At 65.6% G+C, this 55,342-nt stretch carries 54 protein-coding genes (2 of these 54 cut by a window edge); 16 read left to right on the forward strand and 38 right to left on the reverse strand.

Features of this window, described 5'->3' with window-relative positions:
* The 12 genes from AC1DOP_RS09205 to AC1DOP_RS09260 all read right to left on the reverse strand — a co-directional run.
* On the reverse strand, positions 1-53 hold the start of the coding sequence (locus tag AC1DOP_RS09205) for a glycosyltransferase family 4 protein (RefSeq protein ID WP_477250820.1). The gene continues 1,594 nt to the left of window position 1, outside the view; only the first 53 of its 1,647 coding nucleotides appear in the window; the start codon lies at positions 51-53; the stop codon falls past the left edge of the window.
* Entirely contained in the window at positions 50-1,306 is a 1,257-nt protein-coding gene (locus AC1DOP_RS09210; protein ID WP_477250821.1) for a glycosyltransferase family 4 protein, read from the reverse strand. Before AC1DOP_RS09210 ends, AC1DOP_RS09205 begins: the two co-directional genes overlap by 4 nt.
* A gap of 70 nt (positions 1,307-1,376) precedes the next feature.
* Positions 1,377-2,057, reverse strand: coding sequence for a purine nucleoside phosphorylase YfiH/LACC1 family protein (locus AC1DOP_RS09215; protein WP_441934655.1), 681 nt, complete (start codon positions 2,055-2,057; stop codon positions 1,377-1,379).
* 118 nt (positions 2,058-2,175) lie between these two features.
* Positions 2,176-3,288 (reverse strand): ribonucleotide-diphosphate reductase subunit beta, encoded by a 1,113-nt coding sequence (locus AC1DOP_RS09220; RefSeq protein ID WP_441934654.1) that lies wholly within the window; start codon positions 3,286-3,288, stop codon positions 2,176-2,178.
* Between the two features lie 120 nt (positions 3,289-3,408).
* The gene (locus tag AC1DOP_RS09225; RefSeq protein ID WP_441934653.1) at positions 3,409-6,321 is read right to left on the reverse strand and encodes a ribonucleoside-diphosphate reductase subunit alpha; all 2,913 of its coding nucleotides are present in this window, start codon (positions 6,319-6,321) and stop codon (positions 3,409-3,411) included.
* Positions 6,322-6,748: 427 nt separating this feature from the next.
* The gene (locus AC1DOP_RS09230) at positions 6,749-8,248 is read right to left on the reverse strand and encodes a sigma-54-dependent transcriptional regulator (protein ID WP_441934652.1); all 1,500 of its coding nucleotides are present in this window, start codon (positions 8,246-8,248) and stop codon (positions 6,749-6,751) included.
* 3 nt (positions 8,249-8,251) lie between these two features.
* Positions 8,252-9,895: an ATP-binding protein gene (locus AC1DOP_RS09235; protein ID WP_441934651.1), complete on the reverse strand. Its 1,644-nt coding sequence runs from the start codon at positions 9,893-9,895 to the stop codon at positions 8,252-8,254.
* Between the two features lie 5 nt (positions 9,896-9,900).
* The gene (locus tag AC1DOP_RS09240; RefSeq protein WP_441934650.1) at positions 9,901-10,191 is read right to left on the reverse strand and encodes a PP0621 family protein; all 291 of its coding nucleotides are present in this window, start codon (positions 10,189-10,191) and stop codon (positions 9,901-9,903) included.
* On the reverse strand, positions 10,188-10,997 hold the full coding sequence (locus AC1DOP_RS09245) for a cytochrome C assembly family protein (protein WP_441934649.1): 810 nt from the start codon (positions 10,995-10,997) through the stop codon (positions 10,188-10,190). Before AC1DOP_RS09245 ends, AC1DOP_RS09240 begins: the two co-directional genes overlap by 4 nt.
* Positions 10,998-11,175: 178 nt before the next feature.
* Entirely contained in the window at positions 11,176-11,970 is a 795-nt protein-coding gene (locus tag AC1DOP_RS09250; RefSeq protein WP_477250822.1) for an ABC transporter ATP-binding protein, read from the reverse strand.
* Between the two features lie 14 nt (positions 11,971-11,984).
* Complete coding sequence (locus tag AC1DOP_RS09255) at positions 11,985-12,821, reverse strand: ABC transporter permease (RefSeq protein WP_441934647.1); 837 nt, start codon at positions 12,819-12,821, stop codon at positions 11,985-11,987.
* Positions 12,822-12,848: 27 nt separating this feature from the next.
* Positions 12,849-13,823 (reverse strand): ABC transporter substrate-binding protein, encoded by a 975-nt coding sequence (locus tag AC1DOP_RS09260; RefSeq protein WP_441934646.1) that lies wholly within the window; start codon positions 13,821-13,823, stop codon positions 12,849-12,851.
* Between the two features lie 266 nt (positions 13,824-14,089).
* Between AC1DOP_RS09260 and ffh the strand changes: the two genes are divergently transcribed.
* Both ffh and AC1DOP_RS09270 read left to right on the forward strand, forming a co-directional pair.
* Positions 14,090-15,454 carry a signal recognition particle protein gene (gene ffh, locus AC1DOP_RS09265; protein ID WP_441934645.1) on the forward strand — a complete coding sequence of 455 codons (1,365 nt, stop codon included), beginning with the start codon at positions 14,090-14,092 and terminating at the stop codon, positions 15,452-15,454.
* A 243-nt stretch (positions 15,455-15,697) separates the two neighbouring features.
* Positions 15,698-16,090, forward strand: a complete 393-nt coding sequence (locus AC1DOP_RS09270) for an SWIB/MDM2 domain-containing protein (protein WP_441934644.1) — start codon at positions 15,698-15,700, stop codon at positions 16,088-16,090.
* A gap of 89 nt (positions 16,091-16,179) precedes the next feature.
* Here AC1DOP_RS09270 and AC1DOP_RS09275 read toward each other — a convergent pair whose 3' ends face one another.
* The 3 genes from AC1DOP_RS09275 to AC1DOP_RS09285 are packed head-to-tail and all read right to left on the reverse strand — an operon-like array spanning position 16,180 to position 19,838.
* A complete protein-coding gene (locus AC1DOP_RS09275) occupies positions 16,180-17,562 on the reverse strand; it encodes an alkaline phosphatase (RefSeq protein ID WP_477250823.1) in 1,383 nt (460 codons plus the stop codon).
* 19 nt (positions 17,563-17,581) lie between these two features.
* Entirely contained in the window at positions 17,582-19,030 is a 1,449-nt protein-coding gene (locus tag AC1DOP_RS09280) for an alkaline phosphatase (protein WP_477250824.1), read from the reverse strand.
* A gap of 34 nt (positions 19,031-19,064) precedes the next feature.
* Positions 19,065-19,838, reverse strand: a complete 774-nt coding sequence (locus AC1DOP_RS09285) for a sulfite exporter TauE/SafE family protein (RefSeq protein WP_477250825.1) — start codon at positions 19,836-19,838, stop codon at positions 19,065-19,067.
* Positions 19,839-19,929: 91 nt separating this feature from the next.
* On the opposite strand from AC1DOP_RS09285, the gene AC1DOP_RS09290 reads away from it, so the two are divergent.
* Positions 19,930-20,820: a LysR family transcriptional regulator gene (locus AC1DOP_RS09290; RefSeq protein ID WP_441934637.1), complete on the forward strand. Its 891-nt coding sequence runs from the start codon at positions 19,930-19,932 to the stop codon at positions 20,818-20,820.
* Positions 20,821-20,856: 36 nt separating this feature from the next.
* Here AC1DOP_RS09290 and AC1DOP_RS09295 read toward each other — a convergent pair whose 3' ends face one another.
* A complete protein-coding gene (locus AC1DOP_RS09295) occupies positions 20,857-21,468 on the reverse strand; it encodes a lytic transglycosylase domain-containing protein (protein WP_441934635.1) in 612 nt (203 codons plus the stop codon).
* A gap of 44 nt (positions 21,469-21,512) precedes the next feature.
* Complete coding sequence (locus AC1DOP_RS09300) at positions 21,513-23,237, reverse strand: proline--tRNA ligase (RefSeq protein WP_441934633.1); 1,725 nt, start codon at positions 23,235-23,237, stop codon at positions 21,513-21,515.
* Positions 23,238-23,446: 209 nt separating this feature from the next.
* On the opposite strand from AC1DOP_RS09300, the gene AC1DOP_RS09305 reads away from it, so the two are divergent.
* The 3 genes from AC1DOP_RS09305 to AC1DOP_RS09315 all read left to right on the forward strand — a co-directional run bounded on the left by AC1DOP_RS09305 (position 23,447) and on the right by AC1DOP_RS09315 (position 26,341).
* Entirely contained in the window at positions 23,447-24,151 is a 705-nt protein-coding gene (locus AC1DOP_RS09305) for an RNA pyrophosphohydrolase (RefSeq protein ID WP_477250826.1), read from the forward strand.
* A gap of 142 nt (positions 24,152-24,293) precedes the next feature.
* A complete protein-coding gene (locus AC1DOP_RS09310; protein WP_441934629.1) occupies positions 24,294-25,850 on the forward strand; it encodes a retroviral-like aspartic protease family protein in 1,557 nt (518 codons plus the stop codon).
* A 65-nt stretch (positions 25,851-25,915) separates the two neighbouring features.
* The gene (locus AC1DOP_RS09315; protein ID WP_441934627.1) at positions 25,916-26,341 is read left to right on the forward strand and encodes a DUF1841 family protein; all 426 of its coding nucleotides are present in this window, start codon (positions 25,916-25,918) and stop codon (positions 26,339-26,341) included.
* A 112-nt stretch (positions 26,342-26,453) separates the two neighbouring features.
* Here AC1DOP_RS09315 and AC1DOP_RS09320 read toward each other — a convergent pair whose 3' ends face one another.
* A complete protein-coding gene (locus tag AC1DOP_RS09320) occupies positions 26,454-26,807 on the reverse strand; it encodes a c-type cytochrome (RefSeq protein ID WP_477250827.1) in 354 nt (117 codons plus the stop codon).
* A 12-nt stretch (positions 26,808-26,819) separates the two neighbouring features.
* Positions 26,820-27,170 (reverse strand): c-type cytochrome, encoded by a 351-nt coding sequence (locus tag AC1DOP_RS09325; RefSeq protein ID WP_441934623.1) that lies wholly within the window; start codon positions 27,168-27,170, stop codon positions 26,820-26,822.
* Positions 27,171-27,346: 176 nt separating this feature from the next.
* On the opposite strand from AC1DOP_RS09325, the gene AC1DOP_RS09330 reads away from it, so the two are divergent.
* The 3 genes from AC1DOP_RS09330 to AC1DOP_RS09340 are packed head-to-tail and all read left to right on the forward strand — an operon-like array spanning position 27,347 to position 29,944.
* Positions 27,347-28,201 carry an AAA family ATPase gene (locus AC1DOP_RS09330; protein WP_477250828.1) on the forward strand — a complete coding sequence of 285 codons (855 nt, stop codon included), beginning with the start codon at positions 27,347-27,349 and terminating at the stop codon, positions 28,199-28,201.
* Entirely contained in the window at positions 28,198-28,785 is a 588-nt protein-coding gene (locus AC1DOP_RS09335; RefSeq protein ID WP_477250829.1) for a GNAT family N-acetyltransferase, read from the forward strand. Before AC1DOP_RS09330 ends, AC1DOP_RS09335 begins: the two co-directional genes overlap by 4 nt.
* Positions 28,775-29,944 (forward strand): vWA domain-containing protein, encoded by a 1,170-nt coding sequence (locus AC1DOP_RS09340; protein WP_477250830.1) that lies wholly within the window; start codon positions 28,775-28,777, stop codon positions 29,942-29,944. The genes AC1DOP_RS09335 and AC1DOP_RS09340 overlap by 11 nt, the downstream gene beginning before the upstream one ends.
* 30 nt (positions 29,945-29,974) lie before the next feature.
* Here the strand turns inward: AC1DOP_RS09340 and AC1DOP_RS09345 are convergent, their stop codons facing one another.
* Positions 29,975-30,556 carry a CPBP family glutamic-type intramembrane protease gene (locus AC1DOP_RS09345; protein ID WP_477250831.1) on the reverse strand — a complete coding sequence of 194 codons (582 nt, stop codon included), beginning with the start codon at positions 30,554-30,556 and terminating at the stop codon, positions 29,975-29,977.
* Positions 30,557-30,565: 9 nt separating this feature from the next.
* Positions 30,566-30,925, reverse strand: a complete 360-nt coding sequence (locus AC1DOP_RS09350) for a hypothetical protein (protein WP_477250832.1) — start codon at positions 30,923-30,925, stop codon at positions 30,566-30,568.
* An 89-nt stretch (positions 30,926-31,014) separates the two neighbouring features.
* Between AC1DOP_RS09350 and AC1DOP_RS09355 the strand changes: the two genes are divergently transcribed.
* Positions 31,015-31,461 carry an SRPBCC family protein gene (locus tag AC1DOP_RS09355; protein ID WP_477250833.1) on the forward strand — a complete coding sequence of 149 codons (447 nt, stop codon included), beginning with the start codon at positions 31,015-31,017 and terminating at the stop codon, positions 31,459-31,461.
* A gap of 51 nt (positions 31,462-31,512) precedes the next feature.
* Positions 31,513-31,917 (forward strand): VOC family protein, encoded by a 405-nt coding sequence (locus tag AC1DOP_RS09360; RefSeq protein ID WP_441934609.1) that lies wholly within the window; start codon positions 31,513-31,515, stop codon positions 31,915-31,917.
* A gap of 124 nt (positions 31,918-32,041) precedes the next feature.
* Here AC1DOP_RS09360 and AC1DOP_RS09365 read toward each other — a convergent pair whose 3' ends face one another.
* Both AC1DOP_RS09365 and AC1DOP_RS09370 read right to left on the reverse strand, forming a co-directional pair.
* Entirely contained in the window at positions 32,042-32,386 is a 345-nt protein-coding gene (locus AC1DOP_RS09365) for an antibiotic biosynthesis monooxygenase family protein (RefSeq protein WP_477250834.1), read from the reverse strand.
* Positions 32,383-32,712: an NIPSNAP family protein gene (locus tag AC1DOP_RS09370; protein ID WP_477250835.1), complete on the reverse strand. Its 330-nt coding sequence runs from the start codon at positions 32,710-32,712 to the stop codon at positions 32,383-32,385. The genes AC1DOP_RS09365 and AC1DOP_RS09370 overlap by 4 nt, the downstream gene beginning before the upstream one ends.
* Before the next feature lie 78 nt (positions 32,713-32,790).
* On the opposite strand from AC1DOP_RS09370, the gene AC1DOP_RS09375 reads away from it, so the two are divergent.
* The gene (locus tag AC1DOP_RS09375) at positions 32,791-33,468 is read left to right on the forward strand and encodes an ArsR/SmtB family transcription factor (protein WP_441934603.1); all 678 of its coding nucleotides are present in this window, start codon (positions 32,791-32,793) and stop codon (positions 33,466-33,468) included.
* Positions 33,469-33,480: 12 nt separating this feature from the next.
* Here the strand turns inward: AC1DOP_RS09375 and AC1DOP_RS09380 are convergent, their stop codons facing one another.
* Together AC1DOP_RS09380 and AC1DOP_RS09385 are read right to left on the reverse strand one after the other, a co-directional pair.
* The gene (locus AC1DOP_RS09380; protein WP_477250836.1) at positions 33,481-33,840 is read right to left on the reverse strand and encodes a hypothetical protein; all 360 of its coding nucleotides are present in this window, start codon (positions 33,838-33,840) and stop codon (positions 33,481-33,483) included.
* A gap of 175 nt (positions 33,841-34,015) precedes the next feature.
* Positions 34,016-34,969: a gamma-glutamyl-gamma-aminobutyrate hydrolase family protein gene (locus AC1DOP_RS09385; RefSeq protein ID WP_441934599.1), complete on the reverse strand. Its 954-nt coding sequence runs from the start codon at positions 34,967-34,969 to the stop codon at positions 34,016-34,018.
* Between the two features lie 240 nt (positions 34,970-35,209).
* On the opposite strand from AC1DOP_RS09385, the gene AC1DOP_RS09390 reads away from it, so the two are divergent.
* Together AC1DOP_RS09390 and parC are read left to right on the forward strand one after the other, a co-directional pair.
* A complete protein-coding gene (locus tag AC1DOP_RS09390) occupies positions 35,210-37,210 on the forward strand; it encodes a DNA topoisomerase IV subunit B (protein ID WP_441934597.1) in 2,001 nt (666 codons plus the stop codon).
* Between the two features lie 57 nt (positions 37,211-37,267).
* Positions 37,268-39,601: a DNA topoisomerase IV subunit A gene (parC, locus tag AC1DOP_RS09395; protein ID WP_441934595.1), complete on the forward strand. Its 2,334-nt coding sequence runs from the start codon at positions 37,268-37,270 to the stop codon at positions 39,599-39,601.
* A gap of 60 nt (positions 39,602-39,661) precedes the next feature.
* Here the strand turns inward: parC and AC1DOP_RS09400 are convergent, their stop codons facing one another.
* From AC1DOP_RS09400 to AC1DOP_RS09430, 7 genes are all read right to left on the reverse strand, one after another.
* Complete coding sequence (locus AC1DOP_RS09400; RefSeq protein ID WP_477250837.1) at positions 39,662-40,411, reverse strand: DsbC family protein; 750 nt, start codon at positions 40,409-40,411, stop codon at positions 39,662-39,664.
* A 22-nt stretch (positions 40,412-40,433) separates the two neighbouring features.
* Positions 40,434-41,210, reverse strand: coding sequence for a lipase secretion chaperone (locus AC1DOP_RS09405; RefSeq protein ID WP_441934591.1), 777 nt, complete (start codon positions 41,208-41,210; stop codon positions 40,434-40,436).
* A 4-nt stretch (positions 41,211-41,214) separates the two neighbouring features.
* Complete coding sequence (locus AC1DOP_RS09410) at positions 41,215-41,736, reverse strand: nuclear transport factor 2 family protein (protein ID WP_441934589.1); 522 nt, start codon at positions 41,734-41,736, stop codon at positions 41,215-41,217.
* 98 nt (positions 41,737-41,834) lie between these two features.
* Positions 41,835-42,773, reverse strand: coding sequence for a hypothetical protein (locus tag AC1DOP_RS09415; RefSeq protein ID WP_441934587.1), 939 nt, complete (start codon positions 42,771-42,773; stop codon positions 41,835-41,837).
* Positions 42,774-43,382: 609 nt separating this feature from the next.
* Positions 43,383-44,009 carry a hypothetical protein gene (locus AC1DOP_RS09420; protein ID WP_441934585.1) on the reverse strand — a complete coding sequence of 209 codons (627 nt, stop codon included), beginning with the start codon at positions 44,007-44,009 and terminating at the stop codon, positions 43,383-43,385.
* Positions 44,010-44,162: 153 nt separating this feature from the next.
* Positions 44,163-44,750, reverse strand: coding sequence for a hypothetical protein (locus AC1DOP_RS09425; protein ID WP_441934583.1), 588 nt, complete (start codon positions 44,748-44,750; stop codon positions 44,163-44,165).
* A 98-nt stretch (positions 44,751-44,848) separates the two neighbouring features.
* A complete protein-coding gene (locus AC1DOP_RS09430) occupies positions 44,849-46,273 on the reverse strand; it encodes an IgA Peptidase M64 (protein ID WP_441934581.1) in 1,425 nt (474 codons plus the stop codon).
* A 135-nt stretch (positions 46,274-46,408) separates the two neighbouring features.
* On the opposite strand from AC1DOP_RS09430, the gene AC1DOP_RS09435 reads away from it, so the two are divergent.
* On the forward strand, positions 46,409-47,443 hold the full coding sequence (locus tag AC1DOP_RS09435; protein WP_477250838.1) for an alpha/beta hydrolase: 1,035 nt from the start codon (positions 46,409-46,411) through the stop codon (positions 47,441-47,443).
* Between the two features lie 2 nt (positions 47,444-47,445).
* Here the strand turns inward: AC1DOP_RS09435 and AC1DOP_RS09440 are convergent, their stop codons facing one another.
* The 4 genes from AC1DOP_RS09440 to AC1DOP_RS09455 form a co-directional block, all read right to left on the reverse strand.
* Positions 47,446-48,132 carry a hypothetical protein gene (locus AC1DOP_RS09440; RefSeq protein ID WP_477250839.1) on the reverse strand — a complete coding sequence of 229 codons (687 nt, stop codon included), beginning with the start codon at positions 48,130-48,132 and terminating at the stop codon, positions 47,446-47,448.
* A 61-nt stretch (positions 48,133-48,193) separates the two neighbouring features.
* The gene (locus AC1DOP_RS09445) at positions 48,194-49,438 is read right to left on the reverse strand and encodes a cyanophycinase (RefSeq protein WP_441934576.1); all 1,245 of its coding nucleotides are present in this window, start codon (positions 49,436-49,438) and stop codon (positions 48,194-48,196) included.
* A 75-nt stretch (positions 49,439-49,513) separates the two neighbouring features.
* Entirely contained in the window at positions 49,514-49,957 is a 444-nt protein-coding gene (locus tag AC1DOP_RS09450) for a GNAT family N-acetyltransferase (protein WP_441934574.1), read from the reverse strand.
* A gap of 96 nt (positions 49,958-50,053) precedes the next feature.
* On the reverse strand, positions 50,054-50,674 hold the full coding sequence (locus AC1DOP_RS09455; RefSeq protein ID WP_441934572.1) for a hypothetical protein: 621 nt from the start codon (positions 50,672-50,674) through the stop codon (positions 50,054-50,056).
* Between the two features lie 149 nt (positions 50,675-50,823).
* Here AC1DOP_RS09455 and argH point away from each other — a divergent pair, with 149 nt between their 5' ends.
* Positions 50,824-52,221, forward strand: a complete 1,398-nt coding sequence (gene argH / locus AC1DOP_RS09460; RefSeq protein ID WP_477250840.1) for an argininosuccinate lyase — start codon at positions 50,824-50,826, stop codon at positions 52,219-52,221.
* 9 nt (positions 52,222-52,230) lie between these two features.
* Here argH and AC1DOP_RS09465 read toward each other — a convergent pair whose 3' ends face one another.
* Together AC1DOP_RS09465 and AC1DOP_RS09470 are read right to left on the reverse strand one after the other, a co-directional pair.
* A complete protein-coding gene (locus AC1DOP_RS09465; protein WP_441934568.1) occupies positions 52,231-52,518 on the reverse strand; it encodes a ribosome small subunit-dependent GTPase A in 288 nt (95 codons plus the stop codon).
* 357 nt (positions 52,519-52,875) lie between these two features.
* A protein-coding gene (locus AC1DOP_RS09470; protein WP_477250841.1) for an Ig-like domain-containing protein crosses the window boundary here: on the reverse strand, positions 52,876-55,342 show its 3' end. 5,777 nt of this gene lie beyond the right edge of the window; 2,467 of the gene's 8,244 nt are visible here — the last part of the coding sequence; the start codon falls outside the window, past its right edge; the stop codon is at positions 52,876-52,878.

A 55,342-nucleotide genomic window follows, 5' to 3' on the forward strand; every position in this document is an offset into this window, starting at 1 on the left:
CCCGCGAGGGAATATGCCTCGGGGACGAAATGCAGTGCGAAGCGGTCCTTCATCTGTCTCCCTCTTCAGCGAACTGCCGCAATGGCTTCAGCAGCTCGAGGTAGGCCGGCAAGCCCACCGATTCGAAATCGTAGTTGCGCAATACCGTCTCGCGCCCGCGCAATCCGGCCGCGGCGGTCTCGTCGCGGCGCGCGATCAGTTCGAGCGCGCGGTCGGCCAGCGCGTCGCTGTCGAAGAATCCGGTCAGGTAGCCATTCTCGCCGTCGCAAATCACTTCGCGCACCGGCGCCGTATCCGAACCGAGTACCGGCACGCCCACCGCCATCGCTTCCAGCACCGACCACGAGAGCACGAACGGATAAGTGAGGTAAATGTGCAGGCTCGAGACCTGCAGCACCGTGCGGTAGCTCGCATATGGCAGCTTGCCGAGGAAATGAACGCGTGACCAGTCCACGGAATCCTCCAATTCCGCGCACAGGGCCTCGCGATAGCTGGCGTATCCTTCGGGCGGACGGCGGCCGTAGCTGACGCCGTCGCCGCCGACCACGACCACCCGCAGATCCGGATTGCCGGCCAACAGGCGAGGCAGGCTGCGCATGAAGACGTGGAAGCCGCGGTAGGGCTCGAGGTTGCGGGCGACGTAGGTCAGCACCGGCTGCGCGCGGCTCAGGACCCTGCCGTCCGGCAGCGTCAGGCGCGCATGCGGATCGGGCCTCAGGTACGCGGTGTCGATGCCCTCGTGGATCCGGTGGATCTTGTGGCGCAGCTCGGGCGGGTGCGCGTTCAGCTGCCAGGCGGTCGGGGTGACGCCGTCGTCGGCCGCCAGCAGCGACTGCATCAGCACCGAATTCTTGATGCGGATCCGCAAGCGGTCGTCGAAGCTGGCCGGGTACTCGGGATCGAAGCCGACGTCGAGTCCGTCGGCGGCCCACCAGAATTCGCAGAACACGACCAGGCGCGCACGCGGGAACACGTCCTTGACGAACAGGCCCTCGCCCCAGCCCGGATGGCAGATCACGACGTCGGGAATCCAGCCCTGCTTCTTCAGCTCGACGCAGACGCGGGTGACGGTCTGCCCGCGCCGGACGCAGGCCTCGAAATACTTCAGGTAGTGGTGGGTCTTCTCGCCGGCTCCGTCGGGCTTCGGGTAGCCGATCGTGCGCAGCTTCGGTCCGAGCTTCTCGCGCGCGACGGCTGCCTCTTCGCCGATCGCGGTGAGCTCTACGTCGGGCCGCGTCTGCAGATAGCGGATCAGGCGCCGGAACTGGCCGGGCAGGTTCTGATGGATGAAGAGAACGCGTAGCATGGCAGGCATGATAGCTTTAGTAGCAAGCCTGTGGCGCAATGGATGATGGCATCCCTTGCGCGAATCGCGCTCAAGACGCTGCGATCGCGATCACCGACCACTGCACGTCGACGATCGGGGTGCGCGTTTCGCGGTCGCGGCGGTAGCTGTGATAAACAAAGCGGTCGCCGTCGCCGCGCGCGCACATGGTGCAGTCGAGCCGGGCCGACACGTGTTCGAAGCCGGCCTGCGCGAGCTGCCAGCGCACGATCGCCGGCAGGTCGAGCCGGCGCGGCCGCGGCGCGACGGTCTCCCGCGGCAGCCCGGTACGCTCCTGGAACGCGTCGACCAGGTCCTCCGACACTTCATAACAGCAGGCGTGGGCCGCCGGTCCGATCGCCGCGATCCAGTCGCCGGGATCGCCGCCGCGCTCGCGCACGAGCAGCGAAAAACAGTCGACGATGCCGGCGTGGGCGCCGCGCCAGCCGACATGCAGGGCCGCCACCTCGCGCCCGTCCTGGCGCGCCAGCAGCACCGGCACGCAGTCGGCGGTGGCGATCGCCAGCAGCAGGCCGGGACGGTCGGTCAGCATGCCGTCGGCTTCGCCGCAATCCTCGTTGGGTTCGGTCGCGACGGCGATGCGGGTGCCGTGGCGTTCGTGCTGGATCGGGCGGCGGGGCCAGTAGGCGGGCAGGAGCTGGGCCATATCGTCGTGGCGGGTGCCGAAGCCGTGGACGATGGCGGGATGGTCGAGGTGCGGGCTGGTAAACATCGTGAGGCTGCCATGCAAAGGTGCGGGCAGCATAACAGACAGTCCGCGGACTGTCCGGCGCGGCAAACAAAAAGCCCGCCGGGCGGCGGGCTTGAAGGACGGGACGGCTGCGCCGGGATCAGTCCCAGCTCAGCGCACCACCGGTCTGGTACTCGGTCACGCGGGTCTCGAAGAAGTTGCGTTCCTTCTTCAGGTCGATCATCTCGCTCATCCACGGGAAGGGGTTTTCCTCGTTCGGGAACAGCGCATCCAGGCCGATCTGGACGGCGCGGCGGTTGGCGATGAAGCGCAGGTAGCCCTTGAACATCGGGGCATTCAGGCCCAGCACGCCGCGCGGCATGGTGTCTTCGGCGTAGCGGTACTCGAGCTCGACGGCCTTCAGGAACAGCTGCTTGATCTCTTCCTTGAACTCGGCGGTCCACAGCTGCGGGTTTTCCATCTTGATCGTGTTGATCAGGTCGATGCCGAAGTTGCAGTGCATCGACTCGTCGCGCAGGATGTACTGGTACTGCTCGGCGGCGCCGGTCATTTTATTTTGACGGCCGAGCGCCAGGATCTGGGTGAAGCCGACGTAGAAGAACAGGCCTTCCATCAGGCAGGCGAACACGATGATCGATTTCAGGAGCTTCTGGTCGTTTTCCAGGGTGCCGGTCTGGAACTGCGGGTCGTTGATGACCTCGATGAACGGAATCAGGAACTGGTCCTTGTCGCGGATCGACGGGATTTCGTTGTAGGCGTTGAAGATTTCCTTCTCGTCCAGGCCCAGCGACTCGACGATGTACTGGTAGGCGTGGGTATGGATCGCCTCTTCGAAGGCCTGGCGCAGCAGGTACTGGCGGCATTCCGGGGCCGTGATGTGGCGGTAGGTGCCCAGCACGATGTTGTTGGCGGCCAGCGAGTCGGCGGTCACGAAGAAGCCCAGGTTGCGCTTGACGATGCGGCGCTCGTCTTCGGTCAGCCCGTTGGGATTCTTCCACAGCTCGATGTCGCGCTGCATGTTCACTTCCTGCGGCATCCAGTGGTTGGCGCAGCCGGCCAGGTATTTATCCCAGGCCCACTTGTACTTGAACGGCACCAACTGGTTGACGTCGGTTTTGGCGTTGATGATGCGCTTGTCGTCGGCGTTGACGCGCTTGGCGACATCGGCGGCGCTGACGCCTTCCGCGATGTTGCTTCCTGCGGCGGCGGCCGGTGCGCCCGTGGTCGGTTCATCGTCCCATGACAGAGCCATGATCTTTTCCTTCTATTATTAACTTAGAAACGTCGCCCCCGCGGAGGCGGGGGCCCAAGTTAAGTTAGCGTACCGCGAACAAACTTGGATTCCCGCCTTCGCGGGAACGACGGGGTGTCTTTACTGGCAGGCTTCGCACTCGTCGAAGCCGGCATCGCCCGGACGCAGGTAGCATGCTGCGCCTTCCACGACATCCGGGGTGCTCGCCACCGGTGCGGCCGGGGCTGCAGCCGGAGCTGCCGCCGCCGCCGACAGGCCGCCATCGACCGCCACGGCGTTCAGGGCGCCGGTACGGGTAGTCGACTTCTCCATGTGGGTCGCCGCGATGGTGCGCAGGTAGTAGGTCGTCTTCAGGCCGCGCAGCCAGGCCAGCTTGTAGGTCTCGTCCAGCTTCTTGCCCGAGGCGCCGGCCATGTAGATGTTCAACGACTGCGCCTGGTCGATCCACTTCTGGCGGCGGGAAGCGGCTTCCACCAGCCACTTCGGCTCGACTTCGAAGGCCGTCGCGTAGATGTCGCGCAGGTCTTGCGGCACGCGGTCGATACGCGACAGCGAGCCGTCGAAGTATTTCAGGTCGTTGATCATGACCTCGTCCCACAGGCCGCGCGCCTTCAGGTCGCGCACCAGGTAGCCGTTGATCTCGGTAAATTCGCCCGACAGGTTCGACTTCACGTACAGGTTCTGGAAGGTCGGCTCGATGCAGGCAGAGACGCCAATGATGTTCGAGATGGTCGCGGTCGGCGCGATCGCCACGCAGTTCGAGTTACGCATGCCGAACTGCTTGATGCGGTTGCGGACCACGGTCCAGTCCATGGTTTCGGACAGGTCCTGCTCCAGGTAGCCGCCGCGCTCTTCGGCCAGCAGCTTGATCGAATCCTGCGGCAGGATGCCGCGGTCCCACAGCGAACCTTCGTAGGACTGGTAGCGGCCGCGCTCTTCGGCCAGCTCGGTCGAAGCCAGGTAGGCGTAGTAGCAGACGGCTTCCATCGAGCGGTCGGCGAATTCCACGGCCTTGCTTGATGCAAACGGCACGCGCATCATGTGCAGGCAGTCCTGGAAACCCATGATGCCCAGGCCGACCGGACGGTGGCGCAGGTTCGAGTTCTTCGCCTTGTCGACGGCGTAGTAGTTGATGTCGATGACGTTGTCGAGCATGCGCATCGCGGTGCGGATGGTCTTCTGCAGCTTGACCACGTCCAGGCCGTCGCCCTTCATGTGGGCCGGCATGTTGACCGAACCCAGGTTGCAGACGGCGATCTCGTCGGCGTTGGTGTTCAGCGTGATCTCGGTGCACAGGTTGGACGAGTGCACCACGCCGACGTGCTGCTGCGGCGAACGGATGTTGCACGGATCCTTGAAGGTGATCCACGGGTGGCCGGTCTCGAACAGCATCGACAGCATCTTGCGCCACAGGTCGAGCGCTTCGATTTTCTTGTACACCGTCATTTCGCCGCGCGCCGCCCTGGCTTCATAGCCCAGGTAGGCTTCCTCGAAGGCCTTGCCGACCTTGTCGTGCAGGTCCGGCACTTCGGACGGCGAGAACAGGCTCCAGGAGCCCTTCTCCATCACGCGCTTCATGAACAGGTCGGGAATCCAGTTCGCGGTGTTCATGTCGTGGGTGCGGCGGCGGTCGTCGCCGGTGTTCTTGCGCAGGTCGAGGAATTCCTCGATGTCCAGGTGCCAGGTTTCCAGGTAGCCGCAGACCGCGCCCTTGCGCTTGCCGCCCTGGTTGACCGCCACGGCGGTGTCGTTCGCCACTTTCAGGAACGGAACCACGCCCTGCGACTTGCCGTTGGTGCCCTTGATGCGCGAACCCATCGCGCGGACCGGGGTCCAGTCGTTGCCCAGGCCGCCGGCGAATTTCGACAGCAGTGCGTTTTCCTTGATCGCGTCGTAGATGCCTTCCAGGTCGTCGCTGACGGTGGTCAGGTAGCACGAGGACAGCTGCGAGCGGCGGGTGCCCGAGTTGAACAGGGTCGGGGTCGAGCTCATGAAGTCGAAGCTCGACAGCAGGTTGTAGAACTCGATCGCGCGCGCTTCGCGGTTCTCTTCGCGCAGGGACAGGCCCATCGCGACGCGCATGTAGAAGGCCTGCGGCATCTCGATGCGGGTTTCGCGGATGTGCAGGAAGTAGCGGTCGTACAGGGTCTGCAGGCCGATGTAGCCGAATTGCAGGTCGCGGTCGGCGACGATGGCCTTGGCCAGCTTCTGCAGGTCGAACTTGGCCAGTTCCTCGTCCAGCAGCTCGGCGTCGATGCCCTTGGCGATGTACTGCGGGAAGTAGGTCACGTATTCGGCGGCGGCACCGGCTTGCGGCACTTCCTTGCCGAAGACTTCCTTGCGGATGGTGTGCAGCAGGATGCGCGCGGTGACCTGGCTGTAGGCCGGATCCTTTTCCATCAGGGCGCGGGCGGCCAGGATGGCCGACTTGTGCAGCTCCTCGACCGGCACGCCGTCGTAAAGGTTCTTGACGGTTTCGGCCAGGATGGCGTCGGCGTCGACATGCTTTTCCAGGCCGGCGCAGGCGGCGCCGATCAGGGACGAGACTTCGTTCATGTCCAGCGGACGGCGCACGCCGCCGTCGACCACGGTGAACTGCGGCGCGGCGACCGCGGTGGCGCCGGCTGCTTCCTTGGCGGCGCGGCGCTCGTCCATGCGCTTGGCGCGGTACAGCACGTATTCGCGCGCGACGTCATGCTCGCCCGAGCGCATCAGGGACAGCTCCACCTGGTCCTGCACATCTTCGATGTGGAAGGTGCCGCCGTTCGGCTGGCGGCGCACCAGGGCGGCGACCACGTTGTTGGTCAGCTGCTCGACCAGGTCGCGGATGCGCGCCGACTCGCGGCCCTGCTCGCCGTTCACGGCGAGGAAAGCCTTGGTCATCGCGACGGCGATCTTGTTCGGAGCAAACGGCACCACGGCGCCGTTGCGGCGGATGATGCGGTAGTCGCCGGTCGCGACCAGTTCAGCCGCGCTGGTGCCGGCAGCCGTTCCTGGTTGCGGATTGATGGAGATGTCCGAAGATGTTTGCATTGAGCCTCCCAGGATGGCAGCGCGCCACCAACTAAAAACGATGAATGCCAACTGAGCAAAGTTGGCAACCTAATAACTTTTTGAAAATAATAAAGAGGAGAGCCATGTTGAAAAACGCCTGCATGCGCCCCTCCTCTTACTGATCTGTCTTCCGACACTGACCACTAGATATAGTGTCCGACAGCCGTATGAGCCTAATTGTAGTCGATATTCGGCAATATCAAAGGCTCTGCTGAGCGGTTTTTTTTGTAGCGCCGAGCTTGACATTTGCCGAGGCGAATCATCATGGGCCTCGGAATGAAAGTAAGCACTAACATAACGATTGGGGGGCCCAGGCGTGGTGCGGCCAGACGTTGACGGAGTCGGCGTTCAGGCTATGCTGCGATGGCGAAAAGGCAACAGCTCGCCCGTTTAACCATGATCCGAATCAGGGTTCGGGCGCGTGGATCTCCAGTTTCTGCATCTGATAGCGCAGTTGGCGCACGCTGATGCCGAGCAGGCTGGCAGCCTGGGTGCGGTTGAACTGGGTCTGCTGCAGCGCGCGCAGGATGATGTCGCGCTCGACCTGGCTGAGGTAGTCCGGCAGGTTGCTGGGCAGCTCGCCGGCGCCCAGGCTCGGCATGCCGGACGGCGTCTCGGCCGGGACCGGCGCGGCGGGTGCGGCGGGCGCCGCGGCCGGCGGCATGGCGGCCTGCGCTGCCGGCTGCGCAGGCGCTTCCACTGCCGCCGTTTCGCGGACCACAGCGGCGCTTCCCGCATCGAGCAAACGCGCGCCCTTCAGCAGCAGATCGCCGGCCTCGATCACGCCGTCGTCGGCAAAGGCCAGCGCGCGTTCCAGCACATTCTCCAGTTCGCGCACATTGCCGGGAAAGGCATAACCCTGCAGCGCTTCCAGCACGCCGGCGCCGAGGCGCGCATTGCCCGGCCCCGCCAGGCGCGCGAGGATGGCCTCGGTCAGCAGCGGCAGGTCGTCGAGGCGTTCGCGCAGCGGCGGCAGGGTCAGCTCGATCACGTTCAGGCGGTAGAACAGGTCCTGGCGGAACTGGCCGGTCTCGACCAGCCTTCCCAGATCCTTGTGGGTGGCGCTGATGATGCGCACGTCCACCGCTTCCTCGGCGGTGGCGCCGATCTTGCGCACGCGCCGCTCCTGAATCGCGCGCAGCAGCTTGACCTGCATCGCCAGCGGCAGGTCGGCCACCTCGTCCAGCATCAGGGTGCCGCCGTTGGCGGCCTGGAAGAAGCCGTCGCGCTCGTCGGTGGCGCCGGTGAAGGCGCCTTTCCGGTAGCCGAAGAACTCGGCCTCCATCAGCGCTTCGGGAATCGCGCCGCAGTTCACGGCGACGAAGGGCTTGCCGGCGCGCGCGCTCCGGGCGTGGATCTCGCGCGCCGCCAGCTCCTTGCCGCTGCCGGATTCGCCGTTGATGGCGATCGGCGCCTGCGAGCGCGCCAGCCGGCCGATCTGGGCGCGCAGCGCCTGCATCGCCTGCGAGCGGCCGAGCAGGCGCGAATTCCTCCCGTCCTCCCCCTCTCCCGGGGCCGACGGCTGCCCGGCCGGCGCTTCGGACAGGCGCAGCGCCGAGCGCACCATGGTGCGCAGGTCGTCCAGCACCACCGGCTTGGAGACATAATCGAAGGCGCCGGCCTTCAGCGCCACCACCGCGTTCTCGGCGCTGCCGTAGGCGGTGATCACGGCGATCGGCGTGCCGCGCCCCGCGCCGGCGACTTCGCGCACCAGCTCCAGGCCGGTGCCGTCGGGCAGGCGCATGTCGGTCAGCACCAGCGCGTATTCGGTCTGGCCCAGCAGCGCGCGCGCCTCGCGCACGGTGGACGCGCTGTCGACGTCCAGCCCCATCTTGACCAGGGTGATCTCGAGCAGTTCGCGCAGGTCGGCTTCGTCGTCGATTACAAGGATGCGGGGAGAACTCATACTCTATATAGTAAAGGTGATCACGAAGCGTCCCGGCGCATCGAAGCCGGCGGGGCCATCGACCCGGTATTCGTAGTCGAGCATGGCGCCGTTGTTCAGGCACAGCTCGCGCGCCAGGTAGAGCCCCAGGCCGGTGCCCTTGCTCGAGGTGGTATAGAAGGGCTCGAACAGGTGGGCCCTCACCTCGGGCGTGATGCCGGGACCGTCGTCCTGCACGTGCAGCTCGACGCGACCGGTGGCGTCCAGCACCGGGAACACGCGGATGCTGGCCGGCTTGCCGCTCGCATAGCGTACGGCATTGCCCAGCAGGTTGACCAGCACTTCCCGCAGGTGCAGGCCGTCGAAGCGCACGGTGCGCGGGCCGGCGTCGCCGATGTAGATCATGTGATCGGCCAGGCCATGGGTTTCCGTGAACTCCGCCTTCAGCTCGGCCAGGAAGGCGCCGAGCGGCACCGGCTCGGCGCCCGGCTGCACCTTGCGCGACAGTTTCAGGATGTCCTCGACCATGCGGTTCACGCGCGCCACGTTGTCGCCGACGATGCGCAGCAGCCGGGTCTCGGCCGGTCCGCTCAGGTCTTCGGCCAGCAGCGAGGTCGCGTGGCCGATCGCCGACAGCGGATTCCTCACCTCATGCGCGATGCTGGCCGTCAGGCGGCCCATCGAGGCCAGCTTGAGCTGCTGCGCCTGGTTCTCGATGGCGCTCACGTCCTGCATGAAGATCACGCTGCGCTCGGCCTCGCCGTCCGGGGTGTCGACCCGCGCGAAACGCAGTTTCAGGTGCACCGGCTGGTCGAGGCGGCCGCGCACCGGTCCGGCCGCGTCCTGCCAGCGCTTGACGGTCACGTAGGTTTCGGCCGGTTCGGCCTCGAGCCAGGCCTGGAAGGCCTGCGCCACCGGTTCCAGCGCGGCGATGTCGGCCAGGCGGAAGTCGCTGTCGCTGTCCAGCCCGAGCATGCGGCGCGCCGCCGGGTTGCCGGAAAAGACGAAGCCGTCGCTTCCCACCACCAGGATGCCGTCGCCGGCATCGTCGACCACGATGCGGTTGACCGCCTGCTGGACCCGCAGGTCGGCACCGCGCCTGGCCGCCAGCTCTTCCTGCCCGATCAGGCGGGCCGCCAGCCGGCTCACCACCAGCACCACGGCAAAGAAGACGGCGCCCGTCATCCCGGCCTGGAACAGCGGCGGCTCCTGGTCGCTGATGAAGATCTGGTAAGTGCTTTCGGCCAGCACAAACAGGGTCGCGAGCGAGGCCGAGAACAGCGCCAGGACCAGCGGCGCCAGGATCGCGGCGCCGGCCAGCGGGAACAGATAGAGCAGTCCGAGTCCGCTGCGGGCGCCGCCGGCGGCCAGGTAGAGCAGCGAGATGACGGTGATGTCGACCAGGATCTGGCAGCACAGCTGCCACAGGAAACGGCGGCGCCAGCGCTGGGTGATGCCGGCGAACAGCAGGGCCGCCAACACGTAGGCGACGCAGGTCTGGCCATAGACCGCGCCGCCCAGCCGGCTGAAGCCCTGGCCATGGCGCGCATCGACCGCCAGGTAGACCAGCAGCACCAGCGCGATCACGATGCGCGTCGCGTTGAGCGTCTGCAGCGAGCGCCAGAAGGTCTCCCGCGACGCTGCGGACAAGGGCTGCCAGGGCGCCATGCGCCTCAATCGATGCGGGAGGCGGCCGCCTGGCGCGCGTGGGCCTGGCTGCAGTAATCGCGTCCGCCCTCACGAACCGATTCCGAGGCCGGGAAATAAATGCCGCATTGGGCACAGGAAGTCATGCGCTCGGAGTCCTCGACTTGCGGCCGGACCGGCGCGCCGGCGGCGGACATGTCGGGCCCCTGCCCCGGCTGCGGTTGATCGGTGCGCGCGGCCACCGCCGCCCGCAGTTTGCTGCGTACCGCCATCACCACCAGGATGATGAGCGCAATCCAGAATAACAGTCGCGTCATACGAACCCCCGGTGCAGAACGACTTCAAGGACAAAACGGCTGCCGACATAGGCCAGCGCCAGGGTAGCAAATCCCGCCAGCGTGAAGCGCAGCGCGGTCTTGCCGCGCCAGCCGCGCCAGCGGCGTCCGGCCAGCAGCGCGGCGAACAGCAGCCACGACAGCAGCGCGAATATATTTTTGTGGTCCCAGCGCAGCGCGCGCCCGAACAGCTGTTCGGAGAACACGATGCCCGACAGGACGGTCAGGCTGAGCAGAACGAAGCCGATGCCGATCATCCGGAACAGCAGCTTTTCCATGGTCAGCAGGGCCGGCAGCTGGTCGATGGCGGCGCCCAGCCAGCCCTTCTTCGCGTTGCGGGTGTGCAGGCGGGTTTCCTGCAGCGCCATCAGCACGGCGTGGAAGGCGGCGATGGTGAGCGTGCTGTAGGCCATGATGGCGACCGCGACGTGCCAGCCGAAGGCCGGCGTCTGGGACTGTTCGCTCAGCGAGATGAGGCTGCCCGGGAACAGCGGCGGCAACAGGGCGGCGACCGCCGCGCACGGCATCACCATGCGGCGCATGCCGTCGAGCGCGAAATTGCGGTTCTCGATCCACCAGGCCGCCACCGAAATCCACAAGGCGGCCGACAGCATGAAGGCGAAGCCGACGCGCAGCGCACCGTGGGCCAGCATGTCCGGCCACAGCGCGGCGCCATGCAGCGCCCACGCCAGCGCGGTCACGCCGGACACGACGAAACCCCGCCGCGCCGGCAGCAGGGCACACACCGCGTACAGGATGGCCGCGGCAATGAATAAGGTGGTTTGCATAGGGGCGAGTTTACACTATCCGGATCGTTACCACCGTCGTCTCCCGCGAAGTCATCACCGTCGGCCCCGAGAAGTCATCACCGTCGGCCCCGCGAAGGCGGGGCTCCAGGTTTGTTTGCAGAACGCTAGCTTAACTTGGATTCCCGCCTTCGCGGGAACGACGTTTACTAGTAAACACTTAGTCGACAGCCGCCGACCTCATCTCCGCCTCATGATGCCGCTGCTGCTCTTCCATGACGAGCTGCCCCAGCTCGCGCTTGAGCGCATTGAACTCGGGCGCGGCCGGGTCGCGCATGCGCGGCAGGTCGATCGCCATGTCGCGCTTGACCGTGCCCGGCCGGTAGCTCATCACGACGATGCGGTCGGCCAGGTAGATCGCTTCCTCGATGCTGTGGGTGACGAAGATGACGGTCTTCTTCAGCTCGGCCCAGATGCGCAGCAGCTCGTCCTGCAGGTTGCGGCGGGTCAGCGCGTCGAGGGCGCCGAAGGGTTCATCCATCAGCATGATCGGCGAATCCAGCGCCAGCACGCGCGCGATCGCGACCCGCTGGCGCATGCCGCCCGACAGGTCCTTCGGATAGCGCCTGCCGAAGTCTTCCAGCGACAGCAGTTTCAGGAGCTCGGCCACGCGCGCCGCGACGGCGGGCCTGGCCATGCCCTTGATCTCGAGGCCGAAGCCGACGTTCTGCTCGACCGTCATCCACGGGAACAGCGCGTATTCCTGGAACACCATGCCGCGTTCCGGTCCGGGTCCGGCCACCGGGGCGCCGTCGGCCAGGATCCGGCCTGCGGTCGGCGGGGCGAAGCCGGCGATCGCGTTCAGCAGGGTCGACTTGCCGCAGCCGGACGGGCCGAGCAGGCAGACGAACTGGCCGCGCGGGATCTCGAGGCCGATGTTCTCCAGCGCGACCAAGCGGCGGCCGTCGGTTTCGAACACCTTGCTGACCTGATCAATGACGATATGCGCGCTCACTCGGTGCTCCCCATTCAGTGCTCCAGGCCGCGGTGCCAGCGCAGCAGGTGGTTGTTCAGGCGGTTCATGGCCCAGTCGATCGCCAGGCCGAGGAGGCCGATGGTGATCATGCCGGCGATGATCTTGTCCGACCAGAAGTACTCGCGCGCCTCGAGGATGCGGAAACCCAGGCCGTTGTTCACCGCGATCATCTCGGACACGATCACCACGATGAAGGCGGTGCCAACGCCGATCCGCATGCCGGTCAGGATATACGGCACGGCAGCCGGCAGGATCACGCGCAGGAACATGGTGGCGCCGCCGGCGCCCAGGTTGCGGGCGGCGCGCAGGTAGATGCCGTCGACCTGGCGCACCCCGGCGATGGTATTCATCAGCACCGGGAAGAAGGCGCCGATCGCGATCAGGAAGATGGCCGGCGGATTGCCCAGCCCGAACCACAGGATCGACAGGGGGATGTAGGCGATCGGCGGGATCGGGCGCAGCAGCTGTACCAGCGGATTCATCCAGGCGTACACGATGCGGCTGGCGCCCATCGCCAGGCCGAGCGGCAGGGCCAGGCCGGCCCCGACCGCGAAGCCGACCACCACGCGGTACAGGCTGCCGAGCGAATCGATGATCAACTCTCCCGACAGCGCCCACGACCACCAAGCGCCATCAGGCTTGTTCTCGTGCCAGGTCTTGAAATCCTGCAGCGGCAGCAGATAAGCCACCCACTTGTTCCACACCGCCAGCGGCGACGGCAGGATGTTCGCGTTGACCCATCCCATGCCCGCCACCCACTGCCAGATCCCGATCGCCATGATCGGCACCACCAGGCCGACGGCGATGTCCTGCCAGCTTCTTTTTGCCATCCCGCTCTCCCCGCTCACGCGTGGTGATTACTTGACACCCAGGCCCTTCTTGGCCTCGTCCAGCAGGTCGGTCTTGACCCACTCCCTGGCCGCGGGCGGTTTGGCCATGCGGCCGACGCCGGTCTTGTACATGATGTCGGTCGTGGTCTGGATGTGCTCCGGCGTGATGTCGTAGGTGTAGGACGCGTTATCCATCGCATCGCGGAAATCGTCGCTGGTGATCTGGCCCTTGAACACGACGTCGCGCACGTACTTTTCGGCCAGCGCCGGATCCTTGATGAAGGTGCTGGTGGCCTGCACGAAGCAGCGCATGAATTTCTCGGCCAGCGGACGCTTGGTGGTGTAGAACTTCTCGGTCATCACCATGGTACGCACCGGTTCGCCGATCGGGGTGTCGTAAGGCTTGATGATCTCGGTGCCGAAGCCCTTGTTGATGGCCTGCGAGGATTGCGGTTCGGACTGCATCATGGCGTCGATGTTCTTGCCCAGCAGCGCCTGGTTCAGGTCGGCGTAGGCCAGGAACACCAGCTGCACATCCTTGCCCGGCGCGGCGTCGGCGGTGAGGCCCACCTTCTGCAGCTCGGCCATCAAGAGCACTTCCTGGATGCCGCCGCGGGTCACGCCCACCTTCTTGCCCTTCAGGTCCTTGACGCTCTTGATATTGCTGCCCTGCCCCGCCACCAGGCGCGCGCCGCCCTTGGCGAAGCCGGCGACGACATAAATAGGCGCATTGCCGGCGCGGCCGGAGATCGCCGCTTCCGAGGCCGTGGTGCCGACGTCGATCTCGCCGGCGATGATGGCCTGCATCACATCCAGGCCCTTGGCGAACACGCGCTCCTCGACCTTGATGCCGCACTTCGGTGCGATCTCCTTTATATATGACACCGCGCCATAGTGGGCGAACTTGAGGTTGCCGAGCCGGACGACTTCCTGGGCCTGGGCGCCGCCCGCAGCCAGCAGGGAGGCGATGAGAATGGTCTTGCCGAACGCTTTTACTGTCATTGCTGTCTCTCCGTTATGGTCTGCTTCAATGAACTGCGAACTTGCAATGGCAACGAGGCTATAACGTAGAGCAATACATTGTCAAACAGTACAGTTGCTTACTCAGAAATTCACAAATCCGCCTACCAAGTATCAACGCAGGGCCTTGACTTTTTCGCTTGCGGATCGCCAGGGCAAGGTCTTGACCATCAAAAACATGGCCATACATGCGGTAGAATGGCGGTTTGCGCCCAAACACAATCTAGGTAGATAGGTAGAACACAACCATGCTGGATAACCTGACCCAACGCCTTGCCAAGGTCGTCAAGACGATGCGCGGCGAGGCGCGCCTGACCGAATCGAACACCGCCGAGATGCTGCGCGAAGTGCGCCTGGCCCTGCTCGAGGCGGACGTGGCGCTGCCGGCAGTCCGCGAATTCATCGCCAAAGTGAAGGAAAAAGCGCTGGGCGAAGAGGTCATCGGCTCGCTCTCCCCCGGCCAGGCCCTGGTCGGCGTGGTGCAGAAGGAGCTGGCGGCCCTGATGGGCGCCGACCTCGGCCCCGAGGCGTCCCAGCTCTCGTTCGCCCAGCAGCCGCCGGCGATCATCCTGATGGCCGGCCTGCAGGGTGTGGGTAAGACCACCACCACCGGCAAACTGGCCAAGTACCTGAAAGAGCAGAAGAAGAAGGTGCTGACCGTCTCCGCCGACGTGTACCGCCCCGCCGCGATCGCGCAGCTGGAGTCCGTCACCAAGCAGGTCGGCGCCGACTTCTTCCCGTCCACCGCCAACGACAAGCCGGTCGACATCGCCCTGGCCGCGCTGGACTGGGCCAAGAAGCACTACCACGACGTCCTGATCATCGACACCGCCGGCCGCCTGGCGATCGACGAGGCGATGATGCAGGAGATCGCCGCGGTGCACGCCGCCGTCAAGCCGATCGAGACCCTGTTCGTGGTCGACGCCATGGTCGGCCAGGATGCGATCAACACCGCCAAGGCCTTCAACGAGGCGCTGCCGCTGACCGGCGTAATCCTGACCAAGCTCGATGGCGACTCGCGCGGCGGCGCGGCGCTGTCGGTGCGCCACGTGACCGGCAAGCCGATCAAGTTCGCCGGCGTGTCCGAAAAGCTGGACGGCCTGGAAGCCTTCGATCCGGCCCGCATGGCCAACCGGGTGCTGGGCATGGGCGACATCCTGGCCCTGGTCGAGGAAGCGCGCAAGGGCGTGGACATGCAGGCCGCGGCCGACATGGCCAACAAGATCAAGTCGGGCGGTAAGTTCGACATGAACGACTTCAAGGCCCAGCTGACCCAGATGAAGAAGATGGGCGGCATGGCAGGACTGCTGGACAAGCTCCCGGCCCAGTTCCAGCAGGCGGCAAGCGGCGCCAACATGGACCAGGCCGAAAAGCAGGTGCGCCGCATGTGCGGCATCATCGACTCGATGACCCCGCAGGAACGCGCCAAGCCGGAACTGATCAAGGCCAACCGCAAGCGCCGCATCGCCGCCGGCGCCGGCGTTCAGGTGCAGGAAGTGAACCGCATGCTGACGCAGTACGATCAGATGAACACGATGATGAAGAAGCTCAAAGGCGGTGGCCTGATGAAGATGATGCGCGGGATGAAGGGCATGATGCCCGGGATGCGCTGACCGTCCGTCCCTTTCGGGACCTGTCGAAAGCCGTGCGTGGCAGCCGCTCCGCACGGCTTTTTTGCCTCTTGCGGAGCCCATTTTTCACTCTGGAGCGGCGCGGCTGGCACGATCTGCCATTTTGGGGCTTATAAGAGTGAAAAAATTTCGAAAAAGACTTGCACGAACACTAAAACCCTACCAATATAAGCCGGTGCGATTTATTGCGCAATTTTCCACGTGTTCCGTTTAGGAGGCTCGAAGATGGCAACAGCCAAAAAAACCACCGCAGCGCCCGCCAAGAAGGCCGCTGCAAAACCGGCTGCAGCGGCGAAGCCTGCAGCAAAGAAGGCAGCTCCTGCCAAAGCAGCAGCACCGAAAGCAGCAGCGAAGCCGGCAGCAGCACGCAAGCCCAACGCCGCATTCATGAAAGAGATGACCCCGTCGGCGACCCTGGCCGCAGTAGTCGGCGCCAAGCCGCTGCCGCGTACCGAAGTCACCAAGAAAGTCTGGGACTACATCAAGGCCCAGAACCTGCAGGACGCCGCAAACCGCCGCATGATCAACGCCGACGACAAGCTGAAAGCCGTCTTCGGTGGCAAGGCCCAGGTATCGATGTTCGAGATGACCAAGCTGATCTCCGATCACCTCAAATAAAAACGACGACAGGCCGCCCCGCTGGCCGGATACCAAGATGAAAAGCCCTGGTTTTTGCCGGGGCTTTTTGTTTATATATGCGGTGGTCGCTACAGCCCCGCAGCCGCCTTCATCAGATCAAACACCCGCGTATTCTCGATCGTGCCCTTGAACGGCGCCGACCCCGCCCCCACCGCATACAGCTTCACATCCCCGCCGCCATGTCCCTCGCCTGGCAGGCGCACGCCGGCCTCCTGGCGGTAGTCCAGGGCCTGGGCGCGGGCGTCGTCGACGTCGCTGCGCAGCTCCTGGCGATTCGGGCCGCCGCCGTAGACCAGGGTCGTGTAGGTCTTGCCGTCCGCATCCAGCGCCGGCTGGCCGGTCGCGACGTCGCGCACGATGCCGAGGATCGGGTTGCCGCGCTTCGGATAGCCATTCATCACCATCGTGTGGTCATGGTCGGCCGTCACCACGATCAGGGTGTGCTCCAGGCCGGGGTCGATGCTCCGCATGCGGTCCAGCGCGGCCTGGATCGCGTTGTCGAAGTCGACCACCTCCTCCAGCGCGTTCTTCGCGTTCGAGTCGTGCAGCGCGTGGTCGATCTTGCCGCCTTCGACCATCAGGAAAAAGCCCTTCGGGTTCTTCGACAGCAGCTCGATCGATTTGCTGGTCATCTCGGCCAGGGTCGGCTGGGTGGGCTTGCGCACGGTGGCGTAGTCGAGGTGGCTGTCGGCGTAAATACCCACGAACTTCCGGTTCGGCAGGGCCGACATCATGTCGCCGCGGGTGGCCGCCACGAAGTAGCCGCGGGACTCCAGCTCGGCCAGCAGGTCGCGCCCGTCCGCGCGGCCCTTCGGGTTGGCCTTCGCATCGTAGGGCGTGAAGAAAGGCCGGCCGCCGCCCATCAGGACGTCGACGCCGTCCTTCAGCCTCTCGTTGTAGCCGGCGCCGCCGGGCACGATCTGCTGCGCGATGGTATAGACCGTGTTGCGGTTGCAGACATGGGAAAAGGTCGAGGCCGGGGTCGCGTGGGTCAGCTCGGTGGTGGTGATCGCGCCCACCGAGCGGCCGGCGGCCTTGGCGAGTTCGAGGATGGTCATCGGCGCGCTGCCATTGTTCTCGCCGCAGCGGTCCACGCTCGGGTTGCCGTTGGCGTCCTTGCCCGGCGACTGCGGCTTGGCATCCTTGCGCGAGATCACGTCGTTATTGATCTTCACGCCGGTCATGTAGGCGCCCATCGACGGCGCGCTGTCGGTCACCATCGCGTCGTTCGAGTAGGTCTTGATGCGCGCGGTGCGGTCCAGGCGCTCGAAGTTCAGCAGCCCCTCTTCCTTGTATTTATAGATGCGCGCGGCCGTGATCGTGGTCGGGCCCATGCCGTCGCCAAGGAAGAAGATGATGTTCTTCGCCTGGGGTGCGGCCAAATTCTGCGCGAAGGCCTGGGTCTGGAATGCGGTTGCCAGCAGCAGCGCGCAGGTGCGGATTGCTTTCATGTGAATCTCCTTGCGCGCCTTACCAGCCGGCCGCCTCTTTGATCAGGGTGAACACGCGGGTGTTGTCGATGGTGCCGCGGAAGACCTCGGCGCCCGCACCCACCGCGCCCAGGTAGACGTCGGCGCCGCCATGGGTCTCGGACTTCATGCGCACCGCCGCTTCCTGGTGGTAGCCGTCGGCGCTGACGATGGCGTCCGTGAGGCCGGCCTGCGAGGCTCGGCTGCCCTGCACCCGGTGCTCGCCGGTACCGAAGCCGAGGATGGTGTAGGGCGCGCCGTCCTTGTCCAGCTTGACCTTGCCGTCCGGGAGGCTGTGCACCAGGCCCAGCACCCCCGGATTGTCCGGCGTGGTCTTGCCGCTGCGCGGCGAATAACCGTTGATCAGCAGTGTGTGGTCATGGTCAGCGGTGGCAACGATCAGGGTGTGCTTCAGGCCCGGATCGGTCTTTTGTACTTCGTCGATCGCGGCTTTCAGCGCGGCGTCGAAGGCCGCGGTTTCCTGCAGCGCGCGCTTGGCGCGGGTGGCGTGCAGCGCGTGGTCGATCAGGCCGCCCTCCACCATCAGGAAGAAGCCTTGATTGCCGCCCTGCGCACTGCGCTGGCCCAGCAGCGAGACCGCCTTGCGCGTCATCTCGGCCAGACTGGGCTGGCGCGCCGGATCGCGCTCGGCGTCGTAGGCCAGGTCGTCCTGCGCGAACAGGGCGATGGCCGGCAGGCTTGATGGCGCCAGCGCCTTGAGGCTCGCGGCATCGAAGGCCGTGCGGTAGCCAAGCGCCTGCAGCTCGGCCAGCAGGTCGCGGCCATCAAGGCGCTTGCCGCCGCCGGCCGCCGGCTTGAAGTACTGGGCGCCGCCGCCGACGACCAGGTCGATGCCGCCGCCCAGCGCCGTGTTATAGCCGGCGCCGCCCGGCACCATCATCGCCGCGATCTGGTTTTGCAGTTTGCGGTGGCAGGCGTGGGCATAGGTGGCGGCCGGGGTGGCGTCGGTGACGCTGGTCATGGTGACGATGCCGGTGGCGAGGCCGCGCGCCTTGGCCAGTTCCAGCAGGGTCGGCACCGGCTGGCCGTTCTCACAGCGGCTGGCGCCATCCGCCGCCGGCGCCATCGCGCGGGTGTCGGACGACATCGAGATCACGCCATTGTTCTGCTTCACCCCGGTCATATAGGCCGACATCGAGGCCGCGCTGTCGGTCACCTGGGCATCGTTCGAGTAGGTCTTCACGAAGGCCGATTCGGGCAGCGTGTCGATGGTCAGCTCGCCGCTTTCCCCCACCGCGTAGATGCGGGCGGCGGTCAGGGTGTTGATGCCCATGCCGTCGCCGAGGAAGAAGATCACGTTGCGGGCGCGGTCGATGTCACGGGCCTGCGTGGTGGTGGCGCTGGTCGCGGGCGGCGCGCCGGCGCAGCCCGTCAGCGCGGCGGCGCCGCAGGCCATCAGCATGGCGGCGGCAAAGGGGGTGAATCGCATGTCTGCTTGCTCCCTGATGAGGAAAGCAAGCAGTCTATCCGAGGAAGGGACGCAGCATCAAATACAGGCCGAGCCCGAGCAGGCCGATGAAGTAGCAGCGGCGGAAGGGTTCGGGACGGATGCGTCCGCGGATCCGCCGGCCGATCGCCATGCCGCCCAGCGCCGGCAGCAGCGCACAGAAGGACAGGCCGGCCTCGCGCAGTTCGAACTGCCCGGCCAGCCGCAGGGAGGCCGCCAGCGCGACGGTCGAGGTGGTGAAGGCCAGGCCCAGCGCCTGTGCCAGCAGCTCACGTTCGAGACGCAATCCCCGCAGATAAGGCACGGCCGGGATCACGAACACGCCGGTGGCGGCCGTGACCGCGCCGGTGGCGAGGCCTACCACGGGCGAGGCCGCGCGCTCGCCGCTGGGCGGCACGTGCAGCGTGAAGGACGCCAGGCCGGCCGCCGCCGCCATCATCAGGGCGCCGCCCAGGGCCGCCACCGCATCCGCGGAAGCGCTGGCCGGCAGCAGCATGCCGCCGACGAGGGTGCCGGCGGCGATTCCGGCCAACATCGGCCACAGGCGGCGCGCGAGCGGCCCCGCCGAGGGACCTGCCGCCACTTGCCAGGCATTCGTCACCAGCGAAGGCACGACCATTAAAGCGGCTGCGTCGCGCGGCGCCATCATCATCCCCAGCAGGCCGACCGCGACCGTCGGCAGACCGAGTCCGGCCACGCCCTGGACCAGGCCGGCGAGCAGGAACACCAGGGAAATCAAGGTCAAATCGAAGGCTTCATGTGCGTGTAAGATGGAAAGCAGAGCGTCCATGCCTGGAATTCTGCCCCATCCCGGGCGCTTGCAGAATGAGGGATTACCGCAATGAGCCTTCGGAAATTCCGAAGGCTAAACGAGAGAGGCTATGAGATTTGACCTGGTCGACATGCAGCTGTTCCTGCACGTGGTGGAAGCCGGCAGCATCACCGGCGGCGCCGCGCGCGCCCACCTGTCGCTGGCTTCCTGCAGCGAGCGCATCCACAGCATGGAGGAAACGCTGGGGGTGCCGCTGCTGCTGCGCGGACGGCGCGGGGTGAGTCCGACGCCCGCCGGCGAGGCCCTGGTGAGGCATGCGCGCCTGGTGTTCCAGCAGCTGGAGCGCATGCGCGCCGAGCTGGGCGACCATGCCCAGGGCCTGAAGGGCACGGTGCGGCTGCTGTGCAATACGGCCTCGCTGACCGAGTACCTGCCGGACGCACTGGCCGGCTTTTTGGCGCGCCACGCCCACGTCGACGTCGAACTCGAAGAGCGCGCCAGCCACGAGGTGGCGAAGGCGGTGCGTGAAGGCGCAGCGGACCTCGGCATCCTGTCGGACGCGGTCGACCTCTCGCAGCTGGAGAGCTTCCCCTTCCGCACCGACCGCCTGGTGGCGGTGGCCACGCCGGCGCTGGCGGAGGTGCTGTCGCCGGACGGCCGCCCGGTGGCCTTCGCGCGCCTGGCCGACTTCGACCAGGTCGGCCTGGCCGGCGACAGCGCCCTGTCCAGCTACCTGGAGCTGCAGGCGCGGCGTCTCGGGCGCACGCTGCATACGCGGGTGCGCCTGCGCGGCCTCGAGGCGGTCTGCAGGATGGTGGAGGCAGGGGTCGGGATCGGCATCGTGCCCGAGCCGGCGGCGCGGCGCTGCGCGCAGACGATGACGATCGCGGTGCTGGAGCTGGCGGATGCGTGGGCGCTGCGGCAGCTGGCGATTTGCGTGCGCAGTTTCGATGATTTGCCGCGGCATGCGCAGCAATTGGTGGATGCATTACGGGCGTGAGCGCGGGTGGAGACCGCCCACGCAATCACATGCGAATCAGTTCAACGCGATGGCCGTCGCGGCCGCCGGCTTGAACTCCCAATTCTTCCACGCCGCCAGCACCGCATTCGGATACTCCGGCCGGCCGCGGCTGCCGTTGTAGCGGCCCAGCGCCAGATACAGGTTGCCGCCTTCCATGTCGATGTACATGCGCAGGATCGAGCAGCCGTAGCGCAGGTTGGTCTGCATGTCGAACAGGGCGCGGCGGTTGGAGTCGCCGATCACCCTGGTCCAGAACGGCATCACCTGCATGTAGCCGCGCGCGCCGACGATCGACACCGCGTACTTGCGGTAGGCCGACTCCACCTGGATCAGGCCCAGCACCAGCCCCGGATCGAGGCCGGCGCGGGTCGCTTCGTACCAGGCCGACTCGAGGAACTCGGTGCGGACCTGGTCGTCCGGCAGGCGGCGCTTCAGGCGCGCCGACATCGCGTCGAACCACTGCCGGTAGCGCCCCTGGGCGGCGGCGTCGCGGAACACCGGTTTCGGCGGGCGCCCGTCGCGGATCGCCCGTTCGAGCGCCAGCCGGACCGAATCGGCCAGCGCTTCTTCCTTCTGGTTGCCGGCGTAAGCCGCGCCGCTGCTCATCAGTGCAGCGGCAGCAAGCATGGAGCCGAGCCAGGCCGAAGCCCGGCTTGCAAAACGGGCCGGCATCACTTGGCCAGTTTGCCTTTGACGAAGGCGACCATGTCGGCGGCGGGCACGGAGCTCGCTTCGGCATCGCGGCGGCCCTGGTATTCCAGGTTGCCTTCCTTGAGACCGCGCTCGCCGATCACCACGCGGTGCGGCACGCCCACCAGTTCCCAGTCGGCGAACATGGCGCCCGGACGCAGGCCGCGGTCGTCGACGATGACGTCGATGCCGGCCGCCTGCAGTTCGGCGTACAGGCGGTCGGTCTCCGCCTTCACCAGTTCGCTGCGGTCGTAGCCCATCGGGCACAGCACCAGCTCGAAGGGTGCGATCGCGTCCGGCCAGACGATGCCCTTGTCGTCGAAGTTCTGCTCGATCGCCGCGCCCAGGATGCGGGTCACGCCGATGCCGTAGCAGCCCATCTGCATCGGTACCGGCTGGCCCTTTTCGTCCAGGTAGACGCAGTTCATCGCGGCGGAGTAGGCGGTACCGAGCTGGAACACGTGGCCCACTTCGATGCCGCGCTCGATCGCCAGCACGCCCTTGCCGTCCGGCGAAGCGTCGCCTTCGACCACGTTGCGCAGGTCGGCGACGATCGGCTCGGCGACGTCGCGGCCCCAGTTGGCGCCGCTCAGGTGGTAATCGGCCTCGTTGGCGCCGCAGACGAAATCGGCCATGTTGGCGACGGTGCGGTCGGCCACGACCTTGACCGGCTGCTTCGTATTGATCGGACCGAGGTAGCCCGGCACGGTGCCGTAGGCTTCCTGGATTTCGGCTTCGCTGGCGAAGCGGAAATCCTTCAGGCCCGGAACCTTCGACACCTTGACTTCGTTCAGCTCATGGTCGGCGCGCAGCAGCAGCAGCCAGTTTTCCTTGGTCCCATCTTCCTTTTCGACCGTCAGCGCGATCGACTTGACGTTCTGTTCCAGCGGGATGCCGAGCAGCTTGGCCACACCTTCGCACTTGGTGGTGTTGGGCGTGGAGACCTTGGTCAGCGGCTGGGTCGCGGCGGCGCGCGCAGCGATCAGCGGCAGTGCCTCGGCCGCTTCCATATTCGCGGCGTAATCGGAGGTCGGGCAGTAGACCAGTGCGTCCTCGCCGGTGCTGGCGATCACGTGGAATTCGTGCGAGCCGGTGCCGCCGATGGCGCCGTTGTCCGCCGCCACCGCGCGGAACTTCAGGCCGAAGCGGGTGAAGATCTTCACGTAGGCGTCGAACATGGTCTGGTAGGAGACCTGCATGCCCTCGACGTCGCGGTCGAAGGAATAGGCATCCTTCATGGTGAACTCGCGGCCGCGCATCAGGCCGAAGCGCGGACGGCGCTCGTCGCGGAACTTGGTCTGGACGTGATAGAAGTTCACCGGCAGCTGGCGGTAGCTCTTGATCTCGGTGCGCACCACGTCGGTCACGACTTCTTCCGAGGTCGGCTGCAGGGCGAAGTCGCGGCCATGGCGGTCCTTGAGGCGCAGCAGTTCAGGCCCCATCTTGTCCCAGCGGCCCGTCTCTTGCCACAGTTCGGCCGGCTGCACCAGCGGCATCAGCAGCTCGATGCCGCCGGCCTTGTTCATTTCTTCACGGATGATGGCCTCGACCTTGCGGATCACACGCAGGCCCAGCGGCATGTAGGTATAGATGCCGGAGCCGAGGCGCTTGATCATCCCGGCCCGCATCATCAGCTTGTGGCTGACGATCTCGGCGTCGGAAGGCGCTTCTTTGAGCGTTGAAATAAAAAATCGAGAGGCACGCATATCGATGAATTCTTTTTAAAAAGAGAGGGTTATAATCAACCTAATTTTAAAGGATTAGCTGGCCGATGCATCCAATCTTTATACAAATGGCTCTGAAAGAAGTGGTGCATGCCGTTGTTCCGACGCGAGTTAACGGCAGAGGCACCTGAGCTGTAAGTAAAAATACAAGAGACAAGAGCAAAAGCTGGCAGAAAGTTTCGAGGTGAATCATGCTCGATCGTGAAGGGTTTCGCCCCAACGTCGGCATCATCCTGCTGAACGCCAACAACGAGGTGTGGTGGGGCAAACGGGTGCGCGAGCACTCGTGGCAGTTTCCGCAAGGGGGTATCAAATACGGCGAGACGCCGGAACAGGCGATGTACCGCGAGCTCGAGGAAGAGATCGGCCTGCGCCAGGAGCACGTCAAGATCGTGGGTCGCACCCGCGACTGGCTGCGCTATGAGGTGCCGGATCACTTCATCAAGCGCGAAGTGCGTGGTCACTATCGTGGCCAGAAGCAGATCTGGTTCCTGTTGCGCATGGTCGCCCGCGACAATGACGTCAACCTGCGCCTGACCGACCACCCCGAATTCGATGCCTGGCGCTGGCACGACTACTGGGTGCCGCTGGACGTGGTCATCGAGTTCAAGCGCGATGTCTACCAGCGTGCGCTGCAGGAACTGTCGCGCTTCCTCACCTGGCCGTCCAATGGCCAGGGCGAACGCCGCCACAGCTCGCGCTACCTGCGCCAGCCGCACGAGCGGCGCGGCAATGGCGGGAATGGCGGTAGTGGCAACACGGGAAATGCCGGCAACGTTCAGCCAGGCAATAGGCAATCCGCCAACGCCAGCAACAAGGTGGTGGTCGCTGCCAGCAAGGCGATCGCCGATGCGGTGGGAAGTTCTCAATTGGTGCTTGCGCGCGACAAAGAGTAATCAAAAGTAGCGTAAAAGCAACAACCTGGAAGGCAAGTACGTCGTTTTATCGGCGCACTTGCCTTTTTGCATTTTTTTCTTGCAATATTTACAAGCTTGCGCAGTAGAATTACCAGCATTGCTCCTCAACAGAAAGACAATAATGATGCCGCTGAAACGTGCCCTGCTGCCACTGGCCTGCGCACTGCTCCTGAATCCGCTGGCCCGCGCCGGCGACGCCCCGCGCTGTACCTATGTCGAGGTCGCCGACATGCCGCTCAAGTATGTCGGCCAGGGCCTGGTGCCGGCGGTCGACGGCGTGATCGATGGCGCGCCCGCGGTCATGCTGGTCGACACCGGCGCCTTCGACACCCAGCTGACCATGAACGCCGTCGCCAAGCGCGACCTGGTCATGCACATGACGGGACGCTACGTCGAAGGCATCGGCGGCAGCTCGCGGCTGTACGCGGCCCGCATCGGCGAATTCGCGATCGGCCCGGTGAAGAGTTCCAGGAAGCGCCTGGACCTGTACGTGATCGGCGAGACCACCTTTACGCCGGCTTTCGACGCCCTGGTCGGCGCGCCTTTCCTGCTGCAGGCCGACATGGAATTCGACCTGCGCGCCAAGCACATGAAGTTCTTCCGCCCGCAGAACTGCGACCGCGACACCCCGCTCAACTACTGGAAGGAAGAGACGGTCGTCCTGCCCTTCGAGTTCAGCCGCAGCGACAGCCCGAATCCGCACTTCACGGTGCTCGTCAACGGCAAGGAGCTGGACGCCATGATCGATACCGGCGCGGCCAACAGCTTCCTGACACTGAGGGGCGCCAAGAAGCTCGGCATCGACGTCAAGGCTGCGGACGTGACGCGGCTGGGCGATACCGGCGGCGTCGGCTCGGACCGCGCCTCGCACTGGACCGCGCCGATCAAGTCGGTGCAGATCGGCGGCGAGACCATCGGCGGCGCGGAGCTCAGCATCGTCGACGTCCAGAGCCAGCTCGAGGCCGAGCTCCTGCTGGGCCAGGATTTCCTGCGCGCCCACCGCGTGCTGTTCGCGATGAGCCAGCGCAAGCTCTACATCGCCTACCTCGGCGGCGACGTGTTCTCGCGCCGCACCGGCCTCGAACCGTGGATGCTGCAGGAGGCCGACGGCGGCAATGCCGACGCCCAGTATGCGCTGGCCTATATGCTCAACACCGGCCGCGGCGCCCCGCGCGACCCGAAACAGGCCCAGTCCTGGCTGGAAAAAGCCGCCGCGGCCGGCCAGCCGAACGCCAACCTCAATTTCGGACGCCAGCAGATGCTGCACGGGAAAGTCGACGAGGCGATCCCGAAACTGCGCACCGCCCTCGACCAGCTGCCTGCCGAGCGCTTCGGCCCGCTGTGGCTGTACAACGCCCGCGTGCGCAAGGGCCAGGCCGAGCTGGCGAAGACCGAACTGGCCGCCAGCGTGAAAAAGCAGCGCAACGACGACTGGCCGGCGCCGATCGCCGACTTCTACCTCGGCAAACTGGACCAGGCCGGCCTGCTCGAGATCGCCGCCAAGGACAAGCAGGCCGCGCATGCGCGCACCTGCATGGCGACCTCCTACATGGCCGAATGGCATGCCGCGCGCGAGGAAAAGCCGCAGGCCGAGGCGCTGCTGGCGAAACTGCACGCCGAGTGCCGCCCGGCGAAACCGGCGGCGCCGGTGGCGCCACCGCCAACCGCCGCTCCCTGAGCCGGCAAACGCGAGAAAAGCAGGCGCGCTACAATGGCGCCTGCTTTCCTTTCTGCGACCCCACCATGTTCACCCCCTCCTCCAACGATGTGCGCCGCTTCTTCTGCGAAGCCTGGCGCAAGCGCCGCGCCAACGAAATCCTGACCCCGATGGATGCGATCGCGGCCGACTGGATCGACCAGCATCCGGAATACCACGACGCCCTGCTCGACGCCGACGAGGCCGTGGCGCGCGACTACTCGGTCGAAGGCGGCCAGCCGAATCCCTTCCTGCACCTGTCGATGCACCTGTCGATCGCCGAACAGGTCTCGATCGACCAGCCGCGCGGCATCAAGGCGGCCCACGATGCCCTGGCGGCCCGCATCGGCGAGCACGATGCGCACCACGACATCATGGAGTGCCTGGGCGAGATGATGTGGACCTCGCAGCGCAGCGGGCTGCCGCCGGATGCGGAAGCCTATATCGACTGCGTGCGCAAGCGCGTCCGCTGAAACAAGTTCAATCCAGCTTGTCGTCGCCACGCGGTGAGCGGCAGCGCCAAAAAACAAAGTCCGCCGGCATGGGCCGGCGGACCAGAGAGACCGCTAGTTTACTTGGCAGCGCTTATTTGCGAACGACCAGCGGCCCCGGAAGGCTTTGCAGGTAGGCGGCGATATCGGCCTTGTCGCGGTCCGACAGCGGCTGGGCCATGCCGGCCATGATCGGATTGTTACGGCCATTCATGACCTTGTCGCCGCGCTGGTAGGCGGTGAGCGCATGCACCAGGTAGTCGGCATGCTGGCCGGCCAGCTTCGGATAGCTCGGGTCGATCGGGCTCTTGTAGTCGGCGCCGTGGCAGGAGGCGCAGTTGTATTTCTTGGCCAGTTCGGCGCCGCGCGCGGTATCGCCGCTGGCGAAGGCGGACGCGGACACCATCAGTGCCGCGGTGCAGGACAGGGCTAGGATCAGTTTATTCATGGCGTCCCCGGCTCATTTGGTGGGCGTGGCCGCCGACTGCTGCGCGTAGTAGGCGGCGATGTCGGCGATGTCCTGGTCCGACAGCACCTTGGCGGTCGGCGTCATTTGCGGATGCTTGCGGTCGCCCTTCTTGTAGGCTTGCAGCGCGGCTTCGATATATTTGGCGGACTGGCCGCCGATCATCGGCACCTGGTAGACCTCGGGGAAGGCGGTCTTGTACTCGGGGATGCCGTGGCAACCGATACATTGCTCAATCTTGTTCGGTGCGGCTTTCGGGTTGGCGACGATCTCTGCGGCGCCGGCTGCACTGGCCATCACGGCTCCGGCGGCGGCAAGCAACAGTACAGCTAATGGTTTTCTCATGATTGCACAATCGTATGGTTGAATTGTATACCGCAACTGCTCAAAAACTTAGCAAATGTACTACGAATAGCCGATTCTATATGAAGAATATGGCTCAGTCTACAAAGCAACAATTCAGCGGTGGCGATGCAACTGTCATATACTCGATGTCACTTCCCCATCACCTTGAACGTCCCATGCACGCAACCCAACGTTTCGAAGGCAGCGACAACTACGTCGCCACCGATGACCTGAAACTGGCCGTGAACGCCGCCCTCACCCTGGCCCGCCCGCTGCTGATCAAGGGCGAGCCCGGCACCGGCAAGACCATGCTGGCCGAAGAAGTGGCCGCGGCGCTCGACATGCCGCTGCTGCAGTGGCACATCAAATCGACCACCAAGGCGCAGCAGGGCCTGTACGAATACGACGCCGTCTCGCGCCTGCGCGATTCCCAGCTGGGCGACGAGCGCGTGCGCGACATCCACAACTACATCGTCAAGGGCGTGCTGTGGCAGGCCTTCACGGCGCCCGAGCCGGTGGTGCTGCTGATCGACGAGATCGACAAGGCCGACATCGAATTCCCGAACGACCTGCTGCGCGAACTCGACCGCATGGAGTTCTACGTCTACGAAACGCGCGAGATGGTGGTGGCCAGGCACCGTCCGCTGGTGATCATCACCTCGAACAACGAGAAGGAGCTGCCGGACGCCTTCCTGCGCCGCTGCTTCTTCCACTACATCAAATTCCCGGACCGCGAGACGATGGCGGAGATCGTCAAGGTCCACTACCCGAGGCTGAAGCAGGAACTGCTGGCCGCCGCGCTGGAGAACTTCTACCAGCTGCGCGAGGTGGCGGGCCTGAAGAAGAAGCCGTCGACCTCCGAATTCCTCGACTGGCTCAAGCTGCTGCTGGCCGAGGACATCCCGGTCGAGGCCCTGCGCAGCGGGGACTCCCGGACCGTCGTGCCGCCGCTGCACGGCGCGCTCCTGAAGAACGAGCAGGACGTCCACCTGTTCGAGCGCCTGGTGGCGATGGCGAGGCACAACCGATGATCCGCGTCGATCCCGCCACCCTCGAATTCAACGGCGTGCGGCTGGAGCCGCTGGCCCTGCACCACGCCGACGGCCTGCGCGCCGCCGCCGCGGACGGAGAATTGTGGAACCTGCGCATCACCTCGGTGCCGACGCCGGACGAGACGGAACAGTACATCCGCACCGCGCTGGAGATGGACAACCGGCGCGCCTTCGCCGTGATCGACGTGCCGACCGGTGCCGTGATCGGCTCGACCAGCTACCACGATATCGTCGCGGCCATCGACCGCGTCGAGATCGGCTACACCTGGTATGCGAAGAGCCGCCAGCGCAGCCACGTCAACACCAGCTGCAAGCTGATGCTGCTCTCGCATGCCTTCGACATGCTCGGCTGCGCGGTGGTCGGCCTGCGCACCGATAACTTCAACCACGCCTCGCAGGCGGCGATCGAGCGCCTCGGCGCAAAGAAGGATGGCGTACTCCGCCACCACGGGCCGCGCCGCGACGGCACCGTGCGCGACACGGTCATGTACAGCATCCTGCGCGGCGAGTGGCCCGAGATCAAGTCGCAGCTGCACTACCGGCTGAGCAGGCATGCTGATTGATTTCTTCTTCACCCTGCGCGACGCCAGGGTGCCGGTCACGATCAAGGAATTCCTGACGCTGCTCGAAGCGCTGGAAAAACAGGTGATCGCGCCCTCGCTCGACGAGTTTTATTACCTGTCGCGCCTGGTGCTGGTGAAGGACGAAGCCCACTTCGACAAGTTCGACAAGGCCTTCGGCGCCTATTTCAAGGGCATCGAGACGGTGTTCGACACCAAAGCCGACATCCCGCTCGACTGGCTGATCAAGCGCCTGGAGCGCGAGCTGACGCCGGAGCAGAAGGCCGAGCTGCAGAAGCTCGGCTACGACAAATTGATGAACCGCCTGGCCGAGCTGCTGAAGGAGCAGAAAGAGCGCCACGAGGGCGGGAACAAATGGATAGGCACCGGCGGCACCTCCCCCTTCGGCAATGGCGGCACTAATCCGGAAGGGATCCGCATCGGCGGCAAGAGCAGGAACCGCAGCGCCGTGAAAGTGTGGGAGCAGCGCGAGTACAAGGACTACGATGGCGAGCGCGAACTGGGCGTCCGCAACATCAAGGTGGCGCTGCGCCGCCTGCGCCGCTTCGCCCGCCTAGGTGCCGCCGAAGAACTGGCGCTGGACGACACGATCCGCTCGACCGCCAACAACGCCGGCTGGCTCGACATCAAGATGCAGCCCGAGCGCAAGAACCGCATCAAGGTGCTGATGCTGCTGGACGTCGGCGGTACCATGGACGACCACATCGAGCGCACCGAGGAGCTGTTCTCGGCGGCGAAGACCGAATTCAAGAACATGGAGTTCTTCTACTTCCACAACTGCGTCTACGACTACCTGTGGAAGAACAACCGGCGCCGCAGCTCGGAGCGCTTCCCGACCTGGGAGGTGCTGCGCAAATACCCGCCCGATACCCGCGTGATCTTCGTCGGCGACGCCACCATGAGTCCCTACGAGGTGCTGGCCCCGGGCGGATCAAGCGAATACAACAACGAGGAAGCGGGCGCCGAATGGCTGGCGCGCTTCTGCAACGCCTTCCCGAAATTCGCCTGGCTGAATCCTGAGCCGGAAAGCCTGTGGCAGTACCGGCAGTCGATTGCCGTCATCAAGCAGATCATGAATAACCGCATGTTTCCGGTGACGATAGATGGGCTGGAGCGGGCGATGCGCCTGCTGAGCAAATAAGGTCCGCGTGGGCGCGGGGTGCCTACCCTACTAACGAATCGCGGCTCGAACGATCATCAAGCCCACGATATCGATCCACGCATGCACCAGCATCGAAGCCAGCAGGCCGACACGCTGGAACACGAAGCCCAGCACCACGCTGCCGACGAACACGCCGGCCGCCTGCGCCAGCGCGGCGCCATCCAGCTTGCGGAAGCGGTACACCGGCACGTGCGTGACCAGGAACAGCAGCGAGACGATCCACACGCCCAGCAGCGGCTGCAGGGCCGCGCGGAACAACATCTCTTCGCCGATCGCGGCGGCAATGCTGATCCACAGCGGGTTCAGGCCGCCCAGGTCGAGCTTGGCATAGCTCTCGATGGTGCGGGCGCTGGAGGCCGAGTTGGCGGTCATGCGGAACAGCAGCCATGACACGCCGGCGGCGAGCAGCGCCAGCACCTGGCCGACCAGCAGCTGGGTCAGCGGCCCAAGCGGACGGCTGAACAGTTCCAGCGGATGCGGCCGGCCGAACCAGATGATGGGGGCGGCAATCAGGCAGAAGACCAGGCAGGTCAGCAATTGGGAAGCGAGGCGGATCGGGGCGCGCGGTGCGGTCTGTGGAGCTTGGGTCATCCCGCCATTCTATCCCAGCGTACCGGGCCGCCTTTCAAGGGCGTCCGGCAAGGCCGCATACCAGTCCGCGTATGGCGTGTTCGCCACCATCCTGCGATTGAAATCCGGCGCGCCGTCCGTCCACCACACCGGTCCGCGTTCGCCCAGTGCGCGCTTGGCTTCGTCGACGTCGCGGCGGGCGCCGCGTTCGGCCGCCACGTCGCCGGCCTTCTTCGCGACGCCGACCTGGCGGCGCGCCGTCATCAGCCTGTCGACCCATTCCTGCCTGAGTTCCGGCGCCAGCGCAGGATTGCTCGTGCGCCAAAGCCGGCCATCGACGACGAAATAACGTCCATCCGGCGTCACGGGATATTGTCGGGAGCTGGACATGGACTTACTCTAGCATGTCGAATCTGCCGGGCCTCGTTCGTCGTACCATCGGAGGGATGTCCTCTGCCACCAACGATAAGGAAGCTATCATGACCACCAACACCGTCGAGCTGCACCGTGTCCTGAAATCCAGCGCCGACCGCGTCTACCGCGCCTTCACCACCGCCGCCGCCTTCGCCAAATGGCTGCCGCCGCATGGCTTCATCGGCACCGTCCACGAGATGGACGCCCGGGTCGGCGGCCGCTACCGGATGTCCTTCACCAATTTCACTACCGGCCACAGCCATACCTTCGGCGGCGAATACCTGGAACTCGCGCCGGGCCAGCGCCTGCGCTACTCGGCCGAATTCGACGATCCGAACCTGCCTGGCCGGATGCAGACCACGGTGCAGCTGCGCGAAGTGTTCTGCGGCGTCGAGGTCAAGATCCGCCAGGAAGGGATTCCGGCCATGATTCCGGCGGAAGCCTGCTATCTGGGCTGGCAGGAGTCGCTGGAACTGCTGGCGAAGCTGGTCGAGGCCGAGATCAGGGACTGAGCCGACGGGCCGCGCTATGATGTGGGCCTTCGCTCATCAAAGGAGACATGCATGCTGAATCACGTGATGCTCGGGTCGAACGACCTGGAACGCTCGAAACGCTTCTACGATGCCGTGCTCGGCACGCTCGGTGCCGGCGAGCCCTTCCGCGACACCGCCGGCAGCGGCCATACGCGGCTCTTCTACCGCCACAACGGCAGCACCTTCTGCATTACCGAGCCCATCAACGGCGAAGACGCCACCTTTGCCAACGGCGGCACCATCGGCTTCAAATGCGATTCGCCGGAACAGGTGCAGAAGTTCCATGACACCGCGGTCGCGCAGGGCGGCACCTCGATCGAAGAGCCGCCGGGCTTGCGCGAAGGCAGCATCGGGAAGATGTATCTCGCTTACGTCCGCGATCCCGACGGCCACAAGCTCTGCGCCATCTATCGTCCTAAGAACCTTTCCCGGTAGGCGGGGGGAAGCTCATGACGATGCATGGCAAGTGCGGGCAAGGCGCGAGGAGGCCGCATGGCGAGCCATGCAACGACGAGCAACGCAGCACCCGCTTGCCAGGCGCGTCAGGAGCGACTCCGGCCTACTGGGATAGGTTCCAGGTAAGCGACGGCGCCTGCTCGCGGTCGTGCAGGCCATAGTCGCGCACGACCTCGGCCACGCGCAGGCGGTAGCCGCGGAACACGCCCTGCCGCCCGCGCGCCTGCGCTTCCCGGTGCGCGGCCTGGGTGCGCCAGCGCCGCACCGCCTCCTCGTCGCGCCAGAACGACAGAGACAGTAGCCTGCCCGGCCGGCTCAGGGATTCGAAGCGCTCGACGGAGATGAAGCCGTCGATGGCCTCCAGTTCGGCGCGCAGCGCGGCTGCGGTACCGAGATATTCCTGGCGGTGCGCCGGGTCCGGATCGACTTCGAAGATCACGGCGATCATCGCTGCGGCTCCGGCTGGAAAGTGCCTTCCACCAGTTCAGTGAAACTGCGTTCCTCGCGCAGGACGAATCTGCTTTCGCGCGCGAAAGTGAAGTTGGCACACGCTTCCTCGTCCTGCCTCAGGCGAGCGCGGTAGGCCTCGTACGCGGCCAGGCTGTCGAAGCCGACCAGGCCCCAAGCCTCGTAATTCGTGCCCTCGTGCGGCAGGAAGTAGCCGAGCAGGCGTCCGCCCAGCCGAGGAATGATGCGGCCCCAGTTTTCCGCGTAGCGGCGGAAGGCCTCTTTCTGGATGGGGTCGATTTCGTAACGGATGAAGCAGGTAATCATGGTGATGTGGACTCCTTGTGATGGACAGGGCCACTCTAGTCCTTTGCCATCCCCCGATGCTTCGGTTAGCATCGAAGCATGAGGGACGGACCGAACATCACGAATATCGCCGCCATGATCGGCGACCATGCGCGCGCCGAAGTGCTCACCGTTCTGATGAGCGGCATGGCGCTGACCGCGACCGAACTGGCGGACGCCGCCGGCGTCACGCGCCAGACCATCAGCGGCCACCTGGCCAAGCTGCAGGATGCCGGCCTGCTGTCCGTCGAGGCGCAGGGCCGGCACCGCTACTTCCGCATCGCCGATGCCGAGGTCGCGCAATTGCTGGAATCACTGATGGGCGTGGCCTTCGGCACCGGCGCCGTGCGGATGCGCTCCAGTCCGCGCGAGCCGGCGCTGCGCAAGGCCAGGGTCTGCTACGACCACCTGGCCGGCGAGCTGGGCGTGCTGATCTACGAGCGCCTGGCGCAGCGCGGCGCTTTTTCTCTCGGCGCCGATGGCGTCATGCTGACCGATGCGGGCCGCGGCGCGGTGCGCGCCCTCGGCATCGATCTCGACAGGCTGCCGGCATCGCGCCGGCCCTTCTGCCGCACCTGCCTGGACTGGAGCGAGCGCCGCCATCACCTGGCCGGCCAGCTCGGCACGCTACTCCTCGACCGCTTCCAGCAACTGGGCTGGGCCGGGCGCGTGCCGGACTCGCGCGTGCTCGCTTTCACGCCGGACGGCGAAGCGGCCTTGCGCGCCTGGCTGGACTGAACTCCCGCCGGCTCAGGTGGCCAGCGCCGGGGTCTTGAAGATCCCCGGACGCAGGATGCGCGACAACAGCGGCCGCCTGGCTGGCGCCGGCATGCGGCTGTCGACCAGGTCTTCCCACTTCACGCACAGCTGCTCGCAGGTGGCGCGCAGCACCGGCTCGGCGTCCGGCAGGCGCGCCAGGGCATCGAGGTGGCGCTCGATCACGGCAGCCAGTTTGACGCAGGGACCTTCGTCGTCGGGATTGCGCGGGTCGCGCTTGGCGCTGCGGATCGTGTACTGCGACATCAGGTGCAGCAGGGCCGCGATCAAGAGGGCGTGGCGGGTGCTGGGGGTGCCGGATGCGGGGGTGTCGTCCAAAAAATCGTCGTCCATTGGGCCTCCTTGTTTTCATGAGAATGATTCTCATTTAGATTATGGAGGCAGTTTGATGGCTGTGCAAGCGAAATACGTCGTTGCCGCGCATGATCTCGTCGTCCCCGCGAAGGCGGGGACGACGGTAACAATAGCGGGAACGACGGTGGTCAATCGCAGGGACGACGGTAGTTATTTAAAGCCGCGTCTCGCGCGCAGCCCGCAAAAACTCATCCAGCACCGGCGTGCAATCCAGCAGCTCCGTCCCCTTCGCCCGGTGGAACTCCGGATGCCACTGCAGCCCCATCACGAAGGGTGCGCGCTGGTAGCGGATCGCTTCGACGATCCCGTCCGGGTCCGACATCGCCTCGACGTGGATGTCGCGGCCCAGGTCCTTGACGGCCTGGTGGTGGATGGAATTCACGATCGGGCGCTTCTGGTCGGGGAACATCTTGCCCAGCGAGGAACCGTGCGGGAAGACGATGGCGTGGCGGTGGGCGTCGTAGTCTTCGTGCACGTGGGCCAGGGCATCGGGGACATTGGTGGCGACGTCCTGGTAGAGGGTGCCGCCGAAGGCGACGTTGATCAGCTGGCAACCGCGGCAGATGCCGAGCACCGGCTTGCCGGCGTCGACGAACTCGTGCAGCAGCTCCAGTTCATATACATCGCGCGCGCGGTCGCCGTTCCATTCGGGCCTGGTGGGCGTTTCGGAATAGGTCATCGGCGAGACGTCCGCCCCGCCCTGCAGCACCAGCCCGTCCAGGTGGCGCGCGTAATGGCGCATGGTGATGTTGCTGGGGTGGAGCAAACCACCGGTGTTCACGGTCGGCACCATGAAGACCAGCACATCGCGCGACATCACCCATTGCGCGATCGACTCTTCGAGGTATTGCAGGTTCTTGCTGCGCAGGCCGACGGCGCCCGGTTCCGGATGAAAGATGCGGGCGGAAACGCCGATGCGCAGGGTGCGCCGCATGAAGTCGCGGCTGAAGCGGTCGCTGAGGGCGCGCCAGCGCGAACGCAACACGCGGCCGGCCAGATTCAAGGGTGTATCGCCCTGCCGCAGGTAGCGCGACGCATTTCCAGACGCGCGCCGGTCAGGCACGCGCGGCGACCCCGCAGTTTCACGGTCTTCATTGTCCTCTGCCATGAACTCACTATAGCCCTGCCATAGGCGCGCACGATTCCCATTTACAGAATCTCACATCCAGCACTTGCAAACTTCGGCGCAAGAGGCAAAAATACTGTATTTCCATACAGTGTTGCGTTAGCCACTCTTCCCAAAAAGCGCGTAAGCACCGACACTGGCGCCTTTTGCCGCGTCGTTTGGCGTTCTCATTTCCGCCCGACAAGATAGAATGCGCAGGCATTCGACATACAACTATCCAGCATGGCCACCAAGAAAACTGCAACCGACTACAGCGAATCATCCATCCGGGTCCTGAAGGGACTGGAGCCCGTCAAGCAGCGTCCGGGCATGTACACGCGCACCGAGAACCCGCTGCACATCATCCAGGAAGTGATCGACAACGCCTCGGACGAGGCGCTGGGTGGTCACTGCAAGAACATCGCCGTGACGATGAACACGGACGGCTCGATCACGGTCGAGGACGACGGCCGCGGCATCCCGGTCGGCATCCACCCCGAGGAAGGCGTCTCCACCGTCGAGATCGTGTTTACGCGCCTGCACGCGGGCGGCAAGTTCGACAAGGGTTCGGGCGGCGCTTACGCCTTCTCGGGCGGCCTGCACGGCGTCGGCGTGTCGGTCACCAACGCGCTGTCGAAGCGCCTCGAAATCACCGTCTGGCGCAAGGACGAGCAAGGCAACGGCGTGCACCAGCTGGCCTTCGAGCACGGCGACGTGGTCGAGCCGCTGAGCTCCAACCCGGCCGAGCGCGGCGGCAAGAAGAACGGCACCCGCGTCACCGCCTGGCCGGACGGCAAGTACTTCGACTCCCCGACGATCCCGATGGCCGAGCTGCAGCGCCTGCTGCGTTCGAAGGCCGTGCTGCTGCCGGGCGTCACCGTCACCCTCACCAACGAAAAGACCGGCGATACGCAAACCTGGCGCTACGACGAAGGCCTGCGCGGCTACCTGCTTGAAGCGCTGGCCCAGACCGTGGGCCAGGGCCAGACCGTGATCCCGCTGTTCGAAGGCGCGCAATATGCGGCTGCAGGGGATGAGGGCTTCGCGGAAGGCGAAGGCGCGGCCTGGGTCGTGGCCTGGACCGAGGAAGGCGCCGTGGTGCGCGAATCTTATGTCAACCTGATCCCGACGGTCAGCGGCGGCACCCACGAATCCGGCCTGCGCGACGGCCTGTTCGGCGCCGTGAAGAGCTTCGTCGAGATGCACTCGCTGCTGCCGAAGGGCGTCAAGCTGCTGCCGGAAGACGTGTTCGCGCGCGTCTCGTTCGTGCTGTCGGCGAAGGTGCTGGATCCGCAGTTCCAGGGCCAGACCAAGGAGCGCCTGAACTCGCGCGACGCCGTGAAACTGGTGTCGACCTTCACCCGTCCGCCGCTCGAGCTGTGGCTGAACCAGCACGTCGACTACGGCAAGAAGCTGGCCGAACTGGTCATCAAGCAGGCGCAATCCCGCCTGCGTTCGCTGCAGAAGGTCGAGAAGAAGAAGTCCTCGGGCGTGGCCGTCCTGCCGGGCAAGCTGACCGATTGCGAATCGACCGACATCACCCGCAACGAACTGTTCCTGGTCGAGGGCGATTCCGCGGGCGGCTCGGCCAAGATGGGTCGCGACAAGGAATTCCAGGCCATCCTGCCGCTGCGCGGCAAGGTGCTGAACACCTGGGAGACCGACCGCGACCGCCTGTTCGCCAACAACGAGATCCACGACATCGCGGTGGCGATCGGCGTCGACCCGCACAGCGCGGACGATACGCCGGACCTGTCCGGCCTGCGCTACGGGAAGATCTGCATCCTTTCCGATGCGGACGTCGACGGCTCGCACATCCAGGTGCTGCTGCTCACTTTGTTCTTCAAGCATTTCCCGGCCCTGTTCAAGAACGGCCACGTGTGTGTCGCGCGTCCGCCGCTGTACCGTGTCGACGTGCCGGCGCGCGGCAAGAAGCCGATCCAGAAGCTGTACGCGCTGGACGACGGCGAACTGCTGGCGATCGAGGACAAGCTCAAGAAGGAAGGCCTGAAGGAAGGCGTGTGGAGCATCTCCCGCTTCAAGGGTCTCGGCGAGATGAACGCCGAACAGCTGTGGGAAACCACGATGAACCCGGATACCCGCCGCCTGCTGCCGGTGGCCTTCGGCGACTACAACCTGGCCGAATCGTCGGCGCGCTTCAATATGCTGATGGGTAAAGGCGAAGCCGCCGCCCGCCGCGCATGGCTGGAAGAGCACGGTAACGAGACGGAAGCGGACATTTGATGCGCACGTAATGCGTGGGCACGGCGTGCCCACGCACCGAATACGAATAGATAGAACATGAGCCAAGCAAGCCTCTTCGAACAACAACACGAGCCGGCCGGCATTGATGCCGAAACGCTCACCCTTTCCACTTTCGCCGAGCGCGCCTACCTGGACTACGCGGTCTCGGTCGTCAAGGGCCGCGCGCTGCCGGACGTGTCCGACGGCCAGAAACCGGTCCAGCGCCGCATCCTCTACTCGATGAACGAACTGGGCCTGGGCCCGACGGCGAAGCCGCGCAAATCGGCGACCGTGGTCGGCGACGTGCTCGGTAAGCTCCACCCGCACGGCGACCAGTCCGTGTACGATGCGCTGGTGCGCATGGCCCAGGACTTCTCGCTGCGCTATCCGCTGATCGACGGCCAGGGCAACTTCGGCTCGCGCGACGGTGACGGCGCGGCGGCAATGCGCTACACCGAAGCGCGCCTGACGCCGGTATCGCGCCTGCTGCTCGACGAGATCGACATGGGCACGGTCGACTTCCAGCCGAACTACGACGGCTCCAGCGAAGAGCCTCGCACCCTGCCGGCCCGCCTGCCGATGCTGCTGCTGAACGGCGCCTCCGGCATCGCGGTCGGCATGGCCACCGAGATCCCCTCGCACAACCTGCGCGAAGTGGCGGCGGCCGCGGTGGCGATGATCCGCAACCCGAAGATCACCCACGCCGAGCTGATGACGCTGGTGCAGGGCCCCGACTACCCGGGCGGCGCCCAGATCATCACCCCGGCCTCGAACATCGCCGACATCTACACCACCGGCCGTGGCTCGCTGAAGGTACGCGCACGCTGGAAGATCGAGGAACTGGCGCGCGGCCAGTGGCAGGCGGTGGTCACCGAACTGCCCCCGGGCGTGTCGTCCCAGCGCGTGCTGGAAGAGATCGAAGAACTGACCAACCCGAAGATCAAGGCCGGCAAGAAGACCCTGCTGCCCGAGCAGCTGGCGCTGAAGCAGACCATCCTCGGCGCGCTGGATGCCGTGCGCGACGAATCGGGCCGCGAGGCCCCGGTGCGCCTGGTGTTCGAGCCGAAGTCGAAGAACCAGGACCAGGCCGAGTTCATGCTGATGCTGCTGGCGCATACCTCGCTGGAGACCTCGGCCCCGATCAACCTGGTGATGATCGGCGGCGACGGCCGTCCGCGCCAGAAGGGCCTGACCGAAATCCTGCAGGAGTGGATCGACTACCGCTTCGTGACGGTGCGCCGCCGCACCGAGTTCAAGCTCGGCAAGGTCAACGACCGCATCCACATCCTGGAAGGCCGCGAGACCGTCCTGCTGAACATCGACGAGGTCATCGCCATCATCCGCAACTCGGACGAGCCGAAGGCCGCGCTGATCGAGCGCTTCCGCCTGTCGGAGCGCCAGGCCGAGGACATCCTCGAGATCCGCCTGCGCCAGCTGGCGCGCCTGGAAGCGATCAAGATCCAGCAGGAGCTGGCCGAGCTGCGTGGCGAGAAGGAAAAGCTGGAAGACATCCTGAACAATCCGTCTTCCATGAAGCGCCTGATCATCCGCGAGATCGAAGCCGACTCGAAACAGTACGGCGACGACCGCCGCACCCTGATCGAGGAAGCGCAGAAGGCCGTGGCCGAACAGAAGATCGTCGACGAGCCGGTGACGGTGATCGTCTCCGAAAAGGGCTGGGTGCGCGCGCGCACCGGCATCGGCCACGATCCTGCGCAGTTCACCTTCAAGGCCGGCGATTCGCTCGGCTCCGCCTTCGAATGCCGCACCATCGACAACCTGCTGTGTATCGGCGACAACGGCAAGGCCTACTCCGTGCCGGTGGCGGCGCTGCCGGGTGCGCGCGGCGACGGCGTGCCCATCACGACCCTGGTCGACCTGTCGGGCGGCGGACGCATCCTCTACTACTTCGCCGGCAATGCCGAGACGCGCCTGCTGCTGTCGACCACCGCGGGCTTCGGCTTCATCGCCAAGGCCGGCGACATGGCGACCCGCCTGAAGGGCGGCAAGTCCTTCATCACGCTGGACGACGGCGCCGTGCCGCTGGCCCCGCGCGTGGTGCCGGATACCGCCGGCGCGGTGGCCTGCCTGTCCGAGAAAGGCCGCGTGCTGGTGTTCGGCATCGACGAGATGAAGGTGCTGACCAACGGCGGCCGCGGCGTGACCCTGATGGAGCTGGAACCGAAGGAAACCCTGCTCGCAGCCCAGCCGATCAACCAGAAAGGCCTGAACGTGATCGGCACCTGGGCCGGCGACAAGCCGCGCACCGTGGAGCTGTTCGCATCGGGCCTGGAGCCGCACTTCGGCAAGCGGGCACGCAAGGGCAAGCCGCTGTCGGCCAAGCTGAAGGCGAAAGACCTGTCGATGCGTACGACCGGCGACGGCCAATAAAAAAGTGACGCCCGTCGCTACCCCGGCGGGCGTCACGAACAGAATGGCATCCAACCACCTTTACGGTTTCGTAAGCTTGCGCAGGCGCGCTTCCAATGTCGCCGCGTCGAAGCCACTGCCGCTGCGCGATCCATCGGCAAAATAGATCGTCGGCGTGCCCTGCACGTGCAGCTTGCGGCCCAGTGCCAGCACCTGTTCCCCGGGCGCGATGCAGCCGGCCGGGGCGGCCGGCGGCGCCTTCGTTTCCAGCATCCACTGCTGCCAGGCCTGCGAGCGGTCGGTCGCGCACCAGATATTCTTGGACTTGGCCGCCGAGTCTTCCGACAGGATATTCAACAGGAAGGTATACACGGTCACGTTGTCGATGCCGCGCAGCGTTTCGTGCAGCTTGCGGCAGTAAGGACAGTTCGGATCCTCGAACACCGCCATCACCCGCTCGCCATTGCCTTTCACGGTCTTGATCGCCATCTCCAGTGGCAGGTCGGCAAAATGGATCGCCGCCAGCTCGTCGGTGCGCGCGCGCGTCAGGTCCTGCAGCGTCCCCAGGTCGACCACCTTCCCGACGAACATGTAGCGCGCGTTCGCATCGGTATAGAAGATGTCGCCGCCGGTGCGGATCTCATACAGACCGCCATACGGCGTCTTCTCCACCACATCCACCTTCACGTTGTTGCCCATGCGCGGCTCCACCAGCTTGTGGACGCGCGCCTCGTCCGGCGTTTCGGTGTGCGGGCGGGCGGCTGCGTTTGCCGCTCCTGCGGCGAGCGCCATCGCCGCGGCGATTCTCGCCATCGTCGTCATCGTTTTCATCGTCTCCATTCCATCGCTTCCCTCATGTTCCGGCGCCGCCGCCCATGCCCGCGATGAGCTGCGCGGCGCAGAGCCGCGCGCCCTCCTCGCGGCGCTGCTCCAGCACGGCGCCGTGCAGGCGCCGTGCCTGCAGTTCGTTCGAATCCACTTCGGCCGACCCGGCCGGCGCGTGCATCCTGCGCCAGTCCGCCAGGGCGGTGTCGCAATCGGCATCCTCGGCCGCAAACCATGCCTGCGCCACGGCCGTGCCCAGCATCCGTTCGCGCAACTGCGTGCGCTGCCGCAGCCAGTCTTCCATCTGTCCGACCTGGGCAGCATCCAGGGCGCCCTCGCCGGGCGGCGCGATGCGCAGCTGCGCACGCAAGCCCTGCTCGGCATCCAGGTAGCGCAGGTAGTCGCCGACCAGGCCTTCCGCCTGCGCCAGCGCCGGCTGCTTCAGGCCTTGGCGCAGGTAGGCGCGCAGTTCGGCGGCGCCTGCCTGGCGTGCGCCGCCCTTGGTCTTCACGACGTAGGAATCGATCAGCTGCCGCAGCGGCAGGCCGATGATGAGGCGGCCGCCGGCATCCACCAGCGACGGCTCGCCCGGCGCCGCCTCGCGGGAGGCGCTGCCGGGGCTGGGCGCCGGCGCGGCAAGGGCGCCGGGGCCGATCGCGCCGTCCCAGGCCGATGCGGCGGCGGGCGCCGGCCTGGCGGGAGGCGCGTCGCCGCCCTGCAGCCAGAACGCCGCCGTCACCCCGATGAAAATGCCGGCCACACAGACCGTGCCGAATCCGAGTTTGCTGTCCAGCAGGAAGGCCATGGCGTCACATCTTCTTGCGCAGCGACTGGTCGCTGGGCGCGACCGCTCCCGGTACCATCGCGGCGCCAGCGCCGGCCGGCGCGGCGTAACGCACCGTCGCCTTCCACTCGCTGCCGCTGCGCTTCCAGGTGTCGACCACAAAAAAGGACTGTGGCGCGGTCCCGTCCGCGATCGTCCACAGGAAGCTGACCAGCATTACGTCGCCGTACTCGTGCACCGCCATCTGCTCGATCGACGACCTGGACACGGGCGCGCGCAGCGATTCGCGCAAGGCTTCGGCGCGCGCGGTCGGTACGCCCGGCGCGGCGGCGCTGCGGATTTCGAAGTCGTCCGCCAGCAGCCGGCCCAGGGCCTCGGCGTCGCGACGCTGCAGCGCCTCGAGCCAGGCGTTTTCGAGTTTGGTGAAAGTGAGGACGTTGCGCGTCGGCGTCACCGCCCCGCCGCGCCCGTTCGGGGCGACCTGGCCGGCCGCGAACGCGCCGCCGAAGGTGGCCAGCAGGCCCAGGAGAATCAGGAATCGTTTCATATGCCTCGACAGGAGAATGAAAAAGCTGGCGCCCACCAATGCCGCGGCGGGCGCCACATCGTCAGGATAGCGTCAGACCAGGTCCGACGCCGCCCTGCTTAGGGATAGTGCTGGACGCACTTCTGGGTGCTGGCGATCAGCCAGTTCTGCTGGATCAGGTACTTCATGGTGCCGAAAGTCTGGTTGTACTTGGCGCCGTTCGATGCCAGCGAGGTGGTGCCGAAGTTCCACGCGCACTTGTCGCCGTTTTCCTTGCCGTCGTAGCTCGAGTACCATGCGTTCAGGTTCGGATCGGTGACCGTTTCCTCCAGCTCGTGCGCCAGCACGCTGGCGGCGCCGTCCGCGCCCGGGGTGTTGTTCGGGCTCGGGCTGGTCGCGCCGCAGGCCGAGGCGCACTGGGTTTCAGCGTTGCCGACGAAGGCATACTTGATGTCCTTGCCGCCAATCGAGGTGTGGTCATGCCAGCCGCAGTACTGGGTGCAGAAGCCCGAAGTCGCGGTGGTCGAGTGGTCGGTCAGCACGACGTAGACGCCATTCGGATCGGATGGCAGCTTGCCCGAGGTGATCGCATCCGACACGATCGAGGCAATGTTCGCATCGGTCAGCTGGGTGCCGTAGGTGCCGGTATTGGTGGTGCTGCCGGCCAGCGTCACGCTGTTCTGCACGTGCACGTTCGCGCTGTTGTAGTAGGTCGTGTTGATGTTGAAGTAGGGCGAACCGCCGATGTGCTGGCCGAGGTTGGTCAGCACGTTCTGCGATGCCGCATCCCACTGCGAGCCGTACCAGATGTAGTACATATTGGTCGGCGCCACCATCACCGGGCCGCCGTGCAGGGTCAGATTGGAAATGCTGGCGCTGCGCGAGGCACCGCCTGCCTGCCCGTTCGAGTGCTGCATCGCGACATTGTCCAGCTCCCCCCAGCCTTTGCCGGTCGGCTTGAACTGGGAATTCGGCGTTTCCTTGACGGTTTGTGCGTGAGCAGCGAAAGCACATGCCAGGCCTGCCGCGAGCAGGCTGAGTTGACGGCTGAATTGCATTTTTTCTCCGTTTCGATCTTTATTGAAATAATGGCGTCCCGGTTGGGACGGTCTCCAACCCCGCCAGCCAGGGCTGTTGGCCCTGGCCGTGACGGTTTATCCAAACGACAGGCCGACCTACGGACGTGCGCCGGCCTGGCGCTCGAATGCCTTGCAAACCCGCCTGGGTAAACAGGCGGATGCGCGAAACTTTGTGTGACGGAGGTGCTAGCGCGGCGGCAGCGGAACGTGCGCGCGCGAATGGGAAAGCGGAAGGGAAATGCGGTAAGGCCGAGCTGGGGAACGCAACACGATACGACTCCTCCTGTTGAACCGGCGACTGAAATGTTAAAAATCCAGTCTACGAGACAAGTGATGAGCTCGCAACAAGCGCAACATTACGGTTTTGTAATGTTGCAAAAAACAACAATCAAAATAAAATCTGATGTAAATCAATGTTGTAGATCAATGGAATCATGTATTCCGTTCACGCGTACGCGCGCAGCGTCTGACTTGCAGACGGGCAAATGTGAAATTTTAATGAAGGAAAGAACGCCGTCGCGGATGCGCCGGCGTAGGGTCGCGCCGCCCGGACCGGCGTCCGGACGGGGTCTGGCGGAGAATGAAGGATTACTTGGCCGCGTCCTTGTGCGCGTCAGCCACGGCCTTGGCGGTCTTCTCGGCAGCCTTGTTCTGTGCCTTGGCCTTGTCGGCATTCGCGTCCACGATCTTCTTCTGGGCCTTTTCGTCGGCCTTGATCATGGTTTCCTGCGCGTCGGCATGGGCTTCGGCGATTTTCTTCTCGGCCTTGGCCGATGCCTTGGCCTTGTGTTCCGGGTCGGCCTTCGTCACTTTGTCGTTGGCGTCGGCGATCTTCTTCTCAGCCTTGTGCTGGGCCTTGGCCTTTTTCTCGTTGGCCTTCTGGGTAGCCTTCGAGATCTTCTCGTCCTGCTTCGCGATTTCCTTGGATTCCTTCTCGTTCGCCTTGGCGATGTCCTTGTCGGCCTTGGCGTCGCCGGTCGAGGCGGCGGTCTGGCCCATGCCACTGGTGCCGTGGGCCGGCGAGGTGGTGCCGACCACGGTGGTGCCCGGTGCCGGGGTCACGCCGTTGGCGGTGGCCGGGGTCATGCCGGTAGCGGTGCTGGTGGCGGTGCTGTTGGTCGGGGTACCGGTCGAGCTGGTGCTCTGCGACTGGGTCTGAGCGTACACCGAGGTGGCGAACAGGCCGGCGATCAGGGTGGCGAGCAGTTTATTCATGGGGTTTCTCCTATTCCGTATATGGTGAGACGACGCAGTTGCGTCATGGCTTTTTATTAATTCGAGTTAACAGAATAGGCCTTGGGCCGTATTGACTCTGTACGACAGCGCACACAGCCCAAGGAAGTGTTGTTAAAGTTGTTACGAAAGATCTCAGCGGTTTTCGGTGTCGCCGCCAGCCTCCCGGTTGGCTGCCTTGCGCCTGGATTTTTCCTTGACCTCGGCGCGCTTCTCGCGGCCTGCCTCGACCGAATGCACGGTCTTCAGGCGCGAGCCCGGCGGCTCCTTGACCTTGGTCGTGTTCGACTTGCGGACTTCCATCTCGGCCTTGGTACCGGCCTTGCCGCGCCCGCCGGTCGCCTTGGCGTCCTTGGCCGTGCTGTTCGGCGCCGTCGTGTTGGTCGCCTGGGCGTTGACGTTGTCCGCCTTCTCCGGCGAGACGCCGATCACGGCGGTACTCTTGCTGGTGACCTGGCCGGCGCTGTTGACGCCTGCCGCCTGCTCGCCGGTAACGCCATGCGCGCTGCCGGTGGTCGCGGTACCGTCGGTGTGCAGGCCGGTGCCGGAGACGCCGGCAGCGGTCGAGTTATGGCCCGACACCGCCTGGCCGATCGGCGCCGTGTTGGCGCTGCTGCCGGCCTGCTCGCGCGGCTGGGGTTTGACTTGCGTCTGGGATTGAACCTGGGCCTGGGCGGATGCCGCCAGCAGGCCGCAGATGATGGTGGCGAGGAATGTTTTCATGTTGAGTCCCGTTGCTTTAGGTAAGCAACGAGCATAGGAGCCGGCGCCCCCGCCATCTGTTCGGCAGCGCACGATTCGGCGCGATGCCGCTCCAACGCTTATTTCGCCGGGCGCGCGTACAGGTCGATGATCTCGCTGATCCCGTCCTGGCACACCGGGCAGAACTGCTCGCTGCGGTCGAACATGATGCATTGCATGGCCGGACGGTAATAGCCGCTGGCCTCATAGTTCGCGCCCTCGAAGGCGCCGATCGCGTTGCGGTACTGCGCCTTCGAGAACAGTTCCTTCGTGTGCACCAGGTCTTCCCTGAACAGGGCGCTCATCTCGGATTCCGGACGGTTCGCCGCCCGCAGCGCCGCGCGCCGCTTCTGGTACTCGCGCGAATAGGCCTCGTACTCTTCCTTCGGCCACGGGGTCGGCAGCGGCGTGCCGGCCTGCACGTGTTTCTTCCATTTCAGCTTGCCCGGATCGCGCAAGGCGGTCGCGTTCGGCTCCCACGGCTCCATGCGCGCGCCGCTCGACTGGTAGGCCACCGGCGAGGTGTAGTACTCGTCGGCCAGGCCGGCGAAATGGTGGCCGAACTCGTGCACGAACAGGTAATTGGCCCAGTCGTTGCTGGCCGCCGCCGTGCTGAACTGGCCGAAGATCCCGCCACCGCCATAGGTGTCGTTGTTGACCAGGATCTCGATGAACTCGTAGGGCGCGTACTGGGCGATGTCGCGCAGCGCGCGGTTGTCCAGGGTCAGCACATAGCGCTCGCTGCCGAAGATGTCGTAGCGCGTTCCCAGCGCCGATGCGTGGTGCACGCCGGTCGAGGGCCGCGTGATGCCCGATTCCTGGGTCGGCACCGCCATCGCCCAGACGTTGAAGTCACTGGCGCGTTCCTTGAACGGCGACACTTCGAACAGGTGCTTCGACAGGCGCCGCGCATCGTCCTCGAACTTCTTCATGTCCTTCTGGGTATAGCCGTCTCCCAGGATCAGCAGGTCGACCTTCTGCGGCGACGGCCCGCTGACCTTGATCGGGATCGGTTTCGCCGGCGCCGGCGGCTGGCTGCGCACCACGTCCTGGGCCTTGGTATCGACCTCGACGCTCCACGCCACCGAAAACTCGTTGCGCTCGTCGCGCTTCAGGATGCGCACGGCTACCTTCCGGTCGGGCTGGGGAAAGCGCACCGATTCATGGAATCCACGGCTGAGCTTGTTCGCCTCCTCGGTCGTCTTCCATTCACCGAACACGGTGGAAAAGTCACGCGAGTACAGCAGGTCGCCGGTCCTGGCATCGGCTACTTCGAGGCGGTTGTTGCCGCGATTGGTGTTGTCGAAGGGCTGGGACATGTCGCCCGGCCAGGGCAGCGGCTCGATCAGCACGCGCTCGATGGCGTATTGCTCGGACAGGGCGTTGCCGCTGTGGGTGTAGTCGAGGCGGACGGTGGCGGGTTGCTGGGCCGTGGCGGCGCCGGCGGCACTGCCGCAGGCGAGGGCAAACAGGGCGGACAGCAGACGTTTCGAAGCGGGGGACATGGTCTTCCTTGCAGCTGAGAATCATCGAATTGTAAACCTGTCTATCCACTGCGGCATGCCCTCCTGTCATTTAACGCAGGATGACCCGGCCCGATTTCTCGGCAAGAATGGCCAGCACGCTTACTGGAGAACACGATGCCGCGCCACTTCCTTGCCCTTGCCGCCCTCCCCTTGCTGTTCCTTCATCAGGCGGCCCATGCGCAAGCCTGCACCAGGCCCGGCCAGGCCATCGACGAAAAAGGCTTCGTGCCCATCGGCGGCATCGAACAATGGGTGAGGATCAAGGGAAGCAGCTGCGCCAACCCGATCGTCCTGATCGTGCACGGCGGGCCGGGCAATCCGACCACGCCGTGGGCCGATAAGGTCTACAAGGGGTGGGAAAAGGACTTCACCATCGTCCAATGGGACCAGCGCGGTGCCGGCAAGACCTATGGGCGCAATCCGATGAAGGATGAAGAGCCGCTGGTGGTCGAGCGCCTGCGCGACGACGGCGTCGAGGTGGCGCGCCATGCGGCGCGGCGCTTCGGCAAGCGGAAGGTGATCCTGATGGGCGGATCCTGGTCCTCGGTGCTGGGCGTGTATATGGCCAAGTCGAATCCGGAGATGTTCTGCGGTTTCGTCAGCAGCGCCCAGGTGGTCGGCAACGCGCTCTCGCAGCGCGGCAGCTACGACGCCACGCTGGCACTGGCGCGCGCGGCCGGGGATGCGGATTCGGTCAGCAAGCTGGATGCGATCGGGGCGCCGCCCTGGACCGACCCGCGCAGCCCCGGCATCATCCGCCGGATCATGCGCAAGTACGAAGCCCTGGGCACGGAGCCGGCGCCGAAGGCCTGGTGGACGCCGGACCCGGCATATGCGACGCCGAAGGACGAAGCCGATTACACGGCCGGCGAGGATTACTCATGGCTCCAGTTCGTCGGCCTGAAAGGCGACGGCATCTCGTCGAAGATCGATTTATACAAGCTGGGGCCGAAGTTCGCGCTGCCCGTCTACATGGTGCAGGGCGAGCAGGACCTGCTGACCATGCCGGAACCCAGCAAGCGCTACTTCGACTTCATCCAGGCCCCGCACAAGGAATACGTGCTGGTGCCGCGCGCCGGGCACGATCCGAATCCGCCGATGGTCGATGCCCAGTACCGGCTGCTGAAGAAGATCGGCGACTGCCGCTGAGATCAGCTTCCGGACTTGCCGGCGTGGCCGCTGTCGTTTTCGGCCACCACGGTTTTCAGCACCTTGTTCAGCGACGCCAGGTTGTTGTCGAGGTTGTCGTAGGCCGCCACCATCCGCGCCGCCAGCTGGTAGATTTCCTGCGGATTCGCCGTGCCCATCTCGGCCTTGCTGAAGGTGTCCAGGAGACGCGGGGCATCGAGGAACATCAGTGCGCCGCTATAGGTGTAGGTGCTGGTGTCGCGGATCGCCCCGTAGGCGCCCGCATAATTTTCGAGCGCTTCGCGGGGCAGCCAGGTGACTGCCTGGTTGGCGACCGCCGCCTCCCATGCCTCGCGGTGCAGGGTGGGCGTGTCCAGGTCCAGGCGCATCATCTCCGCCCATTCTTTCTTGAAGCGTTGCATCAGTTCGGCATCGTCGGTCTTCGCGCGTATCCCCGCCAGCAGCTGGTCGCGCGCCTGGTGGAGTTGCTGCCGCTTCTTCTCGTTGTGCTCGAGCGCGGCATCCACTTCCTTGATCGTGCGGCGCAGCTCGGCGTTCATTTTGGCGCTGGCTTCATGCGCGAGGTGGCGGTGATGCATGGCCTCGAAGCCCTGCTCGAGCGCGAGCGCGGTCAGGATACTGATGACGATCATCACGTACTCGCCGCCGAACTCCTTGAATTTCTTCGCTTTGGGGACTTCGAAGTGCATAAAAAGTGATATGGAATAGATGACAAAGCAACAATCTATCCCAATATTTTCTTTTATGCAATTATTGCGGCGACTTGTATTGGTAGAGCGGCCGCCGGATCAGGATCGGCCGGATGTCGAGCCGCAGGTTGTAGATCGAGTAGGCATCGGTCGATGCCGACGAGTAGCCGACGCTGTCGGCGGCGCGGGTAAAGCGGAACTCGAAGCCGAGGTCGGGCTGGACGCCGTTCGGGCTGCCGAGCGTGATGCCGATGGCTTCCGGCTGGTCGCTGTCGATCAGCTTGCTCATCAGGTCGACGACGGTGGAGTTGCCGAGGATATCGGCGGTGAACAGGGGCTCGCGGTAATACGGCCGCGAGGGATCGAGCTTGCCGTCGGCCTTGTCTTCGGAGGGCGTGAACTCGTGGGTGACGATGTTGAAGCGGTCGCCATTGTCGAGGTAGCTGACGCGGACGTTGCTGACGTTGAAGGCGCCCTCGCGCGCGTTGGCGGCGGACAGGTCGAGCACCAGCGCGCCTTTGTAGCCGATCACCTCGACGTCGCGGTTCGGCAACACCACCATGGCGGTGTCCTCGTCGATGCCCAGGCCCAGCTTGTAGCCCTTGGCCAGCATGGCCGGCAGCATGCGCGCGAAGCGGCCGCGCACCAGCAGGTGCTGGTCGATGAAGACGTCGTCGCCGACGAAGCCCAGCCCATCGGTGATTTCCTTGCCGTCCTCGATGCCCAGCTTGAGCGTGGCCAGCACGGCGCGCGGGCGGCCGAACATGGTGCTGCTCATGATGGCGGCGCCGGCGCTGGTGCCGGCGATCACGCCGCCGCGCCGGTACATGTCCCACAAGGCATCGAGCACGCGGGTATTGCTGCCGTCTTCATGACGCAGGGCGCTGGTGATGCGGATCTGGTCGCCGCCGGCGAAGAAGGCACCGCCCGCGGAACGCACCAGCTCGGCCAGCTTGGGATCGTCGGCGGCAGCATGGTAATCGCTGCCTGCCAGCTTGACGGCCACCGGCACGAAAAAGGCCTTGGCGCCATAGCTGTTGAGGCGGTCGACCAGGAACTTGCCGGATTTTTCGGGATAGCCCGAGGCTGAGGCGAACACGGCAATGCGCGCATCCTTGCCGCCGGCCAGTTGCAGTATGCGCTCCCAGACCGGGGCATTCGCCGGACGCAGGTTGCCGCCGATGATGACCAGCGATCCCTTCGGGGGCGTGGCGTTGGAGGCGGCGCTTGCATCGGCGGCCGATGCGAACTGGACGCTGGCGAAGGCCAGCATGACGACGACGACACGCAGTGCGAGCCTTAACATGGACTCCCTTCCAATCTTGACCGTTGGAACAATCGTAAGCCTGATTGCAGAGGCCCGGCGCCGTGTTGAGCCGTGTTAGGTCAGATAAATGTTCGGGGAGTAACGCTCCATCACGGTTTCCGGGCGTTGCGGCGCAGTGAAACCGAAGCGCTCATACAAGCTGTGCGAATCCGTGGTGTTGAGCGTGAAGCGGCGCAGGCCCTGCAGGCTCGGATGCTCCAACACGATGCGGAGCAGCTGCTTGGCATAGCCCCGCCCGCGGTACTCGGGAACCACGAAGACGTCGCAGAGGTTGGCGAAGGTCGCATAGTCCGTGACCACCCGCGCGAAGGCGATCTGACGGCCGTCGAGGTAGCCGCCGAAGCACAGCGAATTTTCGATCGAGCTCTCGACCACCTTGCGCGAGATGCCCACGGCCCAGGTCGAGTTTTCGCTGAGGTAGCGATAAATCATCGGCACGTCCAGGCGCGTGCGATCGGTACTGACCTGGAAACTGGAGTCGTTGGTAGTAGTAATCATGGGACGGCGTCGATCGGCAACTCTGGTAAAAAAACCAATTCTAGCGCCGTTCGCGCCGCCAGGGTCGATTCAGCCAATCGTGCGCTGCCCCATCGTTCAATGACTGCTGAGGTAGCGGTCCGGCAACGGCAAACGTTCGTCTTCCGCGCGCCACAGAACGTTCACGACCCACCAGCGCTTGCCATCGTTGTAGAGCTGGATGCTGTTGATGCCGCGCTGGAAAGGCTTGGCGTCGCCGGCCGCGTGGCGCGATTCATAGGTACTGAACACGTGCACGATCTGGCCGAAGGTCTCGGTCGTGCGCGCCGCTTCCCTTTCGAAAAAGCCCACGCTGGCGAAGGCCTTGGTATTGCGCGCGATATAGTCTTCGACACCCATGCCGCGCAGGACGAAGCTGCCGTCCGGGCGCGCGCCGACGGCCATCAGGCGGCCTTCCGGTGCGAACAGCGAACGCATGCGATCCCAGTCGCGCGGCTTGCCGGCCGGGCCGGAAATCACGTCGTACAGTGCGGCGACGATGCCGTCCACGCTCTCGACGTCGGCGCTGCGCGCCTGGTAATTCGACGCCGGCACGGCCGGGGTAGCAGGTGCTGCCGGTGCCGCCGCAGCAGCAGGGGGCGCCGGTGTTGCCGGGGTCGCCGCCGTCTGCGCCTTGGCGCTGTAAATGCCGCCGACCGCTACCGCGATCGCCACCGCCACGAGTGTCCAACGCTTCATGCCTGTCTCCTTATCGTTATCAACAGGCACATCATCCCGCATTTCTTTCCTAAAGTCATCGCCCCAGCGTTGGGGGAAGGATTGGGGAAGCAAAGCGGTGCACAGTTTATAATCAGGGATCCAAGGAACTCCCACACCCCTCCTCCATCATGACCGCACAACTGTCCAAAAAAGCGGAAGCCTGGTCGGCCCGCTTCTCCGAACCCGTCTCCGATCTCGTCAAGCGCTATACGGCCTCCGTATTCTTCGACAAACGCCTGGCCCTGTTCGACATCCAGGGCTCGCTGGCCCACGCCGAGATGCTGGCCGCCCAAGGCATCATCAGCGAACAGGACCGCGCCGACATCGAGCGCGGCATGGCCCAGATCCGCAGCGAAATCGAAGCCGGCCAGTTCGAGTGGCTGCTCGACCTGGAGGACGTGCACCTGAACATCGAGAAGCGCCTGACCGAACTGGTCGGCGACGCCGGCAAGCGCCTGCACACCGGCCGCTCGCGCAACGACCAGGTGGCGACCGACATCCGCCTGTACATGCGCGCCGCCATCGACGACATCGTCGCCCTGCTGAAAGGCCTGCGCGGCGCCCTGACCGACCTGGCCGAACGCAACGCCGACACCATCATGCCGGGCTTCACCCACCTGCAGGTGGCGCAGCCGGTGACCTTCGGCCACCACCTGCTGGCCTATGTCGAGATGTTCGGCCGTGACGCCGAGCGCATGGCCGACACGCGCCGCCGCGTGAACCGCCTGCCGCTGGGTGCCGCCGCCCTGGCGGGCACCACCTTCCCGATCGACCGCCTGCGCGTGGCCAAGACCCTGGGCTTCGAGGACGTCAGCCACAACTCGCTCGATGCTGTGTCTGATCGCGATTTCGCAATCGAGTTCACGGCGGCCGCCTCGGTCTTGATGATGCACATCTCGCGCATGTCGGAAGAGCTGGTCACCTGGATGAGCCCGCGTGTCGGCTTCATCGACATCGCCGACCGCTTCTGCACCGGTTCGTCGATCATGCCGCAGAAGAAGAACCCGGACGTGCCGGAACTGGCGCGCGGCAAGACCGGCCGCGTCTACGGCCACCTGATGGGCCTGCTGACCCTGATGAAGGGCCAGCCGCTGGCCTACAACAAGGACAACCAGGAAGACAAGGAACCGCTGTTCGACACCGTCGACACCGTGCTGGACACCCTGCGCATCTTCACCGACATGGCTTCCGGCATCTCGGTCAAGGCCGAGAACATGCGCGCCGCCGCCCTGCAGGGCTATGCGACGGCCACCGACCTGGCCGACTACCTGGTCAAGAAGGGCCTGCCCTTCCGCGACGCCCACGAAGCCGTGGCGCACGCCGTGCGCGCCTGCGACGTGGCCGGTTGCGACCTGTCCGAGATGCCGCTGGAGCGCCTGAAGGAGTTCTCGCCGCTGATCGAACAGGACGTGTTCGCCGTGCTGACCCTGGAAGGCTCGGTGGCCGCGCGCGACCACGTCGGCGGCACCGCGCCGAACCAGGTCCGCAAAGCCATCGAACGCGTGCGCGGCCAGCTGGCCGACTGAGCAGGACCTTCAGCCGCCCCGCTTGCCGCGTCCGCGCTGGAGGGCCGCCTTGCACAGGGCCTTCCAGCGTGACCGCTCGGCGATCCGGTCGAGCGGCGTCTGCCCGGCGCGGCGCACCTCCCTCAGCAGTTTGCGGTAATTGCGCAGGCGGGCGGCGTCGACCGCTCCGCGTACCGCGCATCGCGGCTCGCTCTCGTGGCTGCAATCGCTGCGCTGGCGGCGTTCCGCCAGCGCAGCGATATCGGTGAAGGACAGGCCGGGATCGTCCTCGCCGGCGTCCGCTTGCCATGCGCGCAACCCGGGGGTATCGACGATGCAGGCGCGGATTGCTGGTTGAAGCCGATCGGCCGCAGGGCCGGGTAATCGAGTTCGATCATGACGATGTGATGGTTCCAATCTGATGAACGCACAGGCGTGCGCATGCCGTCTGTCCCAATGGGACGGACGAGAGTCGAGAATGGAAGGTCAGCGCGCGGGACGCGCCAGGAACATCGCCGGGATGATCAGCGGGTCAGGCGGCCGACCGGAGGACGGTATCAGGCTGGTTCATTTGTCGTCTCCTCCGGTGGTCATTGAAAGCCGTCAGTCCGGCATCCGCTCTTTCGAGCGTCAAGCCCGGTGCGCGAGCACCGGGCTTTTTTCAACCTCGCGGCATCAGGCGTGGCCGTCCGGGGCGAAGGTGGTGCTCATCACACCGACCAGGCCGATCTTCTCGGCCGACTCGGTGAACTGCAGCAGCACGCCGCCGCGGTCGAGCGCACCGCTGGCCAGCAGCTTGGTCCAGCCCGACACTTCGGCCTGGCTGGCGTCGCGGTGCATCGCGACGTGGTACAGCTCCTCGACGAACTGGGTGTCGCTCATCTTGCCGAAGCGCGCCTGGGCTTCAGCCGAGTGGACGAAGCCGTCCGCGATCGCCGCCAGCGAGGCGCCGGCCTCCGAGCGTCCCAGCCAGTAGTTGATGCCGTCCACGTCCGCCGAGCGGCCGAACAGGGTGTCGTACATGCGCACCAGCGTGCCGTAGTCGGTGGCGCCGACGTCGATCTGGGACACGCCCGGCATCGCCATCTTCTCGGCCGAATCGGCCACTGCCAGGGCCACGCCGGCGCGGGTCAGCTGACCGCTGGCGAGCGCGCCGGTCCAGAAGGCCAGGCCGCCCGCATCGGCGGTGCGGCCGAAGGTGTGGACATACAGCGCCTGCACGAAATCGGCATCGCCGGCCGACTGCTGCGCGGCATTCGCCGCCAGGATGTGCTGGGCCACCTGCTCGAGCGTGGCGCCGGCCTTCAGCTCCGACATCCAGCCCTGCACCGCCGCCGACGACGCCGCCGTGCCGGAAACCGCTTGGGCCAGGCGCATCACGCTGCCCTGCGGCGAGGTATCGGCGTGCGCATTCATGAAGCGCAGGACCTCGACGTTGGCGACCACGTCGGTGCCGTCGGCGCCGCCATTGAGATGGGTGAACACCAGGTTGCCATCGCCGTTCACGCGCAGCGAATAGTCGGCGCGACCGCCGCCGACCATCTGCACGGTGTCGACGCCGGTGCCGCCGTCGATATAGTCGTTGCCTTCACCGCCGAACACGACGTCGTTGCCGCCGTCGCCGTAGATATGGTCGTTGCCGCCTTCGCTGCCGACCGTGTCGTCGCCGTCGCCGCCGTGCAGGGTATCGTCGTCGGCGCCCAGCACGATGTACTGGCTGCCGCCGTCGGCCCACACGGTCTGCGAGCCGGCGCCGCCGGTCACGCGCACATTGCCGACCACCGCCGCGAACGACACGTCCTGCAGCTGGATCTCGGAACCGGAAGGCAGCTGGTGGGCATCGATCACCAGCGCCGACAGGGCGCCGCCGGCGGATGGCGCGAGGCCGGAGATCACCACCGGCTGCGCCGCCGTGCTGCCGGCGGCAATCGTCGGCACCACGGTGTGCACCAGCAGGTTGGCGCCGGCCGGAAGGCTCGACAGGAAGCCCGAACCGCCTCCCGTCATGCTGGCCTGGTCATGCGAGCCGCTCGCGGTCACGCCCTTGATCTCGCGGATCAGGTTGGTGAGCGCATCGTTCACGCCCACCGGCGCCGCGGTGCCGCTCACCTGCAGGCCGACACCGGTCGGCACCTGGGCGCTCAGCAACGGCTTGCCGTCGCCGCCGGCCACCAGCGGCACGTCGGCCACGCTGTTGTTGCCGACGCTCTCGACGCGGCCCGGCTGCACCACCGGAATGGTGATGACCTGGCTGCTGCTGCCGTCGCCGTTGCCGCGGCTGTCGGTCACCACCTGCACGCCGTCGACCTCCTTCGCCGGCGGCGGCACGTCGGCCACGCTGACCTGCAGGGTCTGGATATCGCTGCCGTAGGCGTCCGACGCCTGGACCCGGACTTCGTAGACGTTGTCGTGGCCGGCGTCCTGCGGGAAGTCGTAGTCCGGCACGGCCTTGAAGCGCAGCACGCCGGTCACCGGATCGACGCTGAACAGCGCGGCATCGTCGCCGCCGACGATCGCGTAGTTCACCGGACCGGTGGCGCTGGCCACGATCTTGGTCACCTCCTGCTGGCCTTCCAGCACGCCGATCCTGGCGAGCGGCGCGCCGCCGTTGCTGCCGATCAGCGGCGCCACCTTACCAAGGCCGCCCGGATCGACGATGCTGCCGTTGGCCAGGTGGTCGCTGTCATACACGCCGCCGTCGGTGAGCGAGAAGGTGATCTTGGTCTTGCTGCCGACGTTGACCACCGAGGTCGCCAGGTTCACCCAGTTGTTGGCGGCATCCTTCTTGAAGTAGCCGTTGACGTTCAGCGTCTTGTCGACATAGATGCTGACTTCGGCGCTGCCGCCCGGCGTGACGTTACCGATCGTGAAGTCGAACTGGCCGGCCGGCATCTTGACGTTGCGCGGCAGGCCGGTGGCGGCCGGCAGGCTGGATACCGAGCTCAGGGTCAGGCCCGGCGCCGTCTCGATCGTCGCGTAGGGCGCGTTGGCGACCACGGTCGGCAGCGAGGCCACGTTCAGCTGGGCGCTGTCCGGGATGCCGTCGCCGTTGCCGTCGCCAAAGCCGCCGTGGGCGCCCGGCACCGCATCCTCGATGCTGTTCGGACGGCCGTCGTTGTCGATGTCGTCGTCGTTGACGTCG

Source organism: Massilia sp. 01N410 (genome assembly GCF_056399665.1).

Excerpts from the sequence above, each read along its gene's own strand:
- AC1DOP_RS09210 (WP_477250821.1), bottom strand. The coding sequence starts at position 1,306 with ATGCTACGCGTTCTCTTCATCCATCAGAACCTGCCCGGCCAGTTCCGG.
- AC1DOP_RS09215 (WP_441934655.1), bottom strand. The coding sequence starts at position 2,057 with ATGTTTACCAGCCCGCACCTCGACCATCCCGCCATCGTCCACGGCTTC.
- AC1DOP_RS09220 (WP_441934654.1), bottom strand. The coding sequence starts at position 3,288 with ATGGCTCTGTCATGGGACGATGAACCGACCACGGGCGCACCGGCCGCC.
- AC1DOP_RS09225 (WP_441934653.1), bottom strand. The coding sequence starts at position 6,321 with ATGCAAACATCTTCGGACATCTCCATCAATCCGCAACCAGGAACGGCT.
- AC1DOP_RS09230 (WP_441934652.1), bottom strand. The coding sequence starts at position 8,248 with ATGAGTTCTCCCCGCATCCTTGTAATCGACGACGAAGCCGACCTGCGC.
- AC1DOP_RS09235 (WP_441934651.1), bottom strand. The coding sequence starts at position 9,895 with ATGGCGCCCTGGCAGCCCTTGTCCGCAGCGTCGCGGGAGACCTTCTGG.
- AC1DOP_RS09240 (WP_441934650.1), bottom strand. The coding sequence starts at position 10,191 with ATGACGCGACTGTTATTCTGGATTGCGCTCATCATCCTGGTGGTGATG.
- AC1DOP_RS09245 (WP_441934649.1), bottom strand. The coding sequence starts at position 10,997 with ATGCAAACCACCTTATTCATTGCCGCGGCCATCCTGTACGCGGTGTGT.
- AC1DOP_RS09255 (WP_441934647.1), bottom strand. The coding sequence starts at position 12,821 with ATGGCAAAAAGAAGCTGGCAGGACATCGCCGTCGGCCTGGTGGTGCCG.
- AC1DOP_RS09260 (WP_441934646.1), bottom strand. The coding sequence starts at position 13,823 with ATGACAGTAAAAGCGTTCGGCAAGACCATTCTCATCGCCTCCCTGCTG.
- ffh (WP_441934645.1), top strand. The coding sequence starts at position 14,090 with ATGCTGGATAACCTGACCCAACGCCTTGCCAAGGTCGTCAAGACGATG.
- AC1DOP_RS09270 (WP_441934644.1), top strand. The coding sequence starts at position 15,698 with ATGGCAACAGCCAAAAAAACCACCGCAGCGCCCGCCAAGAAGGCCGCT.
- AC1DOP_RS09275 (WP_477250823.1), bottom strand. The coding sequence starts at position 17,562 with ATGAAAGCAATCCGCACCTGCGCGCTGCTGCTGGCAACCGCATTCCAG.
- AC1DOP_RS09280 (WP_477250824.1), bottom strand. The coding sequence starts at position 19,030 with ATGCGATTCACCCCCTTTGCCGCCGCCATGCTGATGGCCTGCGGCGCC.
- AC1DOP_RS09285 (WP_477250825.1), bottom strand. The coding sequence starts at position 19,838 with ATGGACGCTCTGCTTTCCATCTTACACGCACATGAAGCCTTCGATTTG.
- AC1DOP_RS09290 (WP_441934637.1), top strand. The coding sequence starts at position 19,930 with ATGAGATTTGACCTGGTCGACATGCAGCTGTTCCTGCACGTGGTGGAA.
- AC1DOP_RS09295 (WP_441934635.1), bottom strand. The coding sequence starts at position 21,468 with ATGCTTGCTGCCGCTGCACTGATGAGCAGCGGCGCGGCTTACGCCGGC.
- AC1DOP_RS09300 (WP_441934633.1), bottom strand. The coding sequence starts at position 23,237 with ATGCGTGCCTCTCGATTTTTTATTTCAACGCTCAAAGAAGCGCCTTCC.
- AC1DOP_RS09305 (WP_477250826.1), top strand. The coding sequence starts at position 23,447 with ATGCTCGATCGTGAAGGGTTTCGCCCCAACGTCGGCATCATCCTGCTG.
- AC1DOP_RS09310 (WP_441934629.1), top strand. The coding sequence starts at position 24,294 with ATGATGCCGCTGAAACGTGCCCTGCTGCCACTGGCCTGCGCACTGCTC.
- AC1DOP_RS09315 (WP_441934627.1), top strand. The coding sequence starts at position 25,916 with ATGTTCACCCCCTCCTCCAACGATGTGCGCCGCTTCTTCTGCGAAGCC.
- AC1DOP_RS09320 (WP_477250827.1), bottom strand. The coding sequence starts at position 26,807 with ATGAATAAACTGATCCTAGCCCTGTCCTGCACCGCGGCACTGATGGTG.
- AC1DOP_RS09325 (WP_441934623.1), bottom strand. The coding sequence starts at position 27,170 with ATGAGAAAACCATTAGCTGTACTGTTGCTTGCCGCCGCCGGAGCCGTG.
- AC1DOP_RS09330 (WP_477250828.1), top strand. The coding sequence starts at position 27,347 with ATGCACGCAACCCAACGTTTCGAAGGCAGCGACAACTACGTCGCCACC.
- AC1DOP_RS09335 (WP_477250829.1), top strand. The coding sequence starts at position 28,198 with ATGATCCGCGTCGATCCCGCCACCCTCGAATTCAACGGCGTGCGGCTG.
- AC1DOP_RS09340 (WP_477250830.1), top strand. The coding sequence starts at position 28,775 with ATGCTGATTGATTTCTTCTTCACCCTGCGCGACGCCAGGGTGCCGGTC.
- AC1DOP_RS09345 (WP_477250831.1), bottom strand. The coding sequence starts at position 30,556 with ATGACCCAAGCTCCACAGACCGCACCGCGCGCCCCGATCCGCCTCGCT.
- AC1DOP_RS09350 (WP_477250832.1), bottom strand. The coding sequence starts at position 30,925 with ATGTCCAGCTCCCGACAATATCCCGTGACGCCGGATGGACGTTATTTC.
- AC1DOP_RS09355 (WP_477250833.1), top strand. The coding sequence starts at position 31,015 with ATGACCACCAACACCGTCGAGCTGCACCGTGTCCTGAAATCCAGCGCC.
- AC1DOP_RS09360 (WP_441934609.1), top strand. The coding sequence starts at position 31,513 with ATGCTGAATCACGTGATGCTCGGGTCGAACGACCTGGAACGCTCGAAA.
- AC1DOP_RS09365 (WP_477250834.1), bottom strand. The coding sequence starts at position 32,386 with ATGATCGCCGTGATCTTCGAAGTCGATCCGGACCCGGCGCACCGCCAG.
- AC1DOP_RS09370 (WP_477250835.1), bottom strand. The coding sequence starts at position 32,712 with ATGATTACCTGCTTCATCCGTTACGAAATCGACCCCATCCAGAAAGAG.
- AC1DOP_RS09375 (WP_441934603.1), top strand. The coding sequence starts at position 32,791 with ATGAGGGACGGACCGAACATCACGAATATCGCCGCCATGATCGGCGAC.
- AC1DOP_RS09380 (WP_477250836.1), bottom strand. The coding sequence starts at position 33,840 with ATGGACGACGATTTTTTGGACGACACCCCCGCATCCGGCACCCCCAGC.
- AC1DOP_RS09385 (WP_441934599.1), bottom strand. The coding sequence starts at position 34,969 with ATGGCAGAGGACAATGAAGACCGTGAAACTGCGGGGTCGCCGCGCGTG.
- AC1DOP_RS09390 (WP_441934597.1), top strand. The coding sequence starts at position 35,210 with ATGGCCACCAAGAAAACTGCAACCGACTACAGCGAATCATCCATCCGG.
- parC (WP_441934595.1), top strand. The coding sequence starts at position 37,268 with ATGAGCCAAGCAAGCCTCTTCGAACAACAACACGAGCCGGCCGGCATT.
- AC1DOP_RS09400 (WP_477250837.1), bottom strand. The coding sequence starts at position 40,411 with ATGAAAACGATGACGACGATGGCGAGAATCGCCGCGGCGATGGCGCTC.
- AC1DOP_RS09405 (WP_441934591.1), bottom strand. The coding sequence starts at position 41,210 with ATGGCCTTCCTGCTGGACAGCAAACTCGGATTCGGCACGGTCTGTGTG.
- AC1DOP_RS09410 (WP_441934589.1), bottom strand. The coding sequence starts at position 41,736 with ATGAAACGATTCCTGATTCTCCTGGGCCTGCTGGCCACCTTCGGCGGC.
- AC1DOP_RS09415 (WP_441934587.1), bottom strand. The coding sequence starts at position 42,773 with ATGCAATTCAGCCGTCAACTCAGCCTGCTCGCGGCAGGCCTGGCATGT.
- AC1DOP_RS09420 (WP_441934585.1), bottom strand. The coding sequence starts at position 44,009 with ATGAATAAACTGCTCGCCACCCTGATCGCCGGCCTGTTCGCCACCTCG.
- AC1DOP_RS09425 (WP_441934583.1), bottom strand. The coding sequence starts at position 44,750 with ATGAAAACATTCCTCGCCACCATCATCTGCGGCCTGCTGGCGGCATCC.
- AC1DOP_RS09430 (WP_441934581.1), bottom strand. The coding sequence starts at position 46,273 with ATGTCCCCCGCTTCGAAACGTCTGCTGTCCGCCCTGTTTGCCCTCGCC.
- AC1DOP_RS09435 (WP_477250838.1), top strand. The coding sequence starts at position 46,409 with ATGCCGCGCCACTTCCTTGCCCTTGCCGCCCTCCCCTTGCTGTTCCTT.
- AC1DOP_RS09440 (WP_477250839.1), bottom strand. The coding sequence starts at position 48,132 with ATGCACTTCGAAGTCCCCAAAGCGAAGAAATTCAAGGAGTTCGGCGGC.
- AC1DOP_RS09445 (WP_441934576.1), bottom strand. The coding sequence starts at position 49,438 with ATGTTAAGGCTCGCACTGCGTGTCGTCGTCGTCATGCTGGCCTTCGCC.
- AC1DOP_RS09450 (WP_441934574.1), bottom strand. The coding sequence starts at position 49,957 with ATGATTACTACTACCAACGACTCCAGTTTCCAGGTCAGTACCGATCGC.
- AC1DOP_RS09455 (WP_441934572.1), bottom strand. The coding sequence starts at position 50,674 with ATGAAGCGTTGGACACTCGTGGCGGTGGCGATCGCGGTAGCGGTCGGC.
- argH (WP_477250840.1), top strand. The coding sequence starts at position 50,824 with ATGACCGCACAACTGTCCAAAAAAGCGGAAGCCTGGTCGGCCCGCTTC.